The following is a 57,671-nucleotide window of genomic DNA, read 5'->3' on the forward strand; positions in this document are numbered from 1 at the left end:
AAAATCTGCCTTAATGGCAGATTTTTTTATAAGAAATATTACGCTTCCGCATCTGGTGTAAAAGTACGAGTTGCCAGTTCGGCATCTAGCATAAAGATAGCGTTTGAGTCAGTTTCGATACGCTCGATTTTACGAATTAATGTATCGAATGTAGACTCTTCTTCCACTTGCTCGTCAATGAACCATTTTAAAAAGGCCATTGTCGCATGCTCACGTTCATCTAAAGCAATGTCTGATAAATTGTAAATACGACGAGTTACTTCTTTTTCGTGTGATAGAGCCGTTTTAAAGGCATCTAAAATGGATTCGAAATGATTGCCTGGGCTTTCAAAACCTTGGATTGTCGCACGATAGCCCATATCACTTAGGAAATTATAAAATTTCATGGCATGGAAGCGTTCTTCTTCTGCTTGTACTAAAAAGAAGTTAGCGAAGCCATCATAATCTTGATCAGTGCAATAGGCTGCCATTGCCATATAGGCATGCGCAGAGTAGAATTCAAAATTCATTTGTTCATTAAGAGCTGTGTGTAGTTTTTCAGATAACATAAAAGTTTTCCTCCTTTTGCAGTAAATGACTTCTTTACTAGTATACAGTGTAGAGGTAGTAACATACAAAAAATTTAATTTTCAAGGCAATTTATGCAAAATTTAATTGATATTCGTTCTCAATTAGAAAATTCCTTCTTTTTAATTTTCAAGGAAGCTAAAAAATATCGCCCCGATCGTAATCGAAGCGAATTTTTCATCATTATTGTGCTTGTTTCTTTTGATTTTTGACACCGATTAAGTAGCCACCTAATGCGATAGCAACTAAGACAATCCAGAAAATAGCTTTCCAAATAGTAGAGTGGGGGAATTCGTGTGGAATCACACCTAATTTTTCATGTGCTAATGTTAATACAGCTAATTTTACACCCACCCAGCCAACGATTAGGAAGGCAGCTGTTTCCAGTGAAGGGAATTTATCAAGAACTTTCACGAACCAACGAGCCGCGAATCGCATCATGATGACCCCAATAATACCACCTAAGAACATAACGGCGAATTGTCCTGCATTAATACCACCGATATCAAAATCGCCGATATGTGGTAGCGTTACAGCAATAGCAACCGCTGCTAGGATAGAATCTACAGCGAACGCGATATCAGCAAGTTCCACTTTTACAACCGTCATCCAGAAGCCAGATTGTTTTTTCGGCTCTTGGATTTCTTCGGAGTTTTGGGATGCTTTCCGTGAATCATAAATATGCTTTATAGACATAAACAATAGATAAGCTGCACCTATTGCTTGGATTTGCCAGAAATTAACGAGTGTTGTAATAAGGAATAATGCGGCGAAACGGAAAACAAATGCCCCCACTAATCCATATAATAAAGCTTTTTGTTGTTGTGCTTTTGGTAAATGCTTTACCATAACTGCCATTACGACTGCGTTGTCTGCTGCTAACAAACCTTCTAATACAATTAATACGACGAGTACCCATGCGTATTCTAAAATAATTGCCTCCAAATTTGTTTCCTCCTTTAATTAATGAACAGAAATGAATGATTGCTTCTAACATATTCTTCCCAATTTTAAGCAAAAGAAAAAGACCCCTGCCTAAAAAATAGGCAAAGGTCTTGCTAAGCAATTTACTGTTCGTTGCACAGAATGTATTCTGTGAGACAAATTATGCCATCACACCCGATGGTAAGAAACCATGTAATGACGAATGTGAATCAGATGCTTCGATCGCATCTGCTAGCTACTCCCCTTTGACAATAAAGTCAAAAGCTATTCAATTCTTACTAACATAATAGCATGCAATAAAATGAAAGTAAATAAAAATATACTGCTATGGAGAAAAAATACTTTTCCGTTACGATTGCACAAATGGTACTATTAAAAGATAGGCGAAATTTTTACAACTTAGAAAGGGGACAAACATGTATAGAAAATTTTTTTCCTACTACAAGCCACATAAACGATTGTTTGTCATCGATTTTTCGAGTGCCATCATTGTAGCGATCTTAGAGCTTGCCTTTCCATTAGCTGTTCAGTGGTTTATCGATGAGTTATTGCCATCAGGCGATTGGGGCATGATTGTGAAAGTAAGTGTCTTATTACTGCTTGTTTATGCAATTAGTACATTCTTGAACTTTATCGTAAACTATTTAGGACATAAACTCGGCATTAACATTGAAACGGATATGCGACAGGAATTATTTACGCATGTACAAAGACAATCATTTCGTTTTTTTGATAATACAAAAACAGGTCATATTATGAGTCGCATTACCAATGACTTATTTGATATAGGTGAGTTTGCCCATCATGGACCAGAGGATTTATTTATTGCGATAATGACCTTTATTGGTGCCTTTGCTATTATGTTTAATGTGAACCCTACACTTGCTTTAATTGCAGTGATCATGGTGCCATTTTTAACTTGGCTTGTGACCTTTAGTAATGTCAAAATGAACAATGCATGGAAAACGATGTACGGCAAAATTGCTGATGTCAATGGGCGTGTAGAGGATAGTGTATCCGGTGTACGGGTTGTAAAATCCTTTACGAATGAAGCATTTGAAATAAGCCGATTCAAAGAACAAAATGGATTTTTCCGTGCGGCCAAACTATATGCCTATAAAATTATGGCTGGAACACACTCCAGTATTTACATGATGACACGCCTCTTAACACTAGTAGTGCTTGTTGTCGGTGCTTGGTTAAGCTTCAATGGAAAGCTGTCTTATGGTGAACTTGTAAGCTTTGTGCTATATACGAATGTCCTGATTAAGCCAATTGATAAAATTAGTGCTTTACTAGAGCTTTATCCGAAGGGAATGGCCGGCTTTAAGCGCTTCCGTGAATTAATTGAGCAGGAGCCAGAAATTCAAGACCGTGAGAATGCAAAGGTCATTAAACACTTAGATGGTGATATTGCATTTAATCATGTTGATTTTAATTACGATGCATCAAAACAAGTTTTACGTGATATATCATTTAATGTAAAAGCTGGACAAACGATTGCCTTTGTAGGGCCATCAGGTGCTGGTAAAACTACGATCTGCTCGTTAATTCCTCGATTTTATGAGGTGACAAATGGTGCTATTACGATTGATGGCATCGATATACGTAATATGACACAAGCGTCATTGCGTGCTCAAATTGGTATCGTACAGCAGGACGTCTTCTTATTTACAGGGACGATTCGCGAAAACATTGCCTATGGAAAATTAGACGCCAGTGAAGCAGAAATTCGAGAGGCAGCGAAAAAGGCTCATTTAGAGGCATTTATCGCAGAGCTACCAGATGGCTACGATACACAAATTGGCGAACGTGGCTTAAAATTATCAGGGGGGCAAAAGCAACGACTAGCGATTGCTCGTATGTTCCTAAAGAACCCACCGATCTTGATTTTAGACGAGGCAACATCTGCCTTAGATACGGAAACAGAGATGATTATTCAGCAATCATTAACAGAGCTAGCTGAAAATCGTACAACATTAGTTATTGCCCACCGATTGGCAACTATTCGCAATGCAGATCGCGTATTAGTTGTGACACCGAAAGGGATTGAAGAGGATGGTACTTATGACGAGCTTGTTGCTCAAAATGGTATCTTTGCCAAACTCCATCATATTCAATTTCGCAAAGGACAAACAGAACAAAGCGTTCAGAAAGATTTTGTGGAATTGACGTAAATGAAGGAAAGGGGAGATTGTTTTTAAAACAATTTCCCTTTTTTAGTTGGTTCCCTTAGTTACTTGTACTGGTTATGTTGTATCAAAAGCACACTATTTCCCTACAAGCATAATATAGGTTTATGTAGTAAGAGGGAGATGATTGAATGGTAATGCCATCGAATAATCAAAGGGTATCGCTTCAATATGCTATGCAAATTGCCATGCAAAGGGTGCCAGGTCAAATCATACATTATGGCATGGATATGGAAAATGGAACTTTAGTCTATGAAATATTTATTTTGACTGCTCAGAATAAGATTTACGAAGTAGAAATAAATGCAAAGACAGGCGTCATTCGGAAAATTGAGGAAGAGAATGATTTTGATTAATTGATTATAAATAAAGTAAATCCCAAGTACTCAAATTATTTGAACTTGGGTTTTTTTAATATGAAAAATCCAGAGTTTTGGTTAATTGCTCTAAAGTGATATTTCTGTGCTAATCAATTTTGTATGAAGTACAAATATAATCCTTACTTAGTGAAATTTGTGAATACATAGAAGGAATGTTAAGCAAGTAAATCGAATAGAACACAACAGTCCCACTATAAATCATGAAATAGTAGAGGTGAAGCAATGGATAACGAAAAAATCATCGGTCAAACGAAAAGTGTCGGCTTTCAAGTAGGAGTTAGAAGGACATTTCCAATCTCGCAGGAGCAAGCATGGGCGCTGATTACGACGGCAGAAGGGGTACATGCATGGTTGGGTGAAGGCACTGCAGTTATACTAGAGCCTGGGCACAAGTACCATTCAAAGACGGGGACAGGCGAAATTAGGATTGTTAAACCGTTAGAGCAGCTTCGATTGACTTGGCAAAAGGAAGAGTGGTCAAAACCTTCTACCATACAAATCCGTATTTTACCAAAAGAACGTAATAAAACGACCATTAGCTTTCATCAAGAACATCTTTCTGATCAGACAGTACGAGAAGAAATGAAAAATCATTGGGAAAGTGTACTGGACGCTATTAAAGAAAGGACACAAAATATTTGAGCGAACAAAAATAGCATCCCTATCAGCTTTGAAGGGATGCTATTGGTTTTAATTTTGGGAATCTTTGTTTTCATGCCCTTTTGATGTTCGTGTATAATCCTGAGGAGCAAGTGCTTTGTTGCGCTCTGTATAGCCCTTAGGTGATAAACGAAAGATGGATTTTTTAATGGTAGCCCAATTTAGATCTGTTGCCAGATTCATGTAAGAGTAACCGTATATTCGAATATTACTTAAGTAAAGCAGGGTCAGATATAAAGAAACAAAGAAGCCGAATAATCCAAAAAAGGCACTGGCAAAGATAAAGGCGACACGTAATATACTGACGGAAGTAACAAGTGACTGATTCACTAATGTAAACGAGGCAATCGTAGAAATAGCGATGACAACAATCATTTCAGGACTCGTTACGCCTGCTCGAATGGCTGCATCCCCGATAATTAATCCACCTACAACACTGATGGTTCCACCTATAACGGAGGGAAGACGCAAGCCTGCTTCACGAAACAATTCAAACATGAGCAACATTAGCAGCATTTCAAGCGAAGAGGGAAGCGGTAAGCCCGATTTTGCTTGCACAACGGTTGCGAGTAGTTGAAGCGGTAATTGATTTTGATGATAGGTTGTTAAGGCAAGCCAGAATGCAGGGAGTAATAACCCAATTAAAATACCGAATATCCTTAATAATCGCTCGAGTGAACTAAAGATAATAGGGTATTCATTATCCTCAGCCGATTTCAGCAATAGAAACAGATTAACAGGTGTAACGACGGCGTAGGCGACACCATCTACAAAAATGATAAATCGACCTCTTGCCAAGGCTTGAACCGCATAATCAGGGCGCCCTGTATAATCAAACTTCGGAAAAAGCTTGGAATTTTTATTCACCCGTTCCATCAATAAATCGCCACTAAAAACAATATCCGTATCGACGGCTGCAAGCTGCTTTTTGATTCCATGCAAAATATCCATATCCACAATATCATCAAAATAAAGAATGGCTACCGTAGTTTTCGATCGTTTTCCAAGCTCCATTTTTTCTACACAAAAAGAATTGGTCGGCAAGCGTTTTCGTATCAGTGCAATATTGACGCGAATATCTTCAATGAAATTATCCCTGGGTCCTTTAACAAGAACCTCCATGCGCGTTTCTTCAGGTTGACGATTTGGCTTTTGGGCAATATTACTCGCATACAAAAGATTGTCTTCATCAAAATACAACAACAAGAAGCCACTATAGACCAATGTAATCAGCTGTTCCTTGTCTTGGACTTTTTGAATACTCGGAACATGAAGATGCCTTGCAATATTCTCTTCAAAGGGAACCTCATCCAAATGATCATATAAATATTGAATACGTTGAATAATCACTTCATTAAGCATTTGTTGATCAATCATGGCATCACACGTAATAAAGTGTATTTTCTGCTGATTAAACATATATTCCTGAAATTGAATATCTGCTGATTTTTGAAATAATTTTCTGAGCGTACTAAGATCCAGCTGCTCTTGCTGAGGCATTACGATTCACCACTTTTCATGTCTTGTTTTTCAGTTTTCCCCTTTTTAGAAGATTTATCCGACAAGAAAGCTACGATAACGAAAAATATTGATAGCACAAAGAAAAAAATAAAAGTGGAAGTTAGTATATAATTTCCTTTTACCTTCAAAAATAAGCTTTCATTTAGCATAATTAATGGTAAACAAAGGATAAAGAAGGGAGGAGCAAGCATTTGCCATATACGCTTTGGATTTCCTGTCATTTTCAATAAATCTGCCACGATATATAACAGGAAACTTACGCGAATAAAGGTTCCTGTTAGCCATTGATAGATGGAGAAAAAGTCAAGATGCTCAATATAGCGACCGATTGTTACTAATCCCCATTCTTCATAGGCAGGATAGCGTTGCTTAGCCGCTTCATTTGGTCCAAATTCTGTAATGGCCCCAATTAATGGTCCTAACGTCAATCCTACTAAAATCGCCAGCATAATAGCAAAATGGTACCAGCGAATACGTTCCTTAAATTGATGCTGTAAAAATAGCAACATTAAAAGCTCAATAAACCCGGATGCAGGGAAAATCATGCCTCGCAATACAGGCTGGAATCCATGTTCAAAAAATGGACGCAATAATTCATAATCTTTTACCTGCATGTTCGTAAAGGCAACGAAAAAGCCAAAGATAACTACACCGAATAATACAAAAACGTTTAAAATGACAATTGTCTGTAAGCTAGTCGCCACAAGAAGAATACACAGAATGGTATAGATAAATAATAAGATGATCACAGGTGTTTGAGGTAAAAATGTAGTATTAACCCATTGCAGTGTTTCAATCATTGTAAAAGCTGCGATAATCATTAAAAAAATAGCAACTGTATAAATAACAATAGTAGAGCCAATTTTCCCGATTTTTGAATCAAGCCAATCTCGGATGGGCTCCTGTTTAGATTTCGATTGAATATATACTAATAAAAATAGCCAAAAGAAAATAATTCCTCCAGCAAACAATACAGATAGCCAGCCATCTCTTTTGGCCACATCTAGCAGTGGAGGAATAATGGTTACATGATTTTTTAAGCCAATAACAGTCATTGATAGGAAGATGACATGTAAAATACTGATTGATCCTACACTTTTCATGTTGAAAACCCTCTAACATAGATTGATACATATTAGCTTTGACAAAAAAAGTCGGCTTTATAAGCTGAAAATGGTATGGTTTCATGAAAAAATGAGGTATTGGATGACACCATCATCCAATACCTCATCATAGGAAACGTAAGCTAAATTAATGAATATATTTTGTGCTTACAAGATCTTCTTTTAAGACATCTGTTGGGATTTCAAACTCTACAACGCCCATATAGCCAGGTGCCACTTCATATTTATCAAAGGAAATCACAAGCTTGCCTTTATCAGAAATGTAGAATTGCTGATCAGGTTTAATGGCTGTAAATTCTTCCATTAACTCTTCATCGGCAAGGCCAGCACCCTTTACCCAGTAAACTTTATCTTGATTCGATTCAGCTATTTGTGTACGCATTTGTTCTTTAATATTTTCACTAATTGTTTCAATATAGTGCTGATCTTTAAAGAGCATTGGTAAAGTAATTAAAATTTCGTTTTCTTTATCGATCGTATCGTATTCCATCACCGTTGAAGACGAACCAACAGTATTTACAACATAACGGCCGATCGATAAAATTTGTTCATTATCAGTTTTGATTTCGAAACCACTATCAATACCTAAATGACCACCGCCATTTAATTTTAAATCGCCCACTTCTGCCATAAATTCATCGTAAAGTGTTTTACCTTCTGCACGATACTTTTCATTTAATGTATTCGCCAGATCTTGATTTTCTAAGTTTTCAATAGAAGGTACTTTAATGTTGGCATCATAAGTATCTTCAGCCACTTCATATTCTGTCCAAGTCAATACTTTTATCACACTACCAACCACGGGAATTTCTGAGAGTGTACGTGCCATTGCAGGACTTACATTTAAACCAGCTGTAAATAGCATGGCTGCAGCGGCAGATCCAAGGACCCATTGAGGTGTACGATTTTTTTTCTTTTTTTGACCTTGCTTAAGTGCTTTTTCAACCACGAAGTCTAGCTCTTTTGGAATCGGGACTTTCATATATTGTTTCTCTAACTCCTGTAATTTTTTATCCATGTGCAGTTTCTCCCTTCACATCTTCCAGTTGTATTTTCAATAGTTTTAATGCTTTATAAAGACGTGATTTGGCTGTACTCAACTTAATGTCGAGGATGTTCGCCACGTCAGCGAGTTTTAAATCCTCGAAATAATGGAGAATGACAACCTCTCGATACATTTGCGGGAGTTCATCCAACGCATGCTCCAAGTCAACATTCTCATAAACATCCTCTTGAGCAGGTGTTAAATATTGTAATGTATCATCATCTGTCACTTGTAAGCGTTTATGCTTACGTAAAAAATCTATGGCTGTACGGACAACTATTTTATAAAACCAGCTTTTCATATAGGTCACATTTTCAAGTCGATCTAATGAAAGCATGGCTTTTTGGATACTGTCTTGTACAACATCTAGTGCGTCCTGTTCATTTTTTGTATAGCTATACGCGAGCAAATAAAAACGCTCTTTTTGTTCTCGAATGAATTGGACAAACACCTCTTCATGTTGAAATGCATTTCTTGTTCTCATGTCCAAAGAAGCTCCTTTTTTAACATTGTCAAATTGTATACATTTACTAGACGTACGAGGAGAGGGAAAAAGTTGATGCCATGAAAAAAACTTACCCCAATTGAGATAAGTTTGATCGTTCTATAGTATTGGCATACGTTAGTATAACGGCTGATCATGAAAAATAGTCATATGTATTTTTCAAGAGTAATAGAATGGTCACAACGATAAATAATTTACGTACATAGCCACTGCCGCGTTTAATGGCAAATTTTGAACCAACTATGGCACCTGCAATTTGTGCTAGGCCCATTGGTAGACCATAGGCATAATTTATTTGTCCTAAGTATATAAACATAAGAAGGGCCGCTATATTACTGCCAAAATTTAAGAATTTAGCATTCCCCGCCGATTGTAAAAAATCAAAACCAACCATGAGAAAAGCAAACAGTAAAAATGAGCCTGTCCCGGGTCCTAAAAAGCCATCATAAAAGCCAATAAGCGTCATTACGATAACAAAAATAATAGAGCGTTTTGGCGTTAATTGTTTATAGGTAGTCATACTGCCCCAGTCTTTTTTAAAGATGGTATAGATGGCCACCGCTGCAAGCATAATCAGCATTAAGGGCTTCAATACACTTGGGTCCATTAAGTGGACAATCCAAGCACCAAGCATAGAACCAAAAAAGACAAAGGGAAATAGCTTATAGACGGCTTTAATATCTAGTTTACCAGAGCGATAAAATGTCACTGTGCTAGTAAGGGAACCCATCGTACCTGCCAATTTATTGGTTGCTACTGCAGCAGAGGGAGGAAGGCCAACAAACATAAGAGCTGGTAAAGAGATAAGCCCGCCTCCTCCAACCACTGAATCAATAAAGGCTGCTAAAAAACCGAAGAGGAGTAAGATTAATAAAATATTTACATCTAAATCAAAAGGCACAATAGGTCATCTCTTTTCTATCATAATAAACTGATAGTAGCGAAATGAGGGTGGGCTGTAAATACGCTTTCCATTATTTTTTGATAGAAGTAAATGAAGTGATTGAATAAAGGTTGATGATAATTTCTACATTATTCAAAAAATTTCTACTTGGAGTCATTATTTTGATGTATTATGTAAATGATGGTGTTTTTACGTAAAGGGGACGTGATGACATGAGTTTAGGAAATCATATACGCGTATTTCTCTGTGTTGTGTTTATGGGAGTACTTGTAGGGTATGTCTTTAATGCAAAAAAAGATATAACAGACCATGAGTATATTGATACCGTAAAGGAAGGTTATTTGGAGAATTTTTCGGATGTCACAGTTCGAAATGCATTTAATTACGCTTTTTTTGAACCTTACTGGCGCTATTATGAAGCGAAAACAGGGGAACAAGTTGTAGAATTATCAGGTGATATAACGTTTCAAGACGAAAAAGGACATGCTATCCTCCAATTTGTCGTGAACGAACAAACGCAGCAATTTTCTCTAGAGGCAATGAAATTTAAAGATGTCGTATTAAATCAGCAACAACAACAAAAGCTTGTTGGCATGGTCTATCACACATGGGAAAAGAAACAACTAGCTTATGAGTAAGGTTTTTTATTTTGTAAATCATCCAAACTGTATTACAGTAAAAGGGGGAGCTAGAGACAGAGAGGATGTTTTAAATGAGATTAAGTATGTTAGATCAAATGCCCATTCCAAAAGGTCATTCTGCAGAGGAAGCCTTCCAACGTACAGAACAACTAGCACTACTAGGTGAAGAACTTGGCTATCATCGAATGTGGCTAGCTGAACACCATAATAGTCAGTCATTGGCGAGTTCAGCTCCTGAAGTAACCGCTGCTTTTTTAGCTGCGAAAACAAAACGCCTACGCATTGGTACAGGTGGCGTCATGATGATGCATTATTCACCCTATAAGCTAGCAGAGGTTTTTAAAACATTGTCGGGACTAGCACCAAATCGTATTGATTTTGGTGTGGGTAGAGCTCCTGGCGGTGATCATGCAGCTATTTATGCATTGGCAGAGGGAAGACGACAACGCTTCACGGAACAGTATGATAAGCTCGAAATCATTTTAAAACTGATGAATAATCAAAAAACAGGTGAACATGTCTATGATCAAGTCGTTGCAGCTCCTGCTCATATTTCATTACCAGAGGCTTGGTTACTAGGCTCGAGTGGTCAGAGTGCAATGCATGCTGGACAATTGGGAGTAGGCTATTCGTATGCACAATTTTTCACTGGCAATATGTCAAAGGATATCTTTGATGCCTATAAAGCCTACTTCACACCTTCTTATTATATGGATAAACCACAAATCATTGTGACATATGCAGCAACCGTTGCCCCTACATTAGAAGAAGCGGAATATTTAGCTAAACCGATCGATATTTCTCGTCTTCAATTAATGAAAGGGCAAATCATTCAAACGATGTCACCTGAAGAAGCAAAGGATTATCCATTAACAGAAATGGATAAATTGACGATTGACAATAATCGCAAGGCGAATCTTGTTGGGACCCCACAAGACGTTGCTGCTTTTTTAAGCGCCGAGCAAGAACGCTATGGCTTTGATGAAGTGATGCTAAATTGCAATCAATATGAATTAGAAAGTCGTTTAAATACCTATAGATTCCTGGCAAAGGAATTAATATAGAAAAAATAAAGTTTGCTAAAAATCATCTCGTAATTATTCAACGAGGTGATTTTTTTATGTTTTATTTTGGTTTTAGAACAAATTGAATAAACCATTCCTAATTGCAAATAGATAGACAAAATAGAAAACCCGGAAATAAATTTCCGGGTCTGATTACCACTTACATTTTTTGCTCCATGACACACTGCCTCGCTTCCGCATAGGATCTTAAGATATTCCTAAGAAATCTGTACTTTAGCTTATTCAGCTTTGATGGTCCTTCTGAGTTATCGATCAATCGCACTCATCGGGTTAACCCTCCTAGTCATTGGATTTGAAGTGAAATCTTTAATAGTATAGATCAACTATTATTTTTTATACGTCCTGTGAACAAAAAAATTTGTTTTATTGTTAGTACGAAATAAATATAAAGTATCATGCATTAATTACCAGTTAACAAATCGCATGATTATTGAGAAGATGGGCGTAACGATAAATAAAGAATTTGGGGTAGTCTAATTGAAGAAAAAGATTTTTACAGGCATGTTGTACATGCTAATTGTAGTTGGAATGATCATTACCTTTTTTATTGTATATCAGGATATTGATCATTTACTTGCAGCAAAATTTGTATTTAGTTTTTTAATTTTCCTTCTTTTATTTTGTATTTTCTTCGTCTTGATATCTCTAATCAATATAAGAAAATTGAATAAAATAGATAAAAGAAAAAGGTTCTATCAATTCATGATTTGTTTTATTTTATATAGTAGTTGTAGCTAAATCATTTACTATGTAATAGAGCCATCAAAAATCGATTTTTATCAAATTGTATTTTGGTCAATGGCTTTTTCACTCGGCTTTACTTTATGTGATTTACTATTTTTTAAGAAGAAATAATAACAAAAATCTTAATAAAAAGTATACTTAATTTACCAAATTAACTTTTGTTGGAGGATTATGATGAAACTAGGTGCATTCTCTGTAAGTTTAAGTGTGAAGGATATTCACAAATCAAAATTATTTTACGAAAATCTGGAATTTGAAGTGATGATGGGTGATATAACGCAAAACTGGCTCATTATGAAAAATGAAGGTTGTGTCATTGGTTTATTCCAAGGAATGTTTGAAAAGAACCTTTTAACATTTAATCCAGGATGGAATGAAAATGCTGAGAATCTTCAGTCATTTACAGACATTCGAGCTATTCAAAAAGAGCTTAAAGCAAAGGGGATGTCATTATTATCTGAAGCAGATGAAACAAGCAATGGGCCAGCAAATCTTACAATTGAAGACCCTGATGGTAATATCATCCTTTTAGACCAGCACAGATGAAACGAAGTGATTCTATCTAAGAATCGATTTTTTATTGCTGATATCCCTATTAAAAATCATTCATTTTGACCTGCTGTAGTTAGTTTGAATAGTATTTTCTTATATCTTTCACAAATGGTTGTGATTTCCATAAAAATGATTGACTTAAAATGTGTATTAAGCATATAATACATTTCAAGAAGTGTATTAACTGTTTAATACGTTTTTTTAATGCCAGTGTATTAAGTGATTAATACACTGAAAAACAATATGTCCATGATAGGTGCAACCCATCATTATGCACACTGTGTATTAAGTGGTTAATACATGAATTTAATTTTTGAGGAGTTGAGTTAATTGACTATAAATTTTAATAATCGGGACCCGGTGTATGTCCAAGTGATTCGGCATTTGAAAGAACAAATTGCCAAGGGATTTTATGAGCCTGGCCAGGAAATTCCATCCAGAAGGGAATTAGCCAATCAGTTAAAGATTAACCCTAATACTGCACAACGAGCTTATAAGGAAATGGAGGAACAAGGATTGATTTTTACAGAGGGGAATATGCCTAGCTGCATTACAAAAGATGAAGCGGTACTTAAAAATGTCCGTGAGGAATTGATTATCGAAGCGGTTGACTTATTTTTAGGCTCTATTAAATCCATCGATGTGCCGTTAGCAGAAGTGTTGGAACTCGTAAAGAAAAAACATGATGCCGAAAGCGGAGAAGCGGAGGAATCGAAATGATTGAAGTAAAAAATGTGAAGAAGAAGTACGGCAGGAAACAGGTTTTAAAAGACTTTTCTTTTACTGCAGAAAAAGGGGAGATTACTTGTTTAATCGGGATAAATGGCGTAGGAAAGACGACAGTTATGAAAGCTATTATGGCGCTCACACCAATTAATAGCGGTGAAATTTTAATTGATGGAGAAAAAATCACAAAAAAAAAGTTTTGAAAAAATCACCTTCATCCCAGACACGATAACGATGTTGCCACAAATGAAAATCTGTGAAGCTTTTGCGTTCATGGCTGATTTTTATAAAAGCTGGAATCCTCAGAGGGCAGAAGATTTACTGCAATTTTTTAAACTTGATCCGACTGAACGAATTGCTAACTTATCGAAAGGAAATACAGCGAAAGTGAATATGCTACTAGGTTTGTCACTGGATGTCGATTACTTACTGATGGATGAACCATTCTCTGGTATTGATATTTTCTCTCGTGAACAGATTGCAGAAGTATTTACAAGCCATTTAATTGAAGAACGTGGTGTTATTATAACAACGCATGAAATTACTGATATTGAACATCTGATTGATAAAGCAGTCCTTATCGATGACGGGGCAGTATTGAGGGAATTTAGCGTGGAGGAAGTACGTGAGAATGAAGGGAAATCAGTTGTTGATGTGATGAGGGAGGTATATCGAGCATGAAAAACTATTTAAAACTTGTCAATTTTGAAGTAAATCGCTTTTTTAAATTGTATTTAATTTTAATTGGCTTGACCATTCTTAGTCAGCTTATTGGAGCATGGATCATCTCACAAACCTATATGAAAAATGCCAAACAGATGATGGCTGAAAAACAGTTATCTATGAACCAGTATAAGGAGCAATATGGGACTTTTTCTTTTGATCAATTCACTGATTCGGAATGGTTTCTGCTGCCAATCTTTTTATGTATCGCCATGCTGATGATTTATGTTTTCTTTATTTGGTATCGAGATTGGTTTGGTAAAAATACATTCATTTACAGATTATTAATGTTGCCAACAGAAAGAATGGTTATTTATTTTGCTAAATTAACAACCATTATGCTTCTGGTTCTTGGATTGATTGCCTTGCAAATATTGCTAATTTTGATGGAAAAACAAATTGTCAATAGCATGATACCAATAGATTTCCAATCAAATTTTTCAATTTATTCTAGTTCTACTCTAAATATGTGGAGGTGGCTGTATCCGACTACCTTTACAGAGTTTATCCTGGTATATGCAGTTGGGTTACTTTTCGTAGCAGTAATATTTACGGCCATTTTAATTGAGCGAAGTTATGGTTTAAAAGGTATTTTTGGTGCAATTTTTTATGGATTGTTGTCACTCGTTGTCTTTTATGCTCCAATCTTCTTCGTTAACTTCTATACAAACTATTTTTATCCACTTGAAATTTTCTTAATGGTAGTGGTAGCAAGCATGATCGTTTTAGGAAGTGCCATTTGGATTGCGAATCATTTACTAAAATATAAAATCAGGGTCTAGAGGAGGTATAACAATGAAAAAATATTGGAAAATAATATGTATTAGTATCTTAATCGTGGCAATAATCAGTTCTTACTATATCCAAAAAACAGCAATGGCTTCCAAAAATGATAGATCCTTTAAAATTGAAACGATCAGCGGAAACAAGGAAGAAATTGAAAATCTTATTCTACAAACAAGTTATAAGAGTAATGAATTTTATCATATGTTGTACATATCAAAGGATGGTTCCACAAATCCAAATAATCAGTCTTTTTTTAGAGATTTGATTGCCCCGAATGAGCCTATGATTCTTCGGAAATATATTGATGAACACCGTAATTTTATGCGAGGGAAAGAATTTGATCCAAGAAAATATTTTGAAGACAAAGCACGTTTGATTTACACAACGTTTCTAGATGATGGTCGAAAAGAAGCTAAAGGCAATGTATTGACTCTTCAAATCGATACACTTGATAAAAATACAAATGACAGTTCTTTCTTTAAAATCGATATACCAGTCCAACCAAGCTATGATTGGGTTATTGTGAATGACGTCTACGTAGGGAATGGAAAAATAAATATATTAACAACTAACTATTTATCAGCAAACTATCTTGTAAAAGGTAGGGAAGAGTTGCATATCTATACGATTGATGAAAACAGCAAGGAATTAGAAAGGGACTCCATCCTTGCAGAATTAGTGTCAGACGAAAGAGGCACATCCAATATCCGTATTTTTAATGAAAACAATACGATTCAAAACGAAAATTATTATTTATATATGGTGGAAAAATACAGTGATCGAAAAGAAGATATTGAACCAGAAGTTATCTCTAGTCAAATTTATCTTTATAACAATGCCAAGAATGAAGTAGAGGAATGGATTATTCCAGAAGAATTAAAACCCTATCGGAAGGCAATGCATATTCATGAAGAAACAATATTCATTCCTGTTTATTCAGCTAATGGTTTAACGCTGCATCGTTATCATATTGAAAAAAAACTGTGGGATAAACCTTTTACCCTTCAATATTCAAGCATTACGAGTGAGAAGGATGCTCCTTTTTTACGTATAACAGATGGTAAATTTTATTTAGTGTATCGAGTTTCTGACGGACAGTGGTTGTCTATCGTTGATTTAAAAACAGGTGAATTGATTTATGAAGGGAAAATCATCTCCGAAGACAAAAAAAATCAAGAGGCGGATTCCTCACTTACTATCGAACAATTATATACTACACATTAAAGAGCAGGTATAACCTACGATTTATCGCTCTATATGAAAAAAGAAACTCCATGTTGATCAGTCTTTGTTCAACATGGAGTTTCTCTATTTATAAATTAACTTATATGCGAGCAGAGCCACTTACAAATGCGGCATCTTGATAATACATGTTTTTTACTAGTACATTTGGCCCTAAGCATTTGACAGCTGGACAATGGCAGTTAAGCGATTTCGCCAAGTCAGTAGCCATCCATTTGTCAAAGATCAATGGTAGTTCATCATGTACAATATTGCCAAGGGCTGGTGTGTCACCAAAATCGGTAACGATTACATCGCCTGTTTACTGTAAATCGAAAACTAAAGGATATCACTTAACTCCTTGTAATTACAAAGCAACGCAAGAAATATTAATTGGAGAGAAGATAAAAGAGGATACGAATATAGTTGTCAGAAATAGAGCAGATGTAAACAAAATAATAAAAAAGATTCTAATAAAGAGTAAGTTCGATTTCGAGATAATTTATAATTAGATAACACTTTAAAAATTATTTTATCTGTGCGAAAATTATAAGCATGGAAAGGAAGTTTTTTATGTTTACAGTACAGAAAGCGCATGATGAATGGGAAAGTTACCATGACATTGATAGGTATGGGAAATTAACTTTATCAAATATTGAATTTACTACAACGCATTTATGTAATATGAGATGTTCGCATTGTGCAGTTGGCTACACATTATTAACGAAAGAATTACCAGCAATACCTGCAGAAGAAATTATTCGCAAGTTAGATGAGGTTAAAACTTTACGTACAATGAGTTTTACAGGTGGAGAACCTTTAATGACTAAAAAGGGTATAAAGGATAATTTGTTACCACTTTTGAAATATGCTAAGGGTAGGGGGATTAAGACGCAAATTAATTCGAACTTAACTTTACCTATGTCTCATTACGAATTAATTGCTCCTTATCTAGATGTTATGCACATATCGCATAACTGGTGTGACGAAAAAGAATTTGTTGAAACAGGCTTCGCTATGATGGACAAGAAACCGTCAATTGAATATAGAGGGAATTTATACCGTAATATTTTCGACAATGCTAGGGAACTTTCAAAAGGTGGAATGTTTGTATCTGCTGAAACAATGTTAAATCGTAACACTGTCCCACATATGGAGAAAATTCATAATGAAGTAGCTAATGAAATGTTATGTAAGCGTCATGAGATTCATCCTATGTATGCCAGTGACTTCGCTGAAAATTTAGAAGTTATCAGTTTGGATGAATACAGAAAAGTCGTGAATGAAATTCTTGATTATAGAAATAAAGACATATGGGTATTGTTCGGTACATTGCCATTTTACCCTTGTAGTCAAGATGAGCGAGATTTAGCGTTAATCAAGCGAATCAATAATGAACATAATATAACAATCAGAAATGATGTTGATGGACGATCAAGAATGAATTTAAATATTTTCACAGGGGATATATCGGTTACAGATTTTTCGGATGATGGTTCGGCTTTCGGAAATATTAAAAATGAATCATTACCTCAAATTTACGAGCGATGGTTAGATTCAAATATTTCTAAATCAATTAATTGTCACTGTCCAGCAGTAAAATGTTTAGGTGCAAATGTAATTGTAAAGAATATGTATTATCCTGATAAAACATTTATTAGTGGTTCAGTTAAATAATGATATTGAAGACCTCCTTTGGAATAACCATTGGAGGTTTTTTCGCGATATATATTATATAATTTTTTACTGCTAGAACAGACCAAGTAGTATAAACTGTGGTCTGTTTTTATATTAATTACAGATATTTATCCTTTTTCCTCATTTATCCTGTATAATTTATTTATTGTAATTATCTAACAATAAAGGGGATATGGATTAATATGAAGTTGCATTCTATTTGTATTGAAGGTTTTCGTAGGCATACAAAAACAGAAATTCTATTTTCAGACACTACTTTTTTGATAGGATCTAATAATGTTGGTAAAAGTTCAATTTTAAAAGCTTTAGATTATTTACTGACAGATAAGAAAAAGATTCCGGAGCATGATTATTTTTGTATTTTAAATGAAAATAAAGAAAATCAAAGATTAACGGATGAAGTTGTAATTACTGCTGAATTTAGAGACGTACCCATTGAATCTTTAGAATGGAAAGGGTTTAATAGACAACGTTTATTTGAGTATGACGTTCCTGAAGATTCTAATGAAACAGGCTATAAAATCTATTATCGTAAAACATATAAATTAGACTTACAGGCCCCTATAATAGAAATGCAACAATATAAACTCGAATTGAAAGCACAATTTTTAACTTGTAGTAAAGTTCAAGATTACATAGATGCTGGTTTAAGTGAAGAAGATGCTGAGAAGTTTTTCATTGGTAAAGCCAAAACTCAAAAAGTTACAGATAATATGTTAAAAGAACTAGAAGATATTGCTCCTGAACAGTTGTTTGATGCTGATAAAAGTGAAACTATATGGTTTGTAAATCCAGGAGGAATTTCTGTTAATGTATTAACTAAATTGCCTAAATTTCTGCTAATACCTGACCAAGCTAAAACTGAGGAACTTTCAGGAAACAAAGGAGCTTTGATAACAACCTTGAATAGTTTATTTGAAGATGTAAGAAACTCATCTTCAAATTTCGAAAAAGCACAATATTATTTGGAGGAATTAGCAAAAGAGTTAGATCCTAATGATGAAGAAAGTGAATTCGCTCAATTGCTTTCTGGACTGAATAAGGTGGTTGGTGATGTATTTCCAGAGACAACTTTCCTTGCTCAAGCAAACCTTTCTAATCCTGATGAAGTTATAACTCCTAAATTTGATATTCAGTTAGGAAGTAATGTAAATACTAGTGTTGATAATCAAGGTGCTGGTGTTATTAGATCTTCAATTTTTGCAATGTTAAGATATAGAAGTATGAGGGAAAATAATCTTAAACGACATAATAATGAGTATGTGAGACCTTTATTAATTGCCTTTGAAGAACCAGAGATTTATTTACATCCTAAAGCTTCTCAACAAATGAGAGATACTATTTATGAATTGTCATCTGATCTTAATAATCAAATTGTAGCGACTACTCACTCTCCTTATATGATTGATTTAAGTAAAAATTCGTCTCAAGTTTTAAATTCTCTTTATACAGTAAGATCAAAGTATAAAGAAACAGATTTCTTTATAGATAAAGTAATGGCAAATCCTTTTAATGTAGGTCAAGCATTTAAAGAATTGGTAAGTGATGACAAAAGTTATGTTAAAATGCTACTAAAAGTTGATGATAGTATTGCGAAGGTATTTTTTGCAAAAAATGTTCTGATTATAGAAGGAGATACTGAGGAAGTTGTTATTAAAGAAACTATCTCAAGAATGCCTGAAGAATTAAGAAAAATAATCTCATATGATTGGGAAATTGTAAAAGCTAGAGGTAAGGCAATAATTATTTCCCTAGTGAAATATCTTAGAGCCTTAGGAATTAATCCTTATGTTATTCATGATAGGGATATTAATACGCCAAGGGCATCTCAATTTAATGATCCTATACTTGAAGCCTTGGGTGATGAAAATAAACATAAGAGAATAATGTTAGAAGAGTGTATAGAAGATATTTTAGGATATGATTCACCAAGTCGTGATAAACCTTTTAAAGCCTATAAACATATTACTGATAATTGGGATGATAACTGGGATAGTGTAAATTTACAGTGGAAAAATATAATCGGAGAATTATTAACTTCTAGCGTTCAAGTTGAAGAATTCATGGAAGTTGCTGCTACCATAGAAGGTTTCTTTAAGGAACAGGAATGACTTAATAGTCATTCCTGTTTGTTTTTTTGCCGGATCAAGTTAAGAACCACTTTCTTCCCCAAAAATCATAAAAATGAACTTCGGTGCATTAAAAAGATTCAATTTAGGGGTGCTTTAAAATTTTAGCTAGATGGCGTTGGAGAGATACGCTTAAAAGTTAGAATTTGTACCCTTTCTATCAACAAACTTACTTACTTAGCTTTCCAAATTCGTCAGGCGTAATATTTTTATGCTCGTACTTTATTACACTATAATTTGTGAAGTTTTCACCAAGAAATGGAAAGGTAATATGTATTAGTTTATAAGGCGGTTTATTCTGAAATCAGTTTCAGCATTAACTTCTAGTGCATCCTTGAGTGTCACTAAATAAAACACAAACTAATCAGATTTTTCTCAAGTTCTAACGGGTGCTTTAATTGAATATTCCCATCCCGAAATAATCAAACTTTTTTATAAAAACCAAATAGATAAATAAAGAACCAACTGTTTTGATCAAACTTTGTTTCAAAACAGATGGTTTCTTTCTGTCTAGGTATTGGAATAGTGTGAGCCTGAATTATTAAAGGATCACGAGTAGTCTTATATCTTTGTTGTGCTTTTTTATCGGAGCAAAATTATAAAGCGTCAAATAATTCCCTCATTTCCTAGCATGTAATTATTTGGTGCTTATTAGTTAAAACAAAAAGTATCATATAAATATAAATACTAGGAGTTGATTGATTTTAAATGGGACTTAGTTCGTTTAAGAGTTATAGGTTAGTTTAACTTTTATTAAGACAAACGTCAAAGGTTGAGTGTGAAGAAATATATAATATAGAAAAAATTGCAACTAATTTATATAATAGTTTTAGATTAAAAGAGTAATGAGAAGGTTAATTGGATGTAATTGTAAATAGAATAATATTAGAGAAGGAAGAGGATAAGAGCAATTACAGTGAAGACAGAGAAAAATAGACAGCATGACAGCATGACAGCATTATGTACCGAAGTTTTATTTAAGGTATTTTTCTGATTTAGAAAAAGCTATAAATGCATTCAATATTACTAATTATTTTTATGAGGTGATTAAATGGAACCAATGACAACTACGGTTATTACAACTGTTATAGCAGAACTTTCCAAATCTTTGGTTGTTGATCTTTTCAATGGTGCTAAATCAATCTGGGGGAAATCAGATATAGCTCGACAAACGGAGTTAGAAAATGAATTTGAAGGATATTTAAATTACTCTTATGAAAAAAATACAAAAATAAAAACGTTAATTTATAAAAATGTTTCGAAAGATTTAAAATCTTTTTATGAACCTTTAAATATTCGATTTGAGGAAATAGTATATAATACAACTAAAATTGAAGAATTAATTAACTCTTTGGGTAATCGTATTATAGTCTCAGGAATTGGTGGAATGGGGAAGAGTACACTAATGAGATACTTATTTTTAACTTGTATTGAAGAAAAGTATGCTTTGCCACTTTTTGTAGAATTTAGAGAGTTTGAAAAAAAATTCAAAAAGAATACTAATTATAATTTTGAAGAATATTTATATGACTACACTCAACTTTATGGATTGAATATCTCCAAAGAGGTATTTGACTTTGCCTTAAAACAAGGAAATGTTATCTTATTACTTGACGGTTTTGATGAGTTAGATAGAAATACTGCGGGATTTCTAGAAACTGAGATTAAAGATTTTAGTATTAAATATGATAATTGTAAGATAGTTGTATCCTCAAGACCTTCTGTAGAATTTCAAAATTGGCACTCATTTATCGAAACTGATATTTGTACGCTATCTAAGAGTCAATCGATTTCATTGATTAATAAGTTAGATTTAGATGATCAAAATTTAAAAGAACAATTTATTACAGTCCTTGAAGGGAACTTATATGATACATATACAGAATTTGCTTCTGTACCATTATTATTAACTATAATGTTAGTCACATATAAAGATAATGCAAGCATTCCAAAAAATTTACATGATTTTTATGATAAAGCTTTTAATACTTTATTCTATCAACATGATGCTTCTAAAGGTTCGTATCAAAGGGAAATTATTTGTAATTTAAATAGAGAAGGATTCAAAGATGTTCTAACTTTCTTTTCTTTTAATTCATATTATAATAATGATTATGATTTTACAGAAGAAGAATTATTGATATATTTATCTAATTCTTTAAAGAAATTAGGGTATGGTGGGATTGATCCTATAAAATATTTAAATGATTTAGAAAAAAGTGTATGTTTATTGATTAAAGAAGGTAGTCAATTTAAATTCATTCACAGATCTTTTCAGGAATATTTCGCAGCATTATATTTAACTAATCAAGATGATGAAGTTCAAACAAAGGTCATTAAATCCTTTATAGAAAAAAGGAAGGGAACATTTTTAAGGGAAATCACATTTATAAATACATTTAAGTTTTCACAGCCGTCGAGATATGAGGTTAATGTATTATATCAACTAAGTAAGGAGTATAAAAATAAGCCCCTTAGGGATTTATATGAAGCCATATATACGGAAGTGACTATTAATGATTCAAAGCAGAAAGTGTCAATAGATAGGTTTGTGAATGTGGATAATATGGAAATGTTTTTTGTGTATAAAGAGTTTAGAAAACAAAAAGGTTATATTCACAATGATATATCTCAAGAGGAAATGGCAATAAAGTTAAAACAAAGAGAATATACAAGAGATAATAGAATTATTTTAAGTAAACTATCTGATGAACATTTTATTGATTTATTATCAATAATAGAGCCCTCTTTTATGATTAAAAATCTACATGATTGGATAAAGAATTATAATCAAAATAAAAGCAGCGATTTAGCAAGTTATTTAGGGTTAATCTAGGTTAGAGAGACTACTTTAATTACATCTTTAAAAAGGATAGACCACATTAAGATATTGCACAATAAGCTCAACTAATCTGTTTAGTTGAGTTTTATTTTTTTATATAAAGTTATAGATTAAAAGAGTATTGAGAAGGAAGACTAAGGTAGCAGCTATTATTCAAGAAATTTTGAAAACAAAATCTCAGGTCATAATAAATCACTTAACACTTTATATTTTTAAGTGTTTTTTTATTTTGCTCAATACAATTTATTTTCACAAATGGTTTAATTTATCAACGTTTTCAATGATGTGAGAAAGTAACTGGACTGGCCGATATTCTGATTAATAAAATCAATCGAATTTTACAATTAAGAAATTAATCAGGGAGTAAAATAGTGAATTAATGAATTTTGTGCATGAGGGTTTTAATTGATTCTTGCGGATAATCAAAGTGAGAGAAGGAGAAATTACTTTGTAAATTCGCTATACGATTAGTGAAATCCTTGAGTTTTCAAGAAATTGGCGAATTTTTTGCTCAAGTAAAACTATTTATAGGTTTAACAAAAGAGTTTCCCCACCAGTAATGCTGAGTGTTTTTAAATGGGGTATTTCATCTAAGCGTTTTAGAATTATTTCAATTGGTAATGCCTCAGGGTCTTTATTTTGTAATGTATAGCCTACTGCACAGTGTGCGCAGCGCATATTACAAAGTGTTGTTGTTGTAAATTCAATATTAGAGAGCGTCATATGTCCATGTTGTTCCACATCTAAATAAGCTTCCCATGGATCAAAGACAGGCGTTATTTTTTGTAGGGTTGTCATCTTTCGTACATCTTCCTTTCTAGCATTCTATTGTCTCATATTCATCAATATTTTCAAATATGAAATTGCATAACGGGCTATTTTAGGTCTAGACGAATATTTTTTTACCCAATATAGGAAAAAGTTCCTCTGTTTCAATGGACTGATAAACATGTATATAAAGCGCATACATGTCCTAATATTCTGTCATAGGACATTTTACTGTTATTTTTTATAAAACACGTTATCATAATATAGAGTAAATAGTCACAATGCATCGAAGAAAGTGGGAATGAACATGACGAAATATGAGATATTATTGTTTGACGTAGATGATACATTGCTAGATTTTGATTTAGCTGAAAATGCAGCACTTGACCGCATGTTTAAAGAGGAAAAGATAGCAACTACACCCGAGATGATTGCGCGCTACAAAGAAATTAATGAATCGATGTGGCGAGCATTTGAGCGTGGGGAAGTGACAAAAAATACACTACATAATACAAGATTTGCGGTTGCTTTAAAAGAATTTGGGATGGAGGTCGATGGCGTCTATTTTGAATCTTTATTCCAAAAATACTTACAGGAAGCACATCATTATGTAGAGGGGGCTTATGAAGTTATCGCTCAACTAGCTAATCACTATCATTTGTATGTCGTATCAAATGGCGTAACGCTGACACAGAATAAACGACTAGTGGATGCTGATTTAGCGCAATATTTTAAAGGCATCTTTATCTCCGAGCAAACGGGCTATCAAAAACCAATGCCTGCCTTTTTTGATTATGTATTTGAACGCATTGAGCATTTTGATAAAGCGAAAACGCTTATTGTCGGCGATTCTTTGACATCAGACATAAAAGGCGGATTGCTGTCAGGTATCGATACATGCTGGTTTAACATCCGCAATATTGAAAATACGAGTGGTATTGAACCGCATTATGAAATTAAAAAATTACATGAACTACATGAGCTATTGCATACTAAAATAGCACTCTATTAAGAAATAAGGCACTTTCTTTGTTCCATGAGCAGAGGAGGTGTTTTTTTATGTTTTTGCCGCTAGTAAAATTTAATTTTGGATATCTACTTTACAAAAAGTCCTGAATCATTTAAAATTCGATTTTGAATGATAATAGTAATCATTACGATTTGTGTAAAGGAGAAAGTATATTGAGAAAAATAATGAATTTACTAGTCCTATTTATTGTGAGTGTCTGTGTGCTTGTGGCGTGCGGACAATCTGATGACAAGACGAAAAAAGAAAAGGCAAAAGGTGAACAAGAGCATGTTTTAACAATGTCTTGGCCAAAGGATATTGGAGAAGTGAATCCACATCTGTATGCTCCAAATGAAATGTTTGCCCAGGCAATGTTATACGATCCGCTTGTACGCTATGGAAATGACGGACAAATAGAGCCAGGATTAGCAACAGCATGGGAAATGTCCGAAGATGGTAAGCGCTACCTATTTACATTACGAGATAATGTGTTGTATTCAGACGGTTCTAAGCTTACAGCAGACAATGTTAAACGTAATATCGAAGCCGTAGTGGAGAATATTGCACCGCATAGTTGGCTAGAAGTGGTGGCAGTCATTGATCGGGTAGAAGTTTTAGATGAGCTGAAATTACAGATTCATTTAAAAGAGCCTTACTATCCATTTTTACAGGAGTTAACGTTGATTCGTCCATTACGTATGTTAGGGGATAGTGGCTTCCCAGCAAGCGGGTCAACCAAAGATGGCATTGAAAAAGCGGTTGGAACAGGTCCTTGGATTTTAACTGCTTACCAGCAAGACAATTTTGCTGAGTTTACACGCAATGAGCATTATTGGGGAGAGAAGCCTAAGTTAGAAAAAGTGATCGTCAAAATCATTCCTGATTCACAAGCACGGATGATGGCACTTGAAAAAGGGGATATTGATTTAATTTTCGGAAGTGGTCAATTAGCGCCTGAGGAACTCCGAGCTTTGGAAAAAAATCCACAATATCAAACGATGATTTCTGAACCTTCCTCTACTAGAATACTATCTTTCAACTCAGTCTATGGTGTAACCCAAGATAAAGATATCAGACTTGCGCTGCAGTATGCTTTTGATCGACAAACAATTATTGAACATGTGTTAAATGGCATTGAGCAAGAGGCCAAATCATTATTTGCTCCAGGGTTTCCATATAGTGATATTCAATTTGATTCTTACAGCTATGATTTAGAAAAGGCGCAGCAACTATTGGATAAAGCAGGTTGGCACTTTGAAAAAGGGGCACCGTTCCGATCCAAAAACGGTCAAGCATTGACCATAACGATTCCGTATAACAGTAATGACCAAGTACACAAGTCTATTTTCGAATATTTACAGAGCGCATGGCGGGAATTGGGTGTAGAGGTCAAACTGATTGGAGAAGAAGATCAACTCTTCCGAACGCGAAGTAAAACAGGTGAGTTTAATGTCATTATGAATGATACATGGGGAGCACCCTATGATCCACATATGTATTTACGGATGATGACAGGGGAAAAGCAAATTGGCTATTATGCGTTAAAAGGCATAGCACAAGCAGAACCATTAGCAGCGAATATTGCGAAAGTGATTCGCTCAACGGATGAATCAGAGAGACGTAGCTTGTATGAAGCCATTTTACAAATGATTCATGAAGAGGCGATTTTCATGCCATTATCTTATCGGACAAATTATTTGGTGGCCAATCAACGTCTAGCCAATTTATCGTTTTCTATGCAGCAATTTGAAGTGCCACTCAATCAATATGAGGTGAAATAGTTAAAATGGTGCCATTTTTTGTTAAACGGCTAGCGAGTATGTTTTTAGCGTTGCTTGGTATAACCATCATTGCCTTTGGGTTAATTCGTTTCATTCCTGTTGATCCTGTTGAAGCTTATTTTACAATCAATCAAATTCCAGCTACTGAAGAAGCCATGACAAGTATGCGTCAAGAAATGGGTCTTGATCAACCAGTGTGGACACAATATTTTAATTGGCTCAGCCATGCACTGCAATTGGATTTTGGAACATCCTTTGTATCGAAAAAGGCAGTGGCAACAGAACTGTTTCAACGTTTTGAGACGACAATACTATTAGCGGCAACAGCATTGATCATAATCATTGTGACTAGCTTTGTCATTGGCATTTGGTCTGCAAGAAAAAACGGTGGATGGCTGGATTGGTTTACACGTACCACGATCTTTACAATCGCCTCCATGCCCAGTTTTTGGCTGGCCTTTCTCTTCATTTACACGGTGGCTTTGAAATGGGGCGTCTTACCACTCATGGGGTGGGGGAGTTTTGCTCATGTCATTTTACCCTCAATAACGCTAGCTTTAGGATTTATCCCTTATTACATTCGGTTAATTCGTTCAAGCATGAGAGAAGAAATGAAGAAACCGCATGTTCTATTTGCCCGTGCAAGAGGTGTAAAAGAAACGGTTATTTTGCGTAAACATATTTTCAAAGGCATTTTACCACAACTTATCACATCCCTTGCGATGACCTGTGGTGGTTTACTGGGTGGTGCCGCGATTATTGAGAATGTTTTTGCCATTTCAGGCGTGGGCCATTTTATTGTAGAGGCCATGTTGGCAAGGGACTACGCTGTACTGCAAGCTTTTATCGTCATCATTGGGGGATTGTATATCACCATCAATTTTATAGCAGATATACTTTGTGCTGTTGTTGATCCACGTGTCAGGCTGAAAGGAGGAGCTCTTTAATGAAAAAGAATCTACCACTCATCATCAGTAGTTTACTCGTACTTGTGCTGGTGGTGATGGCTCTATTTGCTCCTTGGTTAGCGCCTCATGATCCTTATACAACGGATATAGCCAATAAATTACAAGGTTTTTCTATGCACTACCCTTTAGGGACTGATCATCTGGGGCGATGTGTGCTATCACGTTTATTATATGGTACACGCACCTCTCTGCTGCTAGCCTCTGGCGTACTGTTCATTACATTCATCATTAGCATCATCGTAGGGTGTTTGGCAGGATACATGGGTGGGCTGGTTGATTTAGTCTTGATGCGTATTTGTGATGTTCTTCTATCCATTCCTGATTTTATTTTTGCCCTGGTCATTGTGGGTGCGCTAGGTGGCGGCATTAAAAATATGTTTTTGGCAATCATTTTTGTGTCGTGGGTAGGTTTTGCGCGTATTATTCGCAATATGGTGCGTTCTCTTAAAGAAAGCACCTATGTACAGTATGCACGTGTGACTGGTGTACCGAAACGATCCATTATTATGAGGCATATATTGCCGTTTGTCTTTCCACAAATATTATTGTTGAAACTAATCGGGCTTGGCTCAACAATACTTTTAATTTCGGAGCTGTCGTTTTTAGGGTTAGGTGTAACGGCACCAATGGCAGAATGGGGCATGATGATTAATGATAGTAAAACCTATTTAATGAGTGAGCCACTGCTTATGTTTATACCAGGCATCATGATCTCATTAACCGTTCTTATTTTTAATTGGTTTGGGGATGCATTGCGTACGGCAATGGATGCCAAAATGTAAGGAGAAGAGGTGACGCCATGTTAGAGATAAAGGATTTATCCATTACGCTTCAAACAGCGCATGGACCGAAAACGGTTGTGCAGCATGTTGATTTCCATATTCCAACTGGTACAACGCTTGGCATTGTCGGAGAAAGCGGTAGCGGTAAAACGATGCTGTGCTATGCCATCTTACAACTGTTTCGGGAGTCCCGACACTATGAGGGGGACATTTTATTGGAAGGGCGTTCCTTAATAAAAATGGATGAACAGCAGTTGCGAGGTCTTCGCGGCAATGACGTGGCATGTATCTTGCAGAATCCTATGGCGATGTTTAATCCTATTTTAACAATAGGAGAGCATATGATTGAAACATTACAAGCACACCGTTCACTCAGTAAAAAACAAGCATTGCACATAGCAACTGAGCAACTTGCTTTTTTTCAATTGACCGATTCAACAATGTTAAAAAAATATCCTCACGAATTAAGTGGGGGCATGCTTCAACGTGTCATGATTGCCCTTGCCATGAGTCTTCGCCCGAAACTTTTACTTGCAGATGAGCCAACGACAGCCCTTGATACGATGACACAGCTCAAAATTTTAGAGGAATTGTCTCATTGTCAGCAACAATATCAGACAACGATGCTGATTGTGTCACATGATCTTGGCGTCATCGCTCGAATGGCAGAGCAAATTGTGGTTATGCGAAGAGGGATAATCATAGAATACGGCCCAGCCGAACGTCTATTACAAAACCCTGTTCATTCCTATACAAGAGCATTGGTCGCAGCCAAAAGGAAGGATGATCAGCTCGAAAAACTTGTGGATAGTTGGTCAGGTGATACAAACGGAATCTTATATGAACTAGACACGAATTATTGGGTAAGACAGGAGGTAAGCCGATGTTAGAAATCCAACAAGTATCTAAAACCTATCGAAAAAAGAGATGGTTTGGGGAACATGAAACGATAGAGGCTGTGAAAAATATATCTTTCACCTTGGAGCAAGGAGTTTGCTTAGCCATTGTTGGAGAGAGCGGTAGTGGCAAAACCACACTAGGAAAGCTGATAATAGGTTTGGAAAAGCCAGATAGCGGCACCATTGAATTCGATCATATAAATCTAGCAACGACATGTAAAGAAGAGAAGAAGCAATTACAAAAAAATATTCAAATCGTTTTTCAAGATTGTCACAGCGCTGTTAATCCGAAAATGAAGATTCGAGACATCATTGCAGAGCCAATGAAATGTCATTTACAGTTGACGAAACAACAGCGGCTAGAAAAAATAGAGGAACTTTTAGTACAGGTGGGACTATCGGAGCGAGATGCTCAAAAATACCCTCATCAATTAAGTGGTGGTCAGTTACAGCGGGTGACCATAGCACGAGCCATAGCTACTGACCCTAAGCTCATCATTTTAGATGAATCCATTAATAGCTTAGATATATTGGTACAAATCAGTATCCTAAAACTACTGAAACAAATGCAACAGGAAAGAGGGTTCAGTTACTTATTTATCACCCACGATTTACATGCAGTCAGTTTGTTTGCAGATGAAGTAGCTGTTGTAGAGCATGGTGAAGTGGTGGAATATCTTCACGATGTGTCTCAAATTCCATTTATGACCCATCCGATCAGCCAGCGCTTATTAGCCTCTAGATTACCTATAAGCCGTCAAGAAATTTCTTCGTTGCAAGGGGAGCAAGTATCATGAAACTTCAGCCTTTATCCCTTCGCATGATGCAATTATATGGGCTTGCGGTTATTTTTTTTACCGCCAATGCCGTGTTGACAGTTATTTTTCCATTAGAAGCAGCGGATGGAGGGTACTTGGAGGGCGAAATTGGTGCCATGATGGCCATGTATATGCTTGTTTGTATGCTATTAAGACCTTTTGCTGGCCAAATGGTCGCCAAGCATAGCCCTTATACCATTATGCAATGGCTGTTAATTGGCCATGCACTTGCACTGCTTATCTATGTAATATTTGGTATTGATAGTGTCTTTTTAGTACGAGCCCTACAGGGTATCATCACCGCTTTCTTTTCTATGGCGATGCAGTTAGGTATTACAGATGTTTTACACGATCATGATCGAGGGCAAGGCATGTCGATGTATTCCTTATCCAGTGTTGTACCTGGTTTATATGGACCTGCAGTAGCGCTACTCTTGTGGACGCAATTTGATAGACAGCATTTATTGATCTTTGTGGTTTTGTTGGCTCTTCTGCCACTACTGTTTTTTATTGGCTCCCCTTTACCAAAAGCAAAGGAAGACACAGAAGTTGTGACAACAAGAGAGCTGATGGCCGCCATGAAGGGGGCAAAACAACACAAGGGGCTAATCCTATCAGCAATCGTTATGGTTCTTGGTGCTGCTATTTTTGGCGCCATCACCACGTTTTTACCATTGTTTATGCTGACTGAGGGAGTGGGGAATCCAGCTATTTATTTAACGTTACAGGCATTGGTCGTGGTGGGTAGTCGCTTTGTATTGCGACGCTCTATTCCTTCAGATGGTCAATGGCATCCGAAATTTATTGCCTGTGTGCTTTTCAGCTCCATATTGGGCACAACGCTGCTTGCTGTTTTACCTGAAATAGGTTCTTTTGTCTATATTTCCGCTGTTTTCAATGGCCTTGCCTCAGCGATGCTATATCCGACAATTACTACATATATGTCGTTTGTTGTACCAAAAGAATCGAGAAATGTTTTGCTAGGTTTATTTTTAGCTACCTATGATTTAGGCTTTGGGTTGGGTGGATTTTTGATGGGCTTTATTGTGCAATTTACGTCCTATATGGTCATGTTTATGGTTTGTACGGTTTTAGCGATTATCGCACTCTGTGTTGTATTGCGTAACGGTAATCCCGAGAGGCAAATTATCACTACCATACTGACAAAATAATCGCGTGCTTGCTATGTATAAAATATAATAGAAAAGGCAAAACCTTTTATGAGACTAGTTTCCATGAAAGGGGAAATATTCGATGAATATGGTTTTAACTGCCAGTAAACGTCAAAAGGGACGACAATCTTCTTTAACACAGCTTCGACAAAATGGGCGCATTCCAGGTGTGGTTTACGGTTTTCAAATGGAGCCGACAGCCATTACGTTAGATGCTAGAGCTTTTGCGAAAATATTGGCTGCACATGGTACGAAAAGTGTCTTTCAACTCGATGTGGAAGGAAAGCGCATTAATGCTGTTTTAACAGAAGTGCAGCGCTGTGCATTGAAGGGTAATGTAAAGCATGTTGATTTCAAGTCCATTAATATGTCTGAGGAGCTAGAAGTCGATATTCCGTTAACCGTGATTGGTGATGCTGTAGGAGTGACAGAAGGAGGCTTCCTGCTTCAGCCTAATCGTGAGGTTCGCATTAAAGTGAAGCCAACTGAAATTCCAGAAACCATTGAAATAGATGCCACGAATGTTGCGATTGGCACTTCTCTTTATGTAGGGGATATTCGCCAACAGTTTCCGTTTGAAATTTTACATGAGGATGACTATACACTGGTGACCATCACACCACCAGCTGCTGAAAATGTACAGGAAGATGATACAGTCGACGATACACCTGAAGTGCTTGAAGCGACAGGGCAAAATACGGATGAAACAAGAGGATAGAGAAAGAGGGAGCCATCTTACATTTCGTAAGTGGCTCCTTACCGTTTATTGGTTAAACTGCTTTATCGATTTTCGGTAACGATAATATAAAGTGATGTAAATACTACAAGTTACTAAAAATAGCCATGGTGGGATAAAGCGCCCGATAGCAAAGGGTGTTTCAAATAAAAAGGCAAAAAGGAAAGAAAACCCTTCTTTCTCCCATAAACCAGGTGTAAAATACGCATTTTTTATACTGAAAAGGGAGTAGTAACTATCGTTGGCATAAAAAATCATTAAGAAGATAAATGAGAGTATTGCCCAATTGCTTGCATGTTTCATTAAACGTTTATATTTCGCAATGTGGGAATCATGATCTGAAAATAATTCATCATTACCATCTTTACTTTTTGTCCAATAATAGGTGCCATCATATGATTTTTCTTTTACTATACGCCAGCCAAAATCCTCATGTAATTGCTTATAGGTAGCTTTATTTTCTTTGCGAAGCTCCTGCTGACAATCAATCCGAATAACTTGTTCAAGATCTTCAGTAGGCTGAAATGTATAAATACCTGCTGAGTTTACGTTGGAGCATAGCCAACCCTTAGCTAACATTTCATTTAACCAGCGCTCTTCCTTTTCGATATCAAAAAAGACTTTAAATTTTATCATGTTTGCCAGCTCCCTCATATAAAGCTAAAATGTGCTGCAATCTTTGCTGCTCTGCCGCTAATATTTCTAGACCCTCTTCGGTCGTTTGATAAACCTTGCGTCTTGAATCCTGGGTTTCAACAGGTGTAATCCAATGATATTTCAATAAATTTTCAATGGCTCCATACATAGTACCAGCAGCAATCCTTACTGTACCAGCACTCATTTCCTCAATTTTTTGCATCATCGCATAACCATGCAGTGGTTCACGTAAGGCAAGTAAAATGTAATGCATGGTTTCAGATAAAGGTAATAATTTATGTTTTTTCACATCTTCACCTCAAATATACAGTCAGACTATATAGTTTGATTATATATAGTTGAACTGTATATTTCAACTGTAAAAAAAGACAATGCAAAAACTGCATTGTCATTAAAGTTTAGACAACAGCGCTTTTCACGCCTGTCCATCGCATAAATAATTTTTCGTTATAGGATAAGGCAAATTGTACGATTGGTCCAAGTCCAAATGCCATAAATACCGTACCGATACCAATAGGACCGCCAAGTAGGAAGCCAATAATTGCAACCGTTACTTCCATTGTTGTACGAGAGCGAGTCACACTCCAGCCAAGCTTATGGACCATCATCAGCATGAGTGTATCACGCGGTCCAATACCTAAGTTCGCCACCATATACATCCCACAGCCCCAGCCAAGTAAAACTAACCCTGTTAGATAAGAGATAAGTTGCATCCAAAAACCATCAATATCAGGTAACCAATAGTTGAAAATATCAATAAAAATGCCTGCCAAAAACATATCGATAAACGTTCCAGGTAAAGGAAATTTTTTTGTAATCAGCATATCAAATGCTAAAATAGCAAGTCCCAAAATAATGGACCATGAACCGATTGATAAGCCTACTGTTTTTGTTAAGCCAATATGTAGTACATCCCATGAGCCCACTCCAAAAAGTTGGCCTTTAATTGTTAAGGTGATACCAAAAGAAAGCACGATAATGCCTGTTATGAAAAACAAACAACGCGTAAAAAAAGCTTGTTTCATTATTAACCCTCATTCATTCGAAAATTCCTGTTGTCCATCCAGTTATTATAACAATAGATTTTCATTATGCCCGAAGATTGTCATTTCACATTTTTCAAAAAAATACGGTTTAGCTTTCTTGGGAGAGGGCAAAATAGATATATAGATGAAAGGATGGGATACTATGACTTCTGTACGTGATGAAATTTTAGAAGTATTAAATCGAGAAAAGATTGGAACATTGGCAACTGTTGAAAATGGCAAGCCTTACTCACGATACATGACATTCCAACATGAAGATTTTGTATTGTATACAGTGACGAATAAACATTCAGAAAAAATGGAAGAACTACGCAAAAACCCATATACCCATATTTTATATGGCTACGAAAATGGTGGCTTTGGTGATACGTATGTGGAAATAGAAGGGAAACTAACAGAAGTACATGAAGAAGGGATAAAAAATAAACTAGCTGAATTTTTTACGAGTATCTTTATTGGCAATCAGGATGAAATGGTGACATTAAAGATTGAGCCTATTCGTATGCGCTTAATGAATAAAAAAGGGCAGCCACCTAAAGAGCTAGAATTTTCAAACGACCATTGACAATGGTCGTTTTTTACTGATGTAGCGATAAATAGTTGCAATGGTTAGCATCTTTTTGGCATGATAGTTCTTAAAAGAAAAAGGAGTATAGGTTATGTCGATAAAATTACAGCAGTTAACACAAAATATCTTATCATCTCAAGGAAAATTAGAGGCAGATTTCATTCTGAGAAATGCACAAATTGCCGATGTTTTTTCGTTAACGTGGAAAAAAGCAGATATTGTCGTGAAGAATGGTATGATTGTGGCTCTAGATCGCACGAATAAGTTTCAGGCTAAGCAGGAAGAGGATGCTTCAGGAAGCTATGTCATTCCTGGATTAATTGATGGTCATATACATATTGAATCTTCTATGTTGACACCAGGGGAATTTAGTCGCGTTTTACTTCCTCATGGTATTACAACAGTGATGACAGATCCTCATGAAATTGCCAATGTCGCAGGAGCAGAAGGCATTCAATTTATGCTCGATGATGCACAGAAGGCGGATATGGATATTTTTGTGATGCTACCATCAAGTGTGCCAGGTACACAGTTTGAAAATGCTGGTGCTACACTAACGGCTAAGGATTTGGCGCCGTTTCTACAAAATGAACAGGTTCGTGGATTAGCTGAAGTGATGGATTTTCCAGCGGTGTTAAATGGGCAAGAGGACATGCTTCAGAAAATTTTATTATCACAGGAAACAAATTTAGTAATCGACGGGCATTGTGCGGGCTTACAGAGCGAACAAATTACAGGCTATCGGGCCGCAGGTATTCACACAGATCATGAATGTGTAACAGCTGAGGAAGCCATTGATCGTGTAGAGCAAGGGCTGTATGTGCTGATTCGAGAAGGCTCAGCTGCTAAAAATTTACGAGATTTATTACCAGCTGTTCAGCCACATAATGCTCGGCGCTTTGGTTTTTGTACGGATGATAAATATGTGGATGAGTTAATTGATGAAGGCAGTATCAATTTTGATGTTGCCATGGCAATTGCCGAAGGGATGCCACCATTACAGGCCATCCAGTTAGCAACTGTGAACACAGCAGAATGCTATCGTTTATTGGATCGAGGTGTACTCGCACCAGGCTATAAGGCAGATTTTGTGTTAGTAGAGAATTTGTCAACAATGCAGGCAAAGGCCGTATGGAAAAATGGGCGGAAAGTGGCTGAAGATGGTAGAATGCTGACTAATCGTCAAGTGCCAGTTGTGCCTGCTCATATCCATCAATCTGTCCATTTACCAACCATTACAAAGGATAGGCTACAACTAGCATTCACAAAGGGTACAAAGGCGAATGTAATGGAGATTGTGCCAAATCAGCTAATTACCAATCATGTAATAATTGATGTACCTATAAAGGATGGTGTTTTCGTCCCTTCTGTAGAACAAGATCTACTGAAATTAGCCGTCATCGAACGTCATCATCAGTTACACATGACAGGTTTAGGAATCGTCAAAGGCTTTGGCTTACAAAAAGGGGCAGTTGCCACAACAGTAGCTCATGATTCACATAATGCCCTTGTTGTAGGAACAAATGATGAGGATATGGTCCTGGCGCTTACACGCATTCAGGAAATTCAAGGAGGCTTTGTCATTGTAGCGGATGGCCATATTCTAGCGGAGATGCCATTAACCATTGGAGGCTTGATGACAGATGTACCAGCTCAGCAAGCAAAGGAGCAGCTAGCAGGCTTGCACAGTGCATTAAAGACGCTTAATCCAACATTAGATTTCCATTTTCTACTGACGTTTTCTTTTGTGGCATTACCAGTTATTCCTGCTTTAAAGCTAACAGATACAGGATTATTTGATGTGACAACCTTCCAGCATATCTCAGTAGAAGCATAGATAAAAAAACGACCTACTAGCTTTCAATAAGCTTTTAGGTCGTTTTCTTCTATTGCTTATTTAGTGCTAGCTCTCATTCACCATCATTTACGAACTATAAACATGCTTAAAAGTCATTGTAATATGGAATTAGTCGTAAAATTAAGGATTGTGTGTTGATTATTTCAACCTCTTATTTGTAAGCTATTTTCGTCTAAACATCCCTACTAAAAATACATACATTAATATATAAAAGGGGGTGAGATTGACAATGAAAAATAATGATCGATTTATGAAAGTAGTTAGTATTCCTACGCCTTTATATGAATCATTATTAGGTCAATATTTTGTTGGGCAAACCGAATTAATTACCTTACAAAAAGGAAGAAATGCGTGGGGAAGCTTGAGTAATCCTAAATATTCTAATGTGGATTTGTTTGTAAATGCGTTTACCATTACTAATTATTCTAAGCAACCTATTCTAGCTGAAATTTGGTTTAATGCAATACCTCCTGGGGATTCAATGATTTCTAAAAATGTAACGCCTACTAATACAGCCATTTATCCACCACCAAATCCAGACGTTAAAATTGAATTTGCTGAACTTGTTGAAGGGCACCCATATAAAGGAGTAAATGCGTTTAAACGAATTGTTCCACCACAAAGTACTTTAGTAAGCGATGAAGATGGAAAATTTATTTTTCCATCTGGTGAATCATTTGTAATTTTTTTAGTTACACAGGACAATGAATGTATAGAGGCTGAAATAGCATTTGGGTGGTTTGAAAAAATGAAAAAGTGCCATTAAATACTAAGGAGATTGTTAGTAGAATATAATTTATAGTGATATCAATTAGTTAGAAAAAAGAAGCTAAAGCTCTCAAATATCTATTGAGAACTTTAGCTGCTGTATTATTGACTAGTTAAAGCATTTTTTCGAATCTATCAATGGCTTTATTAAATTCATTGTGAGTTTCTGTTACAACTTTCTTCAAATCATGTGTAATATTATCGACCTTTTCCGTATCACTTTCTATAGTCATTACATTATATTCGATATTTCGAAGTGCATTATCCACATTCAGTGCTAATTTTCGTACCTCTTCTGCTACGACTTTAAATCCGCGACCTTTTTCACCAACACGTGCAGCCTCTATTGCGGCATTCAGTGCTAGGACATTTGTTTGTTTAGCGATAGTATGAATCACTTTTACAGTATCTCTAATTGCGTCAACTTCTTTGGCAAGTGATGCTACGGCTTTTATGTTTTCTTCTGAATTGGACACAACAATTTCTACTAACTCCTGAGGCATACTTTTTAGTTTAGCAATAATCTCTAAAGTATTGAATTCTCGATCTGTAATATCTGTTGAAATTTTTAATATGGAACTTACCTTATTATTGTCATTGAAAATGGGGAGGTAAGTTGCTTCAAGCCATATAGAATCGTTCATTTTACTTATTCTTTCAATTTTTCCTTCATATTTTTCTCCATTTAATAAACCTTGCCATAGGAGATGATAGTCTGGGTTTTGTATAAAATCCGGTTTACAAAACTTTTCATGACCCATCCCAATAACTTCATCCACCTGATATCCTAGAACCTCTGCAAATTTTTTATTAGCCCAAATCACTTTTCTATTCAAGTTAAACTCTACGAGGGCTAAATTTTTTTTCATTGAATCTACAATTGCATTTTCATTCATATGTTTTGTCTGAATATTCATATTTTCAAATCCTTATATTAGGTAGCTAAGCTAAATTTAGTTCATACTTAATGATTATTAGATATGCAACATTACTTTTTCACTAGGTTTGTTATGGAGTTCCGTATTAAAGAGATCTATTTTAGGTAAAGGTTTCACTGCTAATTGTGCTAGACCATGCTTTTGTAGAATTCCATTAGAAGTAATGCGGGCAGACTCCAATATAATCGGTAAACCACTTCCTGGATGTGTACCACCGCCAACTAACCAACTATTTTTTAATTCTTCAAATTTATTGTGAGGTCGGAATGTCAGCATCTGTGTAAGCTGATGACCTAGGTTAAAAGTCGCTCCTTTATATACACCTAGATTCTCTTCCCAATTTTTCGGTGAAATTATGTGTTCTTCTTCAATGTATTGCTCTAGATTTTCAATGCCAAGTTTGTCCTCAATTAACCCAATTAGCATGTTACGATAATCTTGTTCACAGGTATCCCACTCAATATGACTGAAATTATTAGGTACTGGTGCTAATACATATAGCGTTGATTTCCCTTGTGGGGCAACTGTTGGATCTGTTACAACTGCATTTTGAATGTAGATAGATGGATCATCCGACAACAATTTATGGTTAGTAATTTCTTCAACATTTTTTCGGTAATTTTTTGCAAACCAGATCGTATGATGGGGCAAATCAAATTTTTTATTGACACCTAGATAAAGCATAAAAGTAGAGCAAGAGTATTTTTTCTTCTCTAACTTTTCTTTAGTGTATTTTTTAAGAACACCAGGCTCGACTAAATGAGTCATCGCATGACCAAAATCACTATTTATTATTACTTCATTCGATGCTATTTTTTCGCCATTATCTAAAATGACACCCTTTACCTTTCGACCATCCAACCAGAGCTTTGAAACGCCACAGTTCGTGTAGATCTCTCCACCATTTTCTCGTACAACCTTTGCCATTGCCTGTGTTAACTTATTAATGCCACCTGTAATGTGGTAAACACCATAAGCATGCTCAATAAAAGATAGAATGGAAAATGCACCAGGACTTTCCCACGGAGACATGCCTAAGTATTTTGCTTGGAAAGTAAAGGCAAGTTGTAATTCCTCTTGCTTGTAAAATCGTGAAAGCGTATCGATTAAAGATCTACCGATTTCAAGCTCACCCAATGCCTTTAAAACTTTTGGTTGTAGTAAATCTGTATAACGGTTCATGCTTGCTTGCAATACAGGTACTAACGCTTCTAATTTGTGATTAGTTTCCTTCATATATTTTTCAAAAGAGCCCTCATTGCCTGGAAATAGTTCATTTATTTGACGAATCATTTCCTCACGATCACGAGTCATTTTAATGCGCTTATCGTGAAAAATTAATTCATACATTGGATCTAGGTTTACTAGATCTATATAATTATGTATATTTTTACCGGCAAGCTCGAATATTTCTTCAATAATATAAAACATATTTAAAAATGTGGGGCCCATATCAAATTTATATTCTCCTAGCTTTATTTCACTTGTTCTACCACCAATATAGGGTTGTTTCTCGTAAACTTTGACATTAAATCCTTTAGCGCTAAGCAGCATTGCCGACGCTAAACCACCTGGACCAGCTCCTATAACAATAATCTCCTTTTTCATTGTGAAAAACCTCCGTATCTGCTATTTAGTCTTATAACACTACCTGTATTGAGTCATGATTTATAAAAAGATAAAAATATTTATTGGTTGTACAAAAGTTATACAGTTATTATACAATTAGTGTACAAAAATGTGCAAACTATATATTCTTGAAATTTAAAAAATTATTTTATGGCTATTGCGTGCAAAAAAAAATCATAGACAAAAGCATGTGTAACCAATGCTTTCATCCATGATATTCTCGTTGAACTTCTCAATAAAATAGATTGTAAGAACAATGCCTTATTTAAACAGGGATAGCAGTATTAATAAACTTTTTAACTTTTGCTTATAGTACTAGTTCTAACCAAAACGTTAAACTCCTACTAAAAATAAATGTTATTTAGAGTGAGAGTTTATAAGTTATTTATAACTTCATCAATAGTACTGGCAATAGCAATTGAATGTAAGGAATGTGTTTTTAAATACTCTTCAGAGCCAGCACCCCCCATATAAAATCGAATAGAAGGATGTTTTGCAGCGAAGTCATCTAATTGCTGAATGCTAGTAGGGTATAACTCAAATGGCCTTGTAGTCATAGCAGATAATAGAACCACCTTTGGTTTAAAATGTATGATTAAAGATTCAATTGCCCCAACAGCTGGAGAACTGCCAACAAGGAATGATCGCCAACCAGTCATCATTGCTTGCAACAATAAAATATGAAGTTGAACTTCATGATGCTCCCCTGGTAAGCATGCGCCCATTATTAGTGGTGCATCCTCTTTAGAGTGGTAATTCCGTCTTAATTGTACTAAATAATCTCTAACAATCATTGTAGTAACAGATTCTTGATACTCGGTCCATACCTGTTTTTCCCATAATCTTCCTACCTCTTGTAAGAAAGGAATAATCACATGAGATAGAAATTTTGCTAATCCTAATGAATGATTTGCTTGTTGCAAGAGTCGATTAAGTTCTACTTCATTGCAAAGTCTTCCTTCTTCCAATAAAAGATTACAGAAATGATCTACATTGTCGCTTATGGTCAACACTGTGGGGGTAACTGCCTCTAAAACATTTTGATTGCTAAGTACAATTGTCACTGCTTGTTTTATAGAATAGCCTTGGTTTGAAAGGCTAAGTACTTTTAAATATAGCTGCACATCCTCTTCACTATAAACACGGTGTCCATTTTCTAATCTTTTTGGATGAACAAGTTGGTAGCGCTCTTCCCATTTACGTATCACTTGTTTGGATAGCCCTGTGATTTCAGATACCTGCGTAATATTATATTGCCAATCTGTTGGTGTCATTATTTCCCTGCCTTTCTATAGCTAGTAACATTCATGATTGTGAGTATTTGTGTGCCGTAGTGCTTTCCGAAACCTTACAACTTTTCATATTATAATATAGATATTTAAAAGTTGTACAACAATTGTATAACTATAGTGGTTGAATATTGAATAAAAAGGAAATAAGGGTGGGGAATTTAATGAGACAATTTGTTGGTTTTTTCTTCCATACCATAATGAGTAGGCTATACGATTTTATAGATAAGCGAATGGCTTTAAATAATTTATTCATGTTATGTAAGCGGAGTAATTATAAGTTGGAATGGGTAATGAATATATTGAATTAGATGATGTAAATGAGAGGGGGAAAGAACATGAAATGGCTTGCACTCATAAGTTATTTCGCCATGGTTATTATTAATGGACTAGCTAGCACGGTGGGGATTAATGGGAAAAAGACAGGTGAAATTTCTAATCAGGTAGATGTATTGTTTATTCCAGCGGGTTATGTTTTTAGTATTTGGGGCTTGATTTATTTTTTATTATTCATTTGGCTTGTACAACAATTTCGATCTTCAACTACTAATCGTATAAATAGCAAGCTTGGTCTCTTTGTAATCACTGCATTATTAAATATCGCATGGTTGTTGAGCTGGCATTATGAATTGTTTATAACGTCCATTGTTATTATGGTCGGCTTATTGGTTCATATAATTTTTCTGTATGTAAGTTACCCGAAAGAGGATAATCGTTTTTCAGGGAGACTTCCGTTTTCTGTATATTTAGGGTGGATTAGTGTGGCGTTGATGGCTAATATTAGCTTTGTGCTTAAATATTATGAGTGGGATGGGTTTGGGCTCTCGGAGGAAATATGGGCACAGTTATTACTTATTCTTGCGACTGTGCTAGCTACTTTTATACGTGTTTATAAGCAAGATGTATTTTTTCCATTAGTAATTATCTGGGCTTTTATAGGAATCGCTATCAAGAATGGAGCAGATGCAGGGAGTACTTTCTATATGCCATTTATATATAGTTTGTTCCTGGTAATTTGGATTTTCATTGGAAGGCCTAAAAGATTATAGTTAAAGTATCTATAATATTTGATAGAAAGCGTGCTTTGAAAAGAAAATTTATTTATAAAGAAACCCAAACTAATGAAGTGTTATGAGCTTCTGTGTAGTTTGGGTTTTTTGTAAAGATAGGTGACCTTTCATCCAATTCTTCTTATCCAATGATTAAAATGTATTCACTTTTTTGAATGTAGAAATAATGGAAATATAAAGGGAATAAGCTCTTTTTGTCGAATCTTCTTATGATGAAAGGAGTAATCAAGTTTTGCTTGTCACAAATTATTTTTATGATCTACCAGAAGAGACTAAAGAATCTATTTATTTATATGAATATAATCTTATATTGAGTAAAGAAGTTGAAATCATTCAATTACATCGAAAACGGTCAATTGTTTATGAAATGAAAAACAAAGGAATTATATTGAAAAAATTTCTATCTGAAGGAAAAGGGGATAACGATATTTACGCATTGTTAGAGTTAAACAGTAGTCCTTATTTTCCTAAAATTTATGCATATAAAAAAAGGGAGTTTTTATTTTTAGAAAAAGTGAATGGTAAAACTTTATCACAGGTTTTAAAAGAAGGCATAACTAACAACGAATTAAAAGAAATTGTTTTGAAAATGATTGAAGCAAAAAAAGATATGATGAATGTAGACAGATATGATTTTGATTTTAAATTTGAACATATATACTGGGATACGGTAAATAGCACTTTGAAATGGATTGATTTGGGTGCTTGTGTAAAAAACCCAATAGGATATTCTGAAGAAGAAAAAAAGAAACGAATTGAATATTGTATTAACCAAGTCAAACAACAATTTGCTAAATATGGGTATAGTTTGTTGGATAATTTAGAGGGGTTATAACTAACTATTGATTTCATTTTGTAACCTAGTTTAATTGAACATAATTTTAAAAGTATACATGCTAATTGTAATCGGATTTTTCGATTTATTTTATCGAAATAATCATCTTTATCGATTTGTGAAATCATAATAAGCTATTGATATACGGGGACACTAGTTAAAACTTAAAGGAAGTAGGGATACTAAATGTCAATAGCAGTTATTTACGGTGGAAATCGTCCTGATGGGAATGTAGAGACATTAACAAAATTAGTTACTCAAGGCCTAATGGTAGAAGAAATTTATTTAAAGGATTATTTAATTCAGCCGATCATTGATAAGCGTCATACTGAGGAGGGCTTTTCTAATATCAACGATGATTATAACGCCATCATTGACCGGATACTTCCGCATGATATTCTTATTTTTTCTACGCCTATTTATTGGTATAGCATGACAGGAATAATGAAGAATTTTATTGATCGATGGTCGCAAACTTTAAGGGACCCAGATTATCCTGACTTTAAGGCACTGATGTCTTCTAAAAAAGCATATGTCATTGCAGTTGGTGGAGACGAGCCATATATAAAAGGGTTACCATTGATTCAGCAATTTCAATATATATTTGACTTTATTGGGACAAAATTTGAAGCTTATATTGTAGGACAAGGAAACAAGCCAGGCGACATTCTACAAGATTTAAAAGTGTTATCTGCAGCTAATCTTCTAAAAAAAGAATTAGCAGGGAACGAGTAATTGATAGCCCGATAAAAAGACTTATTTGGAAACTATTATGACCCAAATAAGTTTTTTTATTTGAATTTTAATGGCAACAGGCTTGGCTTCATCGTTTCACGATTGCTATGTTCGCGAGCCTGTGTCCCTGTCACTTAGCTACTAACTAGTGTAAACTGAAATTTACTATCGATAAAGATGAATGTTTCGGTAAAATTGAATTAAAGGGGTTTGAGTGAATGGATATGAAGCAACTTCAGACGTTTTTAACGGCAGCTGAAACGTTAAGCTTTACACAGACGGCACAGCTTCTTGATTACGCTCAATCGAGTATCACTGCCCAAATTAAAACATTAGAACAAGAATTGGGTGTAATTCTTTTTGAGCGTCTAGGAAAACGTATTGTCCTGACAGAAGAGGGGAAACGTCTGCAACAGTATGCCCAAAAAATGCTAGAGCTAGATCGTGATTTGAAAAAAGCTATGTCCACTGAGCCCGAACAAATCGTCTTAAAAATTGGGGCTCAAGAAAGTCAGTGTGTCTATCGACTACCAAGTATTTTACAGCAATTTCAACAAGCACACCCGCAAGTGAAAATCATTTTTAAGCCTGTTCATACTACAGCTATTGCAAAGGATTTATTACAAGCTGGTAAACTTGATATTGCATTGATAACGGACATTTATCAGGAAACTGCCATGCTCAAGCGAGAGCGATTGATTCAGGAACAGCTTGTTTTTGTGAGTGCCTCCAAAGAAATTAGTCAGCCTCTATCGGCTCAACAAATATCAACTGAAACGATGCTGTTAACAGAAACAGGGTGCTCCTATCGTAATCATTTAGAGGCACAGCTACAGCAAGAGGGTGTCAAACCCTTACAAATGATTGAATTCGCCAGTATTGAAGCGATCAAGCAATGTGTGATGGCAGGGTTAGGAATTACATTTTTACCTAAAATGGTTGTAGAGAAAGAGCTGGAAAGCGGGAAATTAATGGAAGTACCATCCACAGTTGATTTAGCGCCGATTTATACAGATATTGCATGGCATAAAGATAAGCATATGCATCCCTGTCTCGAAGATTTTATTGCCATCGCCAAACATAGCTATGAAGCTTTTAAGGATGAAAAAAGAGCCTGAATGAATCAGACTCTTTTACAAATTATTGCTGCTTGAGGGTACCCGAAAAATTGGTGCCTTCATTACGTTCAGCACGACAATCAATCTCGGACACCTTTAGCGCATTATTGGATAAACGTTCAAACTCGACGACACAGCGATTGCCATTAGAGGATGTATTCATAAGTGCTTTCGTATTGCTTGTGATTGTGGCTGTTCCATTTACACTACCTGAAGCAGTACCATCATTCGCCGTTAAAGCAATTGAAAAGCTTTTGTTTGTGGCATTGGAGATCATAGCATCACGGCGGTTAAAATCGTTTGTACCCTTACCCCATTTATAGTAATAGGTATACACACCCTCCCATGCGCTTTTACTAGGAGTAGCCTGCTGTAATGATTTGTCGAGCTGATTTTGAGCATTTTTTGCCCTATTATTTAAAGATACGTTGTTGGCATTCTCATAAATGGCTTGTGCATCCGCTGAAATTTCATAATAATTTCGTTCGTCCATACGATAGAGCATCGTGACAACTTGCGCACGGGTCATGTTGTTCGTCACGCCATAAAACTTTTGTAAATTACGATCTTCATACTGTGGATTTAACCCGGAAGAAATATAGGTATCAAGTAAAAATTGAATAGATTGATCTAATCCCTTCTTACCGCTAGCTAAATGAGCAATAGCCTGTGCCACTACACCACGCTTCACCGTAGCCGCTCGGATTCGGTTGTCGAAATAGCCATTTAAAGGCACCCCATAGCTTGCGAGTTGGTTATAGAATGCATCCGACCAGTTTGCTGAAGGAGTTTGCTTTTTTAATTCGTCGATGGGCATTTCAAGCTCATAAAAATTGGCTAATAGTTTTGCTAATTGCTGTTCAGTAATGGTAGCATTCGGTTTAAATGTACCGTCTGTAAAGCCATTAACAATATCATACTCTTCTGCCCATAAAATAGCTTCATAGGCATAATGATCCTCTGATACATCTCGAAAGCCAGCAGCTTGTACATTGCCTGCACTAGCTATAAACAGAATAGAAAATAATAATGTACCTATTAATTTTTTCATTCGTTGTCTTCATCCTTTCTTGCTCGCTTTAGTAATAGTTTGCAGGAAATGGATAAAAACTGCAAATTTTTCTAGTGAAAAATAATCGCTATCCTTTGTGGGGAAGCGATTATTTTGAACGTCATTATTGGGCTGTATAACCACCATCTACAGTTAATGTGTTACCTGTCATAAACGTTGAATCGTCACAAGCCATAAATAAAACAGCTTTCGCCATTTCCACTGGTTGACCTAGTCGTTGCATAGGTGTGATTTGACGTAATGGCTCTTTGCTTTCTTCTGGAATGATTGGTGTATCAATAAAACCTGGACAAAGCGCATTGACACGAATACCCCGAGTAGCAAATTCCAATGCTAATGAACGTGTTAAATTAATCACGCCTCCTTTTGCTGCATTATAGGCAGCTGATCCTGGTGAGCCAACCCAACCATACATCGAAGCTGTGTTAACAATCGTTCCACCATTCCCTTTTAGCATTTCTTTGATGGCTGCTTGGGCCATTAAAAATACGCCATCTAGATCCACATTTACAGTTTGACGCCATTCCGCATAAGGAAGCTCCTCAGTTGGTGTAACACGGCCAATTCCTGCATTATTAAAAAGGACATCGACTTTGCCAAATGTCTCAATGGTTGTTTGATAAATAGCTGCTACTTCATTTTCATCTGTTACATTTGCTTTGATAAACAAAGCCTCTGCTCCTGTTGCCTGTAGTTCGGCAGCAAATGCCTGACCTTTTTCTTCGTTTAGGTCCACAAGCACCACTTTTGCACCCTCTGCTACAAATAATTGGGCTGTTGCAGCACCGATACCAGAAGCACCACCTGTAATAATTGCGACTTTATCTTGTAATTTCCCCATATATGACACTCCCTTAAACAATCATTTTTCTTGCACCCTGCGTAAATCACGGTGTACTTTTATTGTAAAGCGCTTGAAAATGGAAACAATCATTAATGTCGTAGCAAGTGTCTAACTAGTAGACATATTTGCCTGAAATGTCTAAAAGGGAGGAAGCAAAATTGCCAAAATGGACACAAAGACAAGAAAGAACCCGTCGTCATTTTTATGAGGCGTTTGTCGATTTAATTAAACAACATGGTTTTCAAGCCATTACAGTGAAGGATATTGTAGAACAAGCAGGCTACAACCGTAGTACCTTTTATGTGCATTTTCAAGATAAATTTGAGCTGGCAGAAAATTTGCTCGAACTGATGTTGAATGGTCTGGAAGTAGCAGTAGGTGAACCATACCTATATGGAGAAAAGGTATATACGACCAAATTGAAAGCACCATCCTTTAATATTATTCATTACATTTATAAGCATCGTCTTTTTTTCGAGTTGCTGAATGTGGAAGATACCATTCCTGGGTTGCATACACGTATGCCCTTAACGATTACAAAAATTTATCAAGAGCAATTTAAATTTGAGACAATCAATCAACAGCCTGTCAATATGGACATGTTCAAGCATTATACATCCTACGGTTTTTATGGATTAATGATGCAATGGATTGCAAGCGGCTATGAAAAATCAGAAGAAGCATTAATCAAGGACATCATTGAATTAACTAAGACACATATTTATGCATTTGAGTTTATAGGGAAACCGCTAGAAAAAGAAAAATAAATGTTTATTAACATATATCTATGTATTTTTATAAAAAATCTCTAATGTCTTCATTAGGGATTTTTTTGTTTGGGCTAAACTAAGTTTTATGTAAGAAAAAAATTTTTTTAAAGAAATTTTCATAAAGTAGTTGAATTTTCTTTGTATTAAGCATATATTTTTCCTAAGGGAAACAAAATATCTCCTAAGAAAGAAGAGTGCGTGAATGAAAGATTTAGGTGATTTCAAGCTGACGATTCTTCCAATGGCCATTTTAATTATTTTGACAATTGTATGGAAACTTACCGATTCAGTAGGTGCAGGTATGATGTTAATACTTTTCTGGATGAGCTGGCGCCAGCTTATTAGGAAAATGAATATAAATTAAGGCATTGTATGAAAAAAAGTCGTGATAGGAACGCCAACTGCTATTAAAAGGCGGGCATGACAAACAATTTACAGCTTGTCCGCCAATTGGTTCCTACGTGCGTATGCACATTTTTTCAAACAATTGCTTAATAAAGAGAAAGAAGAGGTAGAAAAATGAAACAATGGTTAGGTGTAATGGTATTATCACTCTCACTTCTATTATTTGGCTGTTCAGCAGAAACAGAGGGTGAAAAAGAAGGCATTGTGGTTGCAACTACTGGACAAATTGCAGATGCGATTAAAGAAATCAGTGGCGATCATTTACAGGTATCAGCATTGATGGGCCCAGGGGTAGATCCTCATCTATATAAGGCGACTCAAAGTGATTTATCAAAATTGGATAAAGCAGAAGTCATTTTTTATAATGGCTTACATTTAGAAGGACAGATGCTTGATATATTTGAACAAATGGCTAAGGATAAAACAGTCCTGGCAGTGGGCGAGACATTAGATGAAAAGCAACTGCTTGCCAGTGACACAGATGCCATGCTCCATGATCCACATATTTGGTTTGATATTGAGCTATGGAAAGGCGTTGTCAAGGCAATCAGTACGCAACTTCAGGAGGAATACCCTGAGTTTAAAGCAGATTTTCAAACGAATGAAGCAGCTTACTTGAAAAAGCTAGATGATTTACAAGGCTATGCACAACAACGTGTGAATGAAATACCACAGCAGCAAAGAATTTTAGTAACGGCTCACGATGCGTTCAATTACTTTGGCAGAAGTCAGGGGTTTGAAGTACGTGGCTTACAAGGACTGAGTACGGATTCAGAGTACGGTGTGAAAGATGTCCAGGAGATGGTTGATTTCTTAGTAGAAAAAAAGATTAAGGCTCTTTTTATAGAATCCAGTGTATCTGATAAGGCGATGAAGGCTGTCATTGAAGGGGCGAAGGAAAAAGGCCACGACATTGTCATCGGTGGGGAATTATTCTCCGATGCCATGGGAGCTGAAGGAACAACAGAAGGTACGTATATAGGTATGTATCAACATAACATCGACACTATCGTCGATGCATTAAAGTAGGTGAAGAAAATGTATGCATTAACAGTAGAAAATCTATCAGTCGCGTATGATAAGAAAACAGTATTAGAAAATGCCTGTGTAACAGTGCCTACAGGCCACCTAGCTGCCATTATTGGCCCAAATGGTGCGGGGAAATCCACATTTTTAAAGGCCATTTTAAATCAACTTCCCAATAAAGTAGGAAAGGTTGAAATTTTAGGGAAGATGTTTGAGCCAAAGAGTTTAGTCGTGGGCTATGTCCCACAGCGTAATGCGGTGGATTGGGATTTCCCTACAAATGCGCTGGATGTGGTGCTCATGGGGCGTTATGGTCATACAGGTTTGTTTAAAAGACCATCCAAGCAAGATAAAATTGTTGCTCGACAAGCATTAGCAAGTGTAGGGATGCAGGACTTTGCAGAGCGTTCCATCGGGCAGCTTTCAGGAGGGCAGCAGCAGCGTGTGTTCCTAGCGAGAGCCCTTGCACAAAATGCAGATATTTATTTTTTAGATGAACCGTTTGCAGGGGTAGATGCTGCGACAGAAAAAACAATTATTGATATTTTAAAAGATTTAAAGGCACAGGGAAAAAGTATTTTTGTTGTGCATCACGATCTTCAAACCGTCAAAGAATATTTTGACTATACGATTTTATTAAACAAAACCATTTTAGCATCAGGCGCAACAGAAGATGTTTTTACACCAGAGCAATTACAAAAAACATATGGTGGTAAACTTTTCATGATGCAGCATGTGTAAGGAGGGACACTATGTTAAGTGGTAACTTATTGTGGGTACTGAGCGGAACGATGTTACTTGGCATTGCAGCTGGCATCACAGGCACGTTCTCCTTCTTACAAAAACAAAGTCTAGTTGGTGATGCTGCGGCGCATGCAGCATTACCAGGCATTGCCCTGGCGTTCCTGCTAACAGGTCAAAAGGAATTGCCGGTTTTAATGCTAGGAGCGGGCATTACATCTGCATTATCGGTGTATTGTATCCAATGGATTGTGTCATTTTCAAAAATGAAGGCTGACGCTGCTATAGGATTAGTCCTTACTGTATTTTTTGGTGTTGGCGTTGTATTTTTAACTGTCGTTAATCGGAGCCCACTTGGGAATCAGAGCGGATTGAATAATTTTATTTTTGGCAAAGCAGCGACGATGACCAAGGCCGATTTAATGTGGCTCTTTATTAGTGCAACCATCATTATTGTGGTTAGTCTCTTGCTTTATAAGGAATGGAAGCTACTGATCTTTGATCCTGTTTATGCAAAAGGGATTGGCTTACCAATAGAGGCTTTAAAGGCAACATTAACGGTTTTAATTGTCATGACAATTGTTACAGGTATACAAGCTGTTGGCGTTATTTTAATGTCAGCTTTATTAATTATTCCTGCTGCCAGTGCCAAGTTATGGACAAAAAAATTGAGCACAATGCTCATTTTAAGTGCTGCGATTGGAGGTATCGCTGGCATAACAGGAACCTTTATTAGTGCGATTCGAACAGGGTTATCGACGGGTCCTATAATTGTCTTAGTGGCAGCAGGTATATTCTTTCTATCGTATTTTATAAGTCCAACTGGTCAAATTAGTAAATATCGTAGGAAAATGCAATTTCGAAAGCAGGGTGATGTAGGATGATCGAATTTTGGGTTGTATTCACAGGACTATTAGTTGGGATAACATGCGGGATTGCAGGTGTCTTCCTCATCTTGCGTAGAATGTCCATGATTGCAGATGCGATCAGTCATACAGTGCTCTTTGGCATTGTGATGGCTTACCTTATTACCCAAACGTTGAATGGTTTTTGGATGTTGGTAGGTGCTGCGTTTGCAGGGATTTTAACAGCCTATCTTGTGCAATTATTACATTCTTCTGGTATTCAAGAAGACGCAGCGATAGGCGTAGTGTTTACATCTCTGTTTGCAGCAGGTGTTCTCCTCATCACCTTATTTGCAGGCAATGTGCACTTAGATGTTGAGCATGTTTTAATGGGAGAAATTGCTTTTGTTCCTTGGGATAAATGGACATTGCTTGGGCTGGCAATGCCTAAGGCAGTATGGATGCTCTTACTCGTCCTCGTCATTAATATTGCGTTCCTACTCCTATTCTTTAAAGAAATGAAGCTTGCAACGTTTGACCCTGTCTATGCAGCAACCATTGGCATTCCCGTTGTCTTTCTTCATTATGGCTTTATGACATCGATTTCGTTTACAACAGTGGCAGCTTTTGATAGTGTAGGGGCCATTTTAGTGGTTGCCATGTTGATTGGGCCGGCTGCTACCTCCTATTTAATCAGCAAGACGATTAAGCAAATGTTCGTCTATAGTATGCTGTTTGGAGCTGCTGCTTCCGTCATTGGCTATTATTTAGCGAAATTTTGGGATACCTCTATAGCAGGTATGATGGCGACAACAGTCGGCTTAATCTTTATCGTGACGTTCATCTGTCAAAAAATCGTTGAACGTAGAAAAAAAGCACTTGTTCATAAACTAGAAATCTCTTAACGAAAAACATCGTTTGATACGCCCATCAAACGATGTTTTTTCTTTTAGTCGCAAGTTCAAACTTTTGAATGAGTACTCCCTCTAGGAAAAATAGTATACTCGATAAGGTAAACTAGAAAGGGAAAGAATGGCATAGAATCTAGCAAATTTTTCTATATTTTTATGTACGAATATTTAAAATTTTGTTACGATAAATTTTATGGAAGCAACAAGGAGAACAGCATGTGGAAAAATCGAAACGTTTGGATTATTTTATTAGGTGAATTTGTCGTAGGTCTTGGCTTATGGGCTGGCATTATTGGGAATTTAGCCTTTATGCAAGAGGTAGTACCTTCTGACTTTCACAAATCATTAATTATTTCTTGTGGTATTTTAGCAGGCTTAGTCGTCGGTCCAATGGCAGGGCGTATCATTGACCAATCGAAGAAAAAAACGGTTGTCCAGATGGCAAGTATCGGACGCATCATCAGTGTTTTGTTTATGTTTATCGCACTTTATACCAATTCGGTTATTTGGATGATTCTATTTTTAATCACACTGCAAATAGCAGCAGCTTTTTATATGCCTGCCTTGCAATCGATTATTCCAATGATTGCTAATGAGCAAGATTTAATTACGCTAAATGCTTGGCAAATGAATGCCAGAACCATTTCTAGGATTATTGGCACAGCTGCAGCAGGATTTATGCTAAGCTTCTTTGAATTAAAATGGTTATATATTATTTCATTTATTGTCTACATAGTCATGTTTGTCATTACAAGCTTGCTACAATTAGATGAAACAACCAATGCAACGCTGGCAAATAAAGAAAAAGGGAACTTTAAAGAAGTGTTACCGATGGTGAAAGAGCACCCGGTCGTCTTGATGACGCTTGTCTTAATGTTAATTCCAACATTATTTTTAGGCTCTTTCAATTTAGTCATTATGAAAATATCTGAAATCCACCAATCTACCACAATTTCAGGGTTACTGTATACGGTGGAAGGTATTGGTTTTATGCTGGGGGCAGCTGGTTTGAAAATGATCGCTAATCGTGTACAAATGGGCACGCTGCTTTTTTCATTAGCCTTTATTATCGGCTCAATGGAGCTACTACTGTTACTGGCGGACATTCCCTTTTTCGCTTTAGTGGCATTTGGCGTTTTTGGCTTTTCAGTTGGCTGTTTTTTCCCAACGACAATGGTAATCTTCCAAAAGCAAGTACCAAAACAGTTTCATGGACGCTTTTTCTCGTTCCGAAACATGATTGATTCAGTTGTCTTTCAAATCGTGCTTTTATCGACAGGCATGATGCTAGATTTAATTGGTTTAAGTGGTATGGGACTTGTTTTCGGAATCATAAGCTTAAGTTTAACAGCTACTTTCTTATTCTACTCGAAGAAAAAGAAAGTCGTTATGCATGCACATTAATATGTGGAATACGGTAGTCGTATAAAGGGGGTAGCAGATGAAAGGAACTGTCTAAATGGGGACGGTTCCTTCTTCATTAGCTTCAAGTAATCTTGTTTGATATACATAGAGAATTAAGAGAAAGAAGGTTGAAAAATGGTTGGAAAATCTAAAGAGTCAATCGCGTCCTATATGGAGTCACCAGAAAAACTAAAAAACCTATATAGACGTGTACTCATCGTTGTTAGCCTATCCCAAATATTTGGTGGAGCTGGGCTTGCGGCAGGGATTACGGTTGGCGCTCTACTGGCACAACAAATGCTAGGAACGGATGCCTATGCGGGTGTACCCTCTGCATTATTTACGTTAGGCTCGGCAGGTGCAGCTTTTATTGTGGGGAAACTATCGCAGCGTTATGGCCGCCGTATCGGCTTATCAACAGGTTTTATAGTGGGCGGAATAGGCGCGATGGGTGTAGTCCTGGCTGCTTTAATGAATAGTATTGTGTTATTGTTTGCTTCTCTATTAATCTATGGAGCGGGTACGGCAACTAATTTACAGGCTCGCTACGCTGGGACGGATTTAGCCAATGATAAGCAGCGTGCTACGGCAATTAGTACGACCATGCTTATGACTACGTTTGGCGCTGTTTTAGGTCCGAATTTAGTAGAATGGATGGGGAAAGTGGCACGATCCATTGGTATTCCAGCTTTGGCGGGGCCTTTTTTATTATCGGCTGTCGCCTTTATTGTAGCGGGACTTGTATTATTTACTCTGTTGCGTCCTGATCCATTAGAAATAGCGAAAGCCCTTGAGGCACATAAGCAAAAAATGAACAAAGAACATCAAGCACAATCCTTGCATACTACAGGCAATAAAAGAGGCTTAGCGGTAGGGGCAACGGTGATGGTCTTGACGCAAATTGTCATGGTAGCGATTATGACAATGACACCCGTACATATGAAACATCATGGACATGGTTTAGCCGAAGTTGGCATTGTGATAGGGTTTCATGTAGGTTCTATGTATCTGCCATCACTCGTCACAGGTATTCTTGTCGATAAAATCGGACGGACAGCGATGAGTATTGCTTCGGGTATTACATTGCTACTCGCGGGTTTAGTGGCGGCGTTTGCACCAAGCGATTCAATGGTGTTACTCATTGTGGCACTTTCTTTACTAGGATTAGGCTGGAACTTTGGTTTAATCAGTGGGACTGCTCAAATCGTTGATGCAACGGAACCTGCTACACGTGCAAAAACACAGGGGAAAATGGATGTCTTTGTTGCATTGGCGGGTGCGTCAGGTGGTGCGCTATCAGGTATGGTAGTGGCGAGTTCAAGCTATGCAGCGTTGTCCTTAGCGGGAGGGCTTTTGTCATTAGTATTGATCCCTGTTGTGATTTGGTCTAGAAGAGCGGTTTAAAAAGGAGAAGGAAAATTTGGAATCTAAACTAATTATCATCCGAGGAAATTCTGGTAGCGGAAAAACGACGATTGCGAAAAGTCTTCAACATCATCTTGGACATGGTACGCTTTTAGTTCCGCAAGATGTTGTCCGACGTGATATGTTAAAGGTGCATGATCGAGAAGGCAATCTTTCTATTGAACTCATTCGTCAAATCGCAGAGTATGGTAAAGGTCGTTGTGAAGTTGTCATTGTAGAAGGAATATTATATACCAGTCGTTATGGAGATATGTTAAAAGATTTAATCCAATTCTATGATCAGAAGGCCTATACGTATTATTTTGATTTATCTTTTGAGGAAACCGTTATTCGTCATCATTCTAGCTCCAAAAAGAATGACTTCGGCGAAGATTCTTTACATGCGTGGTGGAATCCACATGATTATCTTGGTGTGGATGGAGAAACGCTGTTGACCGAAGAGATGTCACAGGAAGATATATTGAAATTGATTGGTAAGCAGCTACAGAAGTAACGGTATTTTTTCAAGCGGAACTATTTTGTGGGAGAAGCGTCCCAATGTTAAAGTGTAGGAAAGCGAAGAGTAGGTACATATGTGGATTTAATAACAGAAAAATTAATCATGATTGCTTTATTTATTTTAATCATTCATGCCATTGAAACGCTTGCCTATGCAGTACGTCTATCAGGAGCACGTGTCAAATTACTAGCTTCGGCTTTATCTCTTTTTAATGTAATGGTCATGGTGTCAAGGTTAGCAAATATGATGCAACAACCATTCACAGGAAGCCTTGTTGATACAGCACCTGCAGATAATGCGATGACATTTGTAGAGCACCAATTTCGACTCATTATTGGAGCGGCTTCGCTTGGAACAATAGTAGGAATCTTACTCATCCCCACCTTTATAGCTATTTTTTCAAGGGCTATCGTCCATTTGGCTGAGGAAAGAGGTTCCATTCCCGCTTTAATGAAAAAGGGCTTTACGTTGGACTATATAAGACGAGGTATTAAGCATATTCATAAACCAAGTTTTAGTTATTTAAAAGGCATTCGTCTAGGGGATATACCAATTAAATTATTCATCATCAATATTATCATTACAGCTATCTATACCATTGGCGTTTTATCCGCTTTATATGCCACATTATTAGTACCAGAACTAAAGACTACTGCTGTCATGGCATCTGGATTAATCAATGGTATTGCAACGATTCTATTGATCCTGTTTATTGACCCTAAAATATCCATTCTGGCCGATGATGTTATCAATAAGAGAGGAAGTTATCTCGACTTAAAAAGAATGTCCGTTATGATGATGTTTTCCAGATTTTTAGGAACCATTGTGGCACAGTTATTATTGATTCCTGGCGCGCATTATGTCGCGTGGTTTGCAAAGCTAATTGCTTGATTAGAAACCTTCCTTTATATTTTTTCATATAAAGGAGGGGTTTTTTTACTTTAAGGAAATAAGCTATTGGTAGGGGAGAAGTACATTAGTTATATAGTATAATGTGTGTGAATAATACATTGGAAAAGAGGGGAACGAAAGTATGCCAACGATACTTGTAGCGGATGATGATGTGAACATTCGTGAACTTGTTTGCCTTTTTCTACGCAAAGACGGGTTCACGACCATAGAGGCTGGAGATGGCAAAGAAGCGCTAGCCCTCTATCGCTCAACGCCAATCGATCTTGTTGTACTGGATATTATGATGCCAACGATGGATGGCTGGACACTATGTAAGGAGCTACGCAAAATGAATACAGATCTGCCCTTACTGATGCTGACAGCAAGAGGAGAAACATGGGAAAAAGTGAAGGGCTTTGAGCTCGGAACAGATGACTATTTAACGAAGCCATTTGACCCGTTAGAGCTGACGGTACGTGTAAAGGCGCTTTTAAAGCGCTACAGGATTGGTCATTCGCAGACGATACAACTTGGTCAAATCACGCTGGACCGTCAGACCTATAAAATCATGAGAGGGACAGATGCCATTTCACTGCCACTCAAGGAATTTGAATTATTATATAAGCTTGCGGAAACACCTGGGCAAGTCTATACACGGGAACAACTAATCGATCAAATTTGGGGGATTGATTATGCGGGAGATAATCGAACCATTGATGTACATATTAAGCGCCTGCGCGAGCGCTTCAACACGATAACTGATTTTCATATCGAAACAATAAGGGGTCTTGGCTATAGGCTTGAGGTTGATGAATGATTAAATCTTTATATACACGCGTCGTTTTAATCTTTTTAGTTGCTGTCATTGGAGGAACTGTTATCTCCTTTTTCATGGCAACATGGGTATTTAAAGATAAATTGAATGAAAACTTACAAATTCCCTTACTGAATTTTGGTCAAGACATGGTACAAATTTTTGACACATTACCGTTTAATGAAGCAGATCGTTTCATTCGTGATATGCATCAGCTTGAATCCTATCATATTCGCATTTATGAAGAAACGGGGCATTTTACGTCTTACGGAAAGCTTCCTGACGATGAACTGGCTCCTGTAACCATGGCACAAGTGCAAACTGTGCTGGCTGGAGAGGTCATTCAAGTCAATCCTGGGGGCATTTCATCTATTCTGGTTGGCATACCTCTAACAACTGAAATGGGAACAAAAGCGATGTTTATCCAGCCTATATCTTTACCTTCTACCTCTTTTTCCATAAAGTTGATTTTGAATTTTGCTACCTATGCCCTTGTTATAGGAAGTATTGTGTTTTTAGTAGCAGCGATGTTTCTAGTGAAGCCAATCAAAAAGCTAACACAAGCAACTAAACATATTGCTGGTGGCGACTTCAATGTAGAGCTAAACATTAAGCAATCAGGAGAGCTAGGGACGTTGGCTAAAAGCTTTGAAGACATGGCGGAGGAGTTACAGCAGCTAGAGCAAATGAGGAGAGATTTTGTATCGAACGTATCCCATGAGGTGCAGTCTCCACTTACCTCCATCTCTGGCTACGCGTTAGCACTAAAGCAAGTCGATGTAACGGACGACGAGAAAAGCCGTTATCTTGATATTATCATTTCAGAAGCCAATCGAATGTCCAAGATGAGTGATAGCCTCTTAAAGCTGAGCTTACTAGAATCAAAGACAAAGCCCATGCATCTTGATAGGTTCAACCTAGATGAGCAAATTAGACGTGTCATTGTCTCGATCCAGCCGCAATGGTCTTCTCGCAACATCGATTTTGAGCTTAATTTGAAGGCTGTTCGCCTCATGGCTGATTACGATCAATTACATCAGGTATGGACAAATATTCTTACGAATAGTATTAAATTTTCAAATGCTCATGATACGATTGAGATCAGCATGAAGCAACATGCTGATCATGTGACAGTGCGAATAACGGATAGGGGCATTGGGATTTCTTTAGAGGATCAGAAACGTATATTTGAGCGATTTTTTAAGGCTGATCGTTCACATAGTCACAAATATGAAGGCAGTGGAATGGGACTTGCTATCGTGAAACAAATCGTCTCGCTACATCAAGGAGAAATTCAAGTAGAGAGTGAGCTTGGACGAGGAACGACAATCATTGTCAGATTACCTTTTACCTTAAATTAAAGGGATAATGTTACGACTCCTATAGGGATATCGTAACATTTTTTTGTTGTTCATCTTGCGTTCATATTGTCGTCATTCGGAAGACATCTTCCTCCTTTATATTAATACTAACAGCTTAAAAGTAGCTGGAATAATCGTAGTAAAGGAGGGAGGCACGGGTAAAGGTGAATCCCCCTCGTGCATCAAACATGAAAAAATTTACGCGTGTTTTACTGAAATCAATGGCGGT

Annotated in this window: 55 protein-coding genes and 4 pseudogenes (1 of these 59 running past the window's edge); 42 read left to right on the plus strand and 17 right to left on the minus strand. The window is 36.4% G+C overall.

Going from position 1 to position 57,671, the window contains the following annotated elements; translation table 11 throughout:
• Positions 1-38: 38 nt before the first annotated feature.
• Positions 39-548 (minus strand): ferritin, encoded by a 510-nt coding sequence (locus ACEVFT_RS00225; protein ID WP_009370301.1) that lies wholly within the window; start codon positions 546-548, stop codon positions 39-41.
• 202 nt (positions 549-750) lie between these two features.
• Positions 751-1,512 (minus strand): TerC family protein, encoded by a 762-nt coding sequence (locus tag ACEVFT_RS00230; RefSeq protein ID WP_205444099.1) that lies wholly within the window; start codon positions 1,510-1,512, stop codon positions 751-753.
• 416 nt (positions 1,513-1,928) lie between these two features.
• Here ACEVFT_RS00230 and ACEVFT_RS00235 point away from each other — a divergent pair, with 416 nt between their 5' ends.
• The 3 genes from ACEVFT_RS00235 (at position 1,929) to ACEVFT_RS00245 (ending at position 4,726) form a co-directional block, all read left to right on the plus strand.
• Positions 1,929-3,689: an ABC transporter ATP-binding protein gene (locus tag ACEVFT_RS00235; protein WP_393947511.1), complete on the plus strand. Its 1,761-nt coding sequence runs from the start codon at positions 1,929-1,931 to the stop codon at positions 3,687-3,689.
• 146 nt (positions 3,690-3,835) lie between these two features.
• Complete coding sequence (locus ACEVFT_RS00240; RefSeq protein WP_393947513.1) at positions 3,836-4,060, plus strand: PepSY domain-containing protein; 225 nt, start codon at positions 3,836-3,838, stop codon at positions 4,058-4,060.
• Between the two features lie 246 nt (positions 4,061-4,306).
• Entirely contained in the window at positions 4,307-4,726 is a 420-nt protein-coding gene (locus ACEVFT_RS00245) for an SRPBCC family protein (protein ID WP_393947514.1), read from the plus strand.
• A gap of 48 nt (positions 4,727-4,774) precedes the next feature.
• On the opposite strand, the gene ACEVFT_RS00250 is transcribed toward ACEVFT_RS00245, so the two are convergent.
• The 5 genes from ACEVFT_RS00250 to ACEVFT_RS00270 all read right to left on the minus strand — a co-directional run bounded on the left by ACEVFT_RS00250 (position 4,775) and on the right by ACEVFT_RS00270 (position 9,840).
• Positions 4,775-6,244 (minus strand): spore germination protein, encoded by a 1,470-nt coding sequence (locus ACEVFT_RS00250; protein WP_342440818.1) that lies wholly within the window; start codon positions 6,242-6,244, stop codon positions 4,775-4,777.
• Positions 6,244-7,368: a GerAB/ArcD/ProY family transporter gene (locus ACEVFT_RS00255; RefSeq protein WP_393947516.1), complete on the minus strand. Its 1,125-nt coding sequence runs from the start codon at positions 7,366-7,368 to the stop codon at positions 6,244-6,246. Before ACEVFT_RS00255 ends, ACEVFT_RS00250 begins: the two co-directional genes overlap by 1 nt.
• A gap of 148 nt (positions 7,369-7,516) precedes the next feature.
• The gene (gene rsiV / locus ACEVFT_RS00260) at positions 7,517-8,407 is read right to left on the minus strand and encodes an anti-sigma-V factor RsiV (protein WP_202341109.1); all 891 of its coding nucleotides are present in this window, start codon (positions 8,405-8,407) and stop codon (positions 7,517-7,519) included.
• A complete protein-coding gene (locus ACEVFT_RS00265) occupies positions 8,400-8,918 on the minus strand; it encodes an RNA polymerase sigma factor SigV (protein WP_004230723.1) in 519 nt (172 codons plus the stop codon). The genes rsiV and ACEVFT_RS00265 overlap by 8 nt, the downstream gene beginning before the upstream one ends.
• A gap of 154 nt (positions 8,919-9,072) precedes the next feature.
• The gene (locus tag ACEVFT_RS00270; RefSeq protein ID WP_393947518.1) at positions 9,073-9,840 is read right to left on the minus strand and encodes a sulfite exporter TauE/SafE family protein; all 768 of its coding nucleotides are present in this window, start codon (positions 9,838-9,840) and stop codon (positions 9,073-9,075) included.
• Between the two features lie 215 nt (positions 9,841-10,055).
• Here ACEVFT_RS00270 and ACEVFT_RS00275 point away from each other — a divergent pair, with 215 nt between their 5' ends.
• The 7 genes and pseudogenes from ACEVFT_RS00275 to ACEVFT_RS00305 all read left to right on the plus strand — a co-directional run bounded on the left by ACEVFT_RS00275 (position 10,056) and on the right by ACEVFT_RS00305 (position 16,324).
• Positions 10,056-10,481 (plus strand): hypothetical protein, encoded by a 426-nt coding sequence (locus tag ACEVFT_RS00275; protein ID WP_036077327.1) that lies wholly within the window; start codon positions 10,056-10,058, stop codon positions 10,479-10,481.
• Between the two features lie 74 nt (positions 10,482-10,555).
• Positions 10,556-11,548: an LLM class flavin-dependent oxidoreductase gene (locus tag ACEVFT_RS00280; RefSeq protein ID WP_205444087.1), complete on the plus strand. Its 993-nt coding sequence runs from the start codon at positions 10,556-10,558 to the stop codon at positions 11,546-11,548.
• Positions 11,549-12,487: 939 nt separating this feature from the next.
• Complete coding sequence (locus ACEVFT_RS00285) at positions 12,488-12,859, plus strand: VOC family protein (RefSeq protein ID WP_205444086.1); 372 nt, start codon at positions 12,488-12,490, stop codon at positions 12,857-12,859.
• Positions 12,860-13,195: 336 nt separating this feature from the next.
• Entirely contained in the window at positions 13,196-13,585 is a 390-nt protein-coding gene (locus ACEVFT_RS00290; protein ID WP_004230719.1) for a GntR family transcriptional regulator, read from the plus strand.
• Positions 13,582-14,272, plus strand: a pseudogene (locus ACEVFT_RS00295) (ABC transporter ATP-binding protein). Before ACEVFT_RS00290 ends, ACEVFT_RS00295 begins: the two are co-directional and overlap by 4 nt.
• Entirely contained in the window at positions 14,269-15,096 is an 828-nt protein-coding gene (locus ACEVFT_RS00300; protein WP_393947521.1) for a hypothetical protein, read from the plus strand. Before ACEVFT_RS00295 ends, ACEVFT_RS00300 begins: the two are co-directional and overlap by 4 nt.
• A gap of 13 nt (positions 15,097-15,109) precedes the next feature.
• Positions 15,110-16,324 (plus strand): hypothetical protein, encoded by a 1,215-nt coding sequence (locus tag ACEVFT_RS00305; protein ID WP_393947523.1) that lies wholly within the window; start codon positions 15,110-15,112, stop codon positions 16,322-16,324.
• Between the two features lie 100 nt (positions 16,325-16,424).
• Here ACEVFT_RS00305 and ACEVFT_RS00310 read toward each other — a convergent pair.
• A pseudogene (locus ACEVFT_RS00310) lies at positions 16,425-16,643 on the minus strand (radical SAM/CxCxxxxC motif protein YfkAB); the annotation flags it as partial.
• 251 nt (positions 16,644-16,894) lie between these two features.
• Here ACEVFT_RS00310 and yfkAB point away from each other — a divergent pair.
• The 4 genes and pseudogenes from yfkAB to ACEVFT_RS00330 all read left to right on the plus strand — a co-directional run bounded on the left by yfkAB (position 16,895) and on the right by ACEVFT_RS00330 (position 22,984).
• Positions 16,895-17,998 carry a radical SAM/CxCxxxxC motif protein YfkAB gene (gene yfkAB, locus ACEVFT_RS00315; RefSeq protein WP_393947524.1) on the plus strand — a complete coding sequence of 368 codons (1,104 nt, stop codon included), beginning with the start codon at positions 16,895-16,897 and terminating at the stop codon, positions 17,996-17,998.
• 203 nt (positions 17,999-18,201) lie between these two features.
• Positions 18,202-20,130, plus strand: coding sequence for an AAA family ATPase (locus ACEVFT_RS00320; RefSeq protein ID WP_393947525.1), 1,929 nt, complete (start codon positions 18,202-18,204; stop codon positions 20,128-20,130).
• A gap of 983 nt (positions 20,131-21,113) precedes the next feature.
• A pseudogene (locus ACEVFT_RS00325) lies at positions 21,114-21,212 on the plus strand (hypothetical protein); the annotation flags it as partial.
• On the plus strand, positions 21,200-22,984 hold the full coding sequence (locus tag ACEVFT_RS00330; RefSeq protein WP_393947527.1) for an NACHT domain-containing protein: 1,785 nt from the start codon (positions 21,200-21,202) through the stop codon (positions 22,982-22,984). The pseudogene ACEVFT_RS00325 and the gene ACEVFT_RS00330, both read left to right, overlap by 13 nt.
• Before the next feature lie 543 nt (positions 22,985-23,527).
• On the opposite strand, the pseudogene ACEVFT_RS00335 reads toward ACEVFT_RS00330, so the two are convergent.
• A pseudogene (locus ACEVFT_RS00335) lies at positions 23,528-23,788 on the minus strand (radical SAM protein); the annotation flags it as partial.
• A 277-nt stretch (positions 23,789-24,065) separates the two neighbouring features.
• Between ACEVFT_RS00335 and ACEVFT_RS00340 the strand changes: the two are divergent.
• The 8 genes from ACEVFT_RS00340 (at position 24,066) to ACEVFT_RS00375 (ending at position 31,905) form a co-directional block, all read left to right on the plus strand.
• Positions 24,066-24,770 carry a YjjG family noncanonical pyrimidine nucleotidase gene (locus ACEVFT_RS00340; RefSeq protein ID WP_205444080.1) on the plus strand — a complete coding sequence of 235 codons (705 nt, stop codon included), beginning with the start codon at positions 24,066-24,068 and terminating at the stop codon, positions 24,768-24,770.
• A 170-nt stretch (positions 24,771-24,940) separates the two neighbouring features.
• The gene (nikA, locus tag ACEVFT_RS00345; RefSeq protein ID WP_393947528.1) at positions 24,941-26,548 is read left to right on the plus strand and encodes a nickel ABC transporter substrate-binding protein; all 1,608 of its coding nucleotides are present in this window, start codon (positions 24,941-24,943) and stop codon (positions 26,546-26,548) included.
• Between the two features lie 5 nt (positions 26,549-26,553).
• Positions 26,554-27,495 carry an ABC transporter permease gene (locus tag ACEVFT_RS00350; protein WP_205444078.1) on the plus strand — a complete coding sequence of 314 codons (942 nt, stop codon included), beginning with the start codon at positions 26,554-26,556 and terminating at the stop codon, positions 27,493-27,495.
• Entirely contained in the window at positions 27,495-28,298 is an 804-nt protein-coding gene (locus ACEVFT_RS00355; RefSeq protein ID WP_205444077.1) for an ABC transporter permease, read from the plus strand. The genes ACEVFT_RS00350 and ACEVFT_RS00355 overlap by 1 nt, the downstream gene beginning before the upstream one ends.
• Positions 28,299-28,315: 17 nt before the next feature.
• Positions 28,316-29,188 carry an ABC transporter ATP-binding protein gene (locus ACEVFT_RS00360; RefSeq protein WP_393947530.1) on the plus strand — a complete coding sequence of 291 codons (873 nt, stop codon included), beginning with the start codon at positions 28,316-28,318 and terminating at the stop codon, positions 29,186-29,188.
• Entirely contained in the window at positions 29,182-29,994 is an 813-nt protein-coding gene (locus ACEVFT_RS00365; protein ID WP_393947532.1) for an ABC transporter ATP-binding protein, read from the plus strand. Before ACEVFT_RS00360 ends, ACEVFT_RS00365 begins: the two co-directional genes overlap by 7 nt.
• On the plus strand, positions 29,991-31,187 hold the full coding sequence (cntE, locus tag ACEVFT_RS00370; protein WP_205444074.1) for a staphylopine family metallophore export MFS transporter CntE: 1,197 nt from the start codon (positions 29,991-29,993) through the stop codon (positions 31,185-31,187). Before ACEVFT_RS00365 ends, cntE begins: the two co-directional genes overlap by 4 nt.
• Before the next feature lie 82 nt (positions 31,188-31,269).
• Positions 31,270-31,905 (plus strand): 50S ribosomal protein L25/general stress protein Ctc, encoded by a 636-nt coding sequence (locus tag ACEVFT_RS00375; protein ID WP_393947533.1) that lies wholly within the window; start codon positions 31,270-31,272, stop codon positions 31,903-31,905.
• Positions 31,906-31,950: 45 nt separating this feature from the next.
• Here the strand turns inward: ACEVFT_RS00375 and ACEVFT_RS00380 are convergent, their stop codons facing one another.
• From ACEVFT_RS00380 to ACEVFT_RS00390, 3 genes are all read right to left on the minus strand, one after another.
• Positions 31,951-32,559 (minus strand): DUF2812 domain-containing protein, encoded by a 609-nt coding sequence (locus ACEVFT_RS00380; RefSeq protein ID WP_205444072.1) that lies wholly within the window; start codon positions 32,557-32,559, stop codon positions 31,951-31,953.
• Complete coding sequence (locus tag ACEVFT_RS00385; protein ID WP_036218718.1) at positions 32,546-32,833, minus strand: PadR family transcriptional regulator; 288 nt, start codon at positions 32,831-32,833, stop codon at positions 32,546-32,548. Before ACEVFT_RS00385 ends, ACEVFT_RS00380 begins: the two co-directional genes overlap by 14 nt.
• A 145-nt stretch (positions 32,834-32,978) precedes the next feature.
• Positions 32,979-33,605, minus strand: coding sequence for a YczE/YyaS/YitT family protein (locus tag ACEVFT_RS00390; RefSeq protein WP_004230690.1), 627 nt, complete (start codon positions 33,603-33,605; stop codon positions 32,979-32,981).
• Positions 33,606-33,768: 163 nt separating this feature from the next.
• Between ACEVFT_RS00390 and ACEVFT_RS00395 the strand changes: the two genes are divergently transcribed.
• The 3 genes from ACEVFT_RS00395 (at position 33,769) to ACEVFT_RS00405 (ending at position 36,818) form a co-directional block, all read left to right on the plus strand.
• A complete protein-coding gene (locus tag ACEVFT_RS00395; protein ID WP_004230687.1) occupies positions 33,769-34,191 on the plus strand; it encodes a pyridoxamine 5'-phosphate oxidase family protein in 423 nt (140 codons plus the stop codon).
• A 94-nt stretch (positions 34,192-34,285) separates the two neighbouring features.
• Positions 34,286-36,031, plus strand: a complete 1,746-nt coding sequence (ade, locus tag ACEVFT_RS00400) for an adenine deaminase (RefSeq protein ID WP_393947535.1) — start codon at positions 34,286-34,288, stop codon at positions 36,029-36,031.
• A 250-nt stretch (positions 36,032-36,281) separates the two neighbouring features.
• The gene (locus ACEVFT_RS00405; RefSeq protein ID WP_205444068.1) at positions 36,282-36,818 is read left to right on the plus strand and encodes a DUF6143 family protein; all 537 of its coding nucleotides are present in this window, start codon (positions 36,282-36,284) and stop codon (positions 36,816-36,818) included.
• 115 nt (positions 36,819-36,933) lie between these two features.
• Here ACEVFT_RS00405 and ACEVFT_RS00410 read toward each other — a convergent pair whose 3' ends face one another.
• The 3 genes from ACEVFT_RS00410 to ACEVFT_RS00420 form a co-directional block, all read right to left on the minus strand.
• Positions 36,934-37,737, minus strand: a complete 804-nt coding sequence (locus ACEVFT_RS00410; protein WP_205444066.1) for a methyl-accepting chemotaxis protein — start codon at positions 37,735-37,737, stop codon at positions 36,934-36,936.
• 57 nt (positions 37,738-37,794) lie between these two features.
• A complete protein-coding gene (locus ACEVFT_RS00415; protein WP_004230679.1) occupies positions 37,795-39,366 on the minus strand; it encodes a phytoene desaturase family protein in 1,572 nt (523 codons plus the stop codon).
• A gap of 395 nt (positions 39,367-39,761) precedes the next feature.
• On the minus strand, positions 39,762-40,661 hold the full coding sequence (locus tag ACEVFT_RS00420; protein ID WP_004230677.1) for a MerR family transcriptional regulator: 900 nt from the start codon (positions 40,659-40,661) through the stop codon (positions 39,762-39,764).
• Between the two features lie 353 nt (positions 40,662-41,014).
• Between ACEVFT_RS00420 and ACEVFT_RS00425 the strand changes: the two genes are divergently transcribed.
• From ACEVFT_RS00425 to ACEVFT_RS00440, 4 genes are all read left to right on the plus strand, one after another.
• On the plus strand, positions 41,015-41,725 hold the full coding sequence (locus ACEVFT_RS00425; protein ID WP_205444065.1) for a TspO/MBR family protein: 711 nt from the start codon (positions 41,015-41,017) through the stop codon (positions 41,723-41,725).
• 253 nt (positions 41,726-41,978) lie between these two features.
• Positions 41,979-42,581: a hypothetical protein gene (locus tag ACEVFT_RS00430; protein WP_004230670.1), complete on the plus strand. Its 603-nt coding sequence runs from the start codon at positions 41,979-41,981 to the stop codon at positions 42,579-42,581.
• Between the two features lie 186 nt (positions 42,582-42,767).
• Complete coding sequence (locus tag ACEVFT_RS00435) at positions 42,768-43,316, plus strand: flavodoxin family protein (protein ID WP_393947537.1); 549 nt, start codon at positions 42,768-42,770, stop codon at positions 43,314-43,316.
• Positions 43,317-43,534: 218 nt separating this feature from the next.
• Complete coding sequence (locus ACEVFT_RS00440) at positions 43,535-44,434, plus strand: LysR family transcriptional regulator (protein ID WP_393947539.1); 900 nt, start codon at positions 43,535-43,537, stop codon at positions 44,432-44,434.
• A 22-nt stretch (positions 44,435-44,456) separates the two neighbouring features.
• On the opposite strand, the gene ACEVFT_RS00445 is transcribed toward ACEVFT_RS00440, so the two are convergent.
• Both ACEVFT_RS00445 and ACEVFT_RS00450 read right to left on the minus strand, forming a co-directional pair.
• The gene (locus tag ACEVFT_RS00445) at positions 44,457-45,485 is read right to left on the minus strand and encodes an S-layer homology domain-containing protein (RefSeq protein WP_205444060.1); all 1,029 of its coding nucleotides are present in this window, start codon (positions 45,483-45,485) and stop codon (positions 44,457-44,459) included.
• A 124-nt stretch (positions 45,486-45,609) separates the two neighbouring features.
• The gene (locus ACEVFT_RS00450; RefSeq protein ID WP_205444058.1) at positions 45,610-46,347 is read right to left on the minus strand and encodes an SDR family NAD(P)-dependent oxidoreductase; all 738 of its coding nucleotides are present in this window, start codon (positions 46,345-46,347) and stop codon (positions 45,610-45,612) included.
• 137 nt (positions 46,348-46,484) lie between these two features.
• Between ACEVFT_RS00450 and ACEVFT_RS00455 the strand changes: the two genes are divergently transcribed.
• From ACEVFT_RS00455 to ACEVFT_RS00515, 13 genes are all read left to right on the plus strand, one after another.
• Positions 46,485-47,117: a TetR/AcrR family transcriptional regulator gene (locus tag ACEVFT_RS00455; RefSeq protein ID WP_205444056.1), complete on the plus strand. Its 633-nt coding sequence runs from the start codon at positions 46,485-46,487 to the stop codon at positions 47,115-47,117.
• A gap of 205 nt (positions 47,118-47,322) precedes the next feature.
• The gene (locus ACEVFT_RS00460) at positions 47,323-47,484 is read left to right on the plus strand and encodes a hypothetical protein (RefSeq protein WP_205444054.1); all 162 of its coding nucleotides are present in this window, start codon (positions 47,323-47,325) and stop codon (positions 47,482-47,484) included.
• A gap of 155 nt (positions 47,485-47,639) precedes the next feature.
• On the plus strand, positions 47,640-48,554 hold the full coding sequence (locus ACEVFT_RS00465) for a metal ABC transporter solute-binding protein, Zn/Mn family (protein WP_205444053.1): 915 nt from the start codon (positions 47,640-47,642) through the stop codon (positions 48,552-48,554).
• Between the two features lie 9 nt (positions 48,555-48,563).
• A complete protein-coding gene (locus tag ACEVFT_RS00470; RefSeq protein ID WP_205444051.1) occupies positions 48,564-49,292 on the plus strand; it encodes a metal ABC transporter ATP-binding protein in 729 nt (242 codons plus the stop codon).
• Positions 49,293-49,303: 11 nt separating this feature from the next.
• Complete coding sequence (locus ACEVFT_RS00475; RefSeq protein ID WP_393947541.1) at positions 49,304-50,176, plus strand: metal ABC transporter permease; 873 nt, start codon at positions 49,304-49,306, stop codon at positions 50,174-50,176.
• On the plus strand, positions 50,173-51,042 hold the full coding sequence (locus tag ACEVFT_RS00480; protein WP_393947543.1) for a metal ABC transporter permease: 870 nt from the start codon (positions 50,173-50,175) through the stop codon (positions 51,040-51,042). The genes ACEVFT_RS00475 and ACEVFT_RS00480 overlap by 4 nt, the downstream gene beginning before the upstream one ends.
• Before the next feature lie 222 nt (positions 51,043-51,264).
• On the plus strand, positions 51,265-52,452 hold the full coding sequence (locus ACEVFT_RS00485; RefSeq protein WP_205444046.1) for an MFS transporter: 1,188 nt from the start codon (positions 51,265-51,267) through the stop codon (positions 52,450-52,452).
• A 135-nt stretch (positions 52,453-52,587) separates the two neighbouring features.
• Entirely contained in the window at positions 52,588-53,856 is a 1,269-nt protein-coding gene (locus ACEVFT_RS00490; protein ID WP_393947544.1) for an MFS transporter, read from the plus strand.
• Between the two features lie 16 nt (positions 53,857-53,872).
• Positions 53,873-54,370 carry a kinase gene (locus ACEVFT_RS00495; protein ID WP_393947545.1) on the plus strand — a complete coding sequence of 166 codons (498 nt, stop codon included), beginning with the start codon at positions 53,873-53,875 and terminating at the stop codon, positions 54,368-54,370.
• Between the two features lie 108 nt (positions 54,371-54,478).
• Positions 54,479-55,267, plus strand: a complete 789-nt coding sequence (locus ACEVFT_RS00500; protein WP_342443746.1) for a lipid II flippase Amj family protein — start codon at positions 54,479-54,481, stop codon at positions 55,265-55,267.
• A 142-nt stretch (positions 55,268-55,409) separates the two neighbouring features.
• Positions 55,410-56,084, plus strand: a complete 675-nt coding sequence (locus ACEVFT_RS00505) for a response regulator transcription factor (protein ID WP_205444040.1) — start codon at positions 55,410-55,412, stop codon at positions 56,082-56,084.
• Positions 56,081-57,442, plus strand: coding sequence for a sensor histidine kinase (locus ACEVFT_RS00510; RefSeq protein WP_393947546.1), 1,362 nt, complete (start codon positions 56,081-56,083; stop codon positions 57,440-57,442). Before ACEVFT_RS00505 ends, ACEVFT_RS00510 begins: the two co-directional genes overlap by 4 nt.
• Before the next feature lie 188 nt (positions 57,443-57,630).
• On the plus strand, positions 57,631-57,671 hold the start of the coding sequence (locus ACEVFT_RS00515) for an alpha/beta fold hydrolase (protein ID WP_393947548.1). 898 nt of this gene lie beyond the right edge of the window; the window shows 41 of its 939 coding nt (coding positions 1-41); it begins with the start codon at positions 57,631-57,633; its stop codon lies beyond the right edge, outside the window.

Source organism: Lysinibacillus sp. PWR01, assembly GCF_043359455.1.
Lineage (GTDB): Bacteria > Bacillota > Bacilli > Bacillales_A > Planococcaceae > Lysinibacillus > Lysinibacillus fusiformis_F.

Excerpts from the sequence above, each read along its gene's own strand:
- rsiV (WP_202341109.1), bottom strand. The coding sequence starts at position 8,407 with ATGGATAAAAAATTACAGGAGTTAGAGAAACAATATATGAAAGTCCCG.
- ACEVFT_RS00355 (WP_205444077.1), top strand. The coding sequence starts at position 27,495 with ATGAAAAAGAATCTACCACTCATCATCAGTAGTTTACTCGTACTTGTG.
- ACEVFT_RS00465 (WP_205444053.1), top strand. The coding sequence starts at position 47,640 with ATGAAACAATGGTTAGGTGTAATGGTATTATCACTCTCACTTCTATTA.
- ACEVFT_RS00425 (WP_205444065.1), top strand. The coding sequence starts at position 41,015 with ATGAAATGGCTTGCACTCATAAGTTATTTCGCCATGGTTATTATTAAT.
- ACEVFT_RS00245 (WP_393947514.1), top strand. The coding sequence starts at position 4,307 with ATGGATAACGAAAAAATCATCGGTCAAACGAAAAGTGTCGGCTTTCAA.
- ACEVFT_RS00285 (WP_205444086.1), top strand. The coding sequence starts at position 12,488 with ATGAAACTAGGTGCATTCTCTGTAAGTTTAAGTGTGAAGGATATTCAC.
- ACEVFT_RS00435 (WP_393947537.1), top strand. The coding sequence starts at position 42,768 with ATGTCAATAGCAGTTATTTACGGTGGAAATCGTCCTGATGGGAATGTA.
- ACEVFT_RS00510 (WP_393947546.1), top strand. The coding sequence starts at position 56,081 with ATGATTAAATCTTTATATACACGCGTCGTTTTAATCTTTTTAGTTGCT.
- ACEVFT_RS00420 (WP_004230677.1), bottom strand. The coding sequence starts at position 40,661 with ATGACACCAACAGATTGGCAATATAATATTACGCAGGTATCTGAAATC.
- ACEVFT_RS00225 (WP_009370301.1), bottom strand. The coding sequence starts at position 548 with ATGTTATCTGAAAAACTACACACAGCTCTTAATGAACAAATGAATTTT.
- ACEVFT_RS00470 (WP_205444051.1), top strand. The coding sequence starts at position 48,564 with ATGTATGCATTAACAGTAGAAAATCTATCAGTCGCGTATGATAAGAAA.
- ade (WP_393947535.1), top strand. The coding sequence starts at position 34,286 with ATGTCGATAAAATTACAGCAGTTAACACAAAATATCTTATCATCTCAA.
- ACEVFT_RS00300 (WP_393947521.1), top strand. The coding sequence starts at position 14,269 with ATGAAAAACTATTTAAAACTTGTCAATTTTGAAGTAAATCGCTTTTTT.
- ACEVFT_RS00280 (WP_205444087.1), top strand. The coding sequence starts at position 10,556 with ATGAGATTAAGTATGTTAGATCAAATGCCCATTCCAAAAGGTCATTCT.
- ACEVFT_RS00385 (WP_036218718.1), bottom strand. The coding sequence starts at position 32,833 with ATGCATTACATTTTACTTGCCTTACGTGAACCACTGCATGGTTATGCG.
- ACEVFT_RS00320 (WP_393947525.1), top strand. The coding sequence starts at position 18,202 with ATGAAGTTGCATTCTATTTGTATTGAAGGTTTTCGTAGGCATACAAAA.
- ACEVFT_RS00455 (WP_205444056.1), top strand. The coding sequence starts at position 46,485 with ATGTCTAAAAGGGAGGAAGCAAAATTGCCAAAATGGACACAAAGACAA.
- ACEVFT_RS00275 (WP_036077327.1), top strand. The coding sequence starts at position 10,056 with ATGAGTTTAGGAAATCATATACGCGTATTTCTCTGTGTTGTGTTTATG.
- ACEVFT_RS00255 (WP_393947516.1), bottom strand. The coding sequence starts at position 7,368 with ATGAAAAGTGTAGGATCAATCAGTATTTTACATGTCATCTTCCTATCA.
- ACEVFT_RS00460 (WP_205444054.1), top strand. The coding sequence starts at position 47,323 with ATGAAAGATTTAGGTGATTTCAAGCTGACGATTCTTCCAATGGCCATT.
- yfkAB (WP_393947524.1), top strand. The coding sequence starts at position 16,895 with ATGTTTACAGTACAGAAAGCGCATGATGAATGGGAAAGTTACCATGAC.
- ACEVFT_RS00505 (WP_205444040.1), top strand. The coding sequence starts at position 55,410 with ATGCCAACGATACTTGTAGCGGATGATGATGTGAACATTCGTGAACTT.
- ACEVFT_RS00235 (WP_393947511.1), top strand. The coding sequence starts at position 1,929 with ATGTATAGAAAATTTTTTTCCTACTACAAGCCACATAAACGATTGTTT.
- ACEVFT_RS00305 (WP_393947523.1), top strand. The coding sequence starts at position 15,110 with ATGAAAAAATATTGGAAAATAATATGTATTAGTATCTTAATCGTGGCA.
- ACEVFT_RS00500 (WP_342443746.1), top strand. The coding sequence starts at position 54,479 with ATGATTGCTTTATTTATTTTAATCATTCATGCCATTGAAACGCTTGCC.
- ACEVFT_RS00415 (WP_004230679.1), bottom strand. The coding sequence starts at position 39,366 with ATGAAAAAGGAGATTATTGTTATAGGAGCTGGTCCAGGTGGTTTAGCG.
- ACEVFT_RS00395 (WP_004230687.1), top strand. The coding sequence starts at position 33,769 with ATGACTTCTGTACGTGATGAAATTTTAGAAGTATTAAATCGAGAAAAG.
- ACEVFT_RS00250 (WP_342440818.1), bottom strand. The coding sequence starts at position 6,244 with ATGCCTCAGCAAGAGCAGCTGGATCTTAGTACGCTCAGAAAATTATTT.
- ACEVFT_RS00360 (WP_393947530.1), top strand. The coding sequence starts at position 28,316 with ATGTTAGAGATAAAGGATTTATCCATTACGCTTCAAACAGCGCATGGA.
- ACEVFT_RS00375 (WP_393947533.1), top strand. The coding sequence starts at position 31,270 with ATGAATATGGTTTTAACTGCCAGTAAACGTCAAAAGGGACGACAATCT.
- ACEVFT_RS00330 (WP_393947527.1), top strand. The coding sequence starts at position 21,200 with ATGGAACCAATGACAACTACGGTTATTACAACTGTTATAGCAGAACTT.
- ACEVFT_RS00240 (WP_393947513.1), top strand. The coding sequence starts at position 3,836 with ATGGTAATGCCATCGAATAATCAAAGGGTATCGCTTCAATATGCTATG.
- ACEVFT_RS00340 (WP_205444080.1), top strand. The coding sequence starts at position 24,066 with ATGACGAAATATGAGATATTATTGTTTGACGTAGATGATACATTGCTA.
- ACEVFT_RS00485 (WP_205444046.1), top strand. The coding sequence starts at position 51,265 with ATGTGGAAAAATCGAAACGTTTGGATTATTTTATTAGGTGAATTTGTC.
- ACEVFT_RS00475 (WP_393947541.1), top strand. The coding sequence starts at position 49,304 with ATGTTAAGTGGTAACTTATTGTGGGTACTGAGCGGAACGATGTTACTT.
- ACEVFT_RS00265 (WP_004230723.1), bottom strand. The coding sequence starts at position 8,918 with ATGAGAACAAGAAATGCATTTCAACATGAAGAGGTGTTTGTCCAATTC.
- ACEVFT_RS00405 (WP_205444068.1), top strand. The coding sequence starts at position 36,282 with ATGAAAAATAATGATCGATTTATGAAAGTAGTTAGTATTCCTACGCCT.
- ACEVFT_RS00440 (WP_393947539.1), top strand. The coding sequence starts at position 43,535 with ATGGATATGAAGCAACTTCAGACGTTTTTAACGGCAGCTGAAACGTTA.
- ACEVFT_RS00490 (WP_393947544.1), top strand. The coding sequence starts at position 52,588 with ATGGTTGGAAAATCTAAAGAGTCAATCGCGTCCTATATGGAGTCACCA.
- ACEVFT_RS00365 (WP_393947532.1), top strand. The coding sequence starts at position 29,182 with ATGTTAGAAATCCAACAAGTATCTAAAACCTATCGAAAAAAGAGATGG.
- ACEVFT_RS00445 (WP_205444060.1), bottom strand. The coding sequence starts at position 45,485 with ATGAAAAAATTAATAGGTACATTATTATTTTCTATTCTGTTTATAGCT.
- ACEVFT_RS00390 (WP_004230690.1), bottom strand. The coding sequence starts at position 33,605 with ATGAAACAAGCTTTTTTTACGCGTTGTTTGTTTTTCATAACAGGCATT.
- ACEVFT_RS00350 (WP_205444078.1), top strand. The coding sequence starts at position 26,554 with ATGGTGCCATTTTTTGTTAAACGGCTAGCGAGTATGTTTTTAGCGTTG.
- ACEVFT_RS00380 (WP_205444072.1), bottom strand. The coding sequence starts at position 32,559 with ATGATAAAATTTAAAGTCTTTTTTGATATCGAAAAGGAAGAGCGCTGG.
- cntE (WP_205444074.1), top strand. The coding sequence starts at position 29,991 with ATGAAACTTCAGCCTTTATCCCTTCGCATGATGCAATTATATGGGCTT.
- ACEVFT_RS00410 (WP_205444066.1), bottom strand. The coding sequence starts at position 37,737 with ATGAATATTCAGACAAAACATATGAATGAAAATGCAATTGTAGATTCA.
- ACEVFT_RS00450 (WP_205444058.1), bottom strand. The coding sequence starts at position 46,347 with ATGGGGAAATTACAAGATAAAGTCGCAATTATTACAGGTGGTGCTTCT.
- ACEVFT_RS00480 (WP_393947543.1), top strand. The coding sequence starts at position 50,173 with ATGATCGAATTTTGGGTTGTATTCACAGGACTATTAGTTGGGATAACA.